Annotated in this window: 52 protein-coding genes and 1 rRNA gene (1 of these 53 running past the window's edge); 35 read left to right on the top strand and 18 right to left on the bottom strand. The window is 55.1% G+C overall.

The genetic code is table 11. The features are described from left to right. The 4 genes in view from fhuA to fhuB are tightly spaced (at most 50 nt apart) and all read left to right on the top strand, a layout consistent with a single transcriptional unit that may run on beyond the window. Window positions 1-1712: the 3' portion of a ferrichrome porin FhuA gene (gene fhuA / locus ACMWL8_RS09955; RefSeq protein ID WP_045259489.1), read on the top strand. It extends 544 nt beyond the left edge of the window; only the last 1712 of its 2256 coding nucleotides appear in the window; its start codon lies off the left edge, out of view; it ends in the stop codon at window positions 1710-1712. A gap of 50 nt (window positions 1713-1762) precedes the next feature. Continuing rightward, on the top strand, window positions 1763-2560 hold the full coding sequence (gene fhuC / locus ACMWL8_RS09950; RefSeq protein WP_028015563.1) for a Fe3+-hydroxamate ABC transporter ATP-binding protein FhuC: 798 nt from the start codon (window positions 1763-1765) through the stop codon (window positions 2558-2560). Then, window positions 2560-3450, top strand: coding sequence for a Fe(3+)-hydroxamate ABC transporter substrate-binding protein FhuD (gene fhuD, locus ACMWL8_RS09945; RefSeq protein ID WP_045259490.1), 891 nt, complete (start codon window positions 2560-2562; stop codon window positions 3448-3450). Before fhuC ends, fhuD begins: the two co-directional genes overlap by 1 nt. Next, complete coding sequence (fhuB, locus tag ACMWL8_RS09940; RefSeq protein WP_045259491.1) at window positions 3447-5429, top strand: Fe(3+)-hydroxamate ABC transporter permease FhuB; 1983 nt, start codon at window positions 3447-3449, stop codon at window positions 5427-5429. The genes fhuD and fhuB overlap by 4 nt, the downstream gene beginning before the upstream one ends. A gap of 44 nt (window positions 5430-5473) precedes the next feature. Here the strand turns inward: fhuB and hemL are convergent, their stop codons facing one another. Beyond that, entirely contained in the window at window positions 5474-6754 is a 1281-nt protein-coding gene (hemL, locus tag ACMWL8_RS09935; RefSeq protein ID WP_028015566.1) for a glutamate-1-semialdehyde 2,1-aminomutase, read from the bottom strand. A gap of 177 nt (window positions 6755-6931) precedes the next feature. Here hemL and clcA point away from each other — a divergent pair, with 177 nt between their 5' ends. Both clcA and erpA read left to right on the top strand, forming a co-directional pair. Continuing rightward, window positions 6932-8332 (top strand): H(+)/Cl(-) exchange transporter ClcA, encoded by a 1401-nt coding sequence (clcA, locus tag ACMWL8_RS09930; protein WP_045259492.1) that lies wholly within the window; start codon window positions 6932-6934, stop codon window positions 8330-8332. A 79-nt stretch (window positions 8333-8411) separates the two neighbouring features. Next, complete coding sequence (gene erpA / locus ACMWL8_RS09925) at window positions 8412-8756, top strand: iron-sulfur cluster insertion protein ErpA (protein WP_008501923.1); 345 nt, start codon at window positions 8412-8414, stop codon at window positions 8754-8756. 58 nt (window positions 8757-8814) lie between these two features. Here the strand turns inward: erpA and ACMWL8_RS09920 are convergent, their stop codons facing one another. From ACMWL8_RS09920 to mtnN, 3 genes are read right to left on the bottom strand one after another with little or no spacing between them, the layout of a single operon-like run. Then, window positions 8815-9438 (bottom strand): TRIC cation channel family protein, encoded by a 624-nt coding sequence (locus ACMWL8_RS09920; RefSeq protein ID WP_023616579.1) that lies wholly within the window; start codon window positions 9436-9438, stop codon window positions 8815-8817. 21 nt (window positions 9439-9459) lie between these two features. Continuing rightward, on the bottom strand, window positions 9460-10260 hold the full coding sequence (btuF, locus tag ACMWL8_RS09915; protein ID WP_028015569.1) for a vitamin B12 ABC transporter substrate-binding protein BtuF: 801 nt from the start codon (window positions 10258-10260) through the stop codon (window positions 9460-9462). Next, on the bottom strand, window positions 10253-10951 hold the full coding sequence (gene mtnN / locus ACMWL8_RS09910; RefSeq protein WP_028015570.1) for a 5'-methylthioadenosine/S-adenosylhomocysteine nucleosidase: 699 nt from the start codon (window positions 10949-10951) through the stop codon (window positions 10253-10255). Before mtnN ends, btuF begins: the two co-directional genes overlap by 8 nt. Window positions 10952-11033: 82 nt before the next feature. Here mtnN and dgt point away from each other — a divergent pair, with 82 nt between their 5' ends. From dgt to cdaR, 3 genes are all read left to right on the top strand, one after another. Beyond that, a complete protein-coding gene (dgt, locus tag ACMWL8_RS09905) occupies window positions 11034-12548 on the top strand; it encodes a dGTPase (RefSeq protein ID WP_045259493.1) in 1515 nt (504 codons plus the stop codon). Window positions 12549-12679: 131 nt separating this feature from the next. After that, window positions 12680-14116 (top strand): serine endoprotease DegP, encoded by a 1437-nt coding sequence (gene degP, locus ACMWL8_RS09900; protein WP_028015572.1) that lies wholly within the window; start codon window positions 12680-12682, stop codon window positions 14114-14116. Window positions 14117-14262: 146 nt separating this feature from the next. Further along, window positions 14263-15420 (top strand): DNA-binding transcriptional regulator CdaR, encoded by a 1158-nt coding sequence (gene cdaR / locus ACMWL8_RS09895; RefSeq protein WP_032644978.1) that lies wholly within the window; start codon window positions 14263-14265, stop codon window positions 15418-15420. Window positions 15421-15512: 92 nt separating this feature from the next. On the opposite strand, the gene ACMWL8_RS09890 is transcribed toward cdaR, so the two are convergent. The 3 genes from ACMWL8_RS09890 to ACMWL8_RS09880 all read right to left on the bottom strand — a co-directional run bounded on the left by ACMWL8_RS09890 (window position 15513) and on the right by ACMWL8_RS09880 (window position 18341). Then, window positions 15513-15899 (bottom strand): DUF3461 family protein, encoded by a 387-nt coding sequence (locus ACMWL8_RS09890; protein ID WP_014168696.1) that lies wholly within the window; start codon window positions 15897-15899, stop codon window positions 15513-15515. Window positions 15900-16112: 213 nt separating this feature from the next. Beyond that, window positions 16113-17795, bottom strand: a complete 1683-nt coding sequence (locus tag ACMWL8_RS09885) for a hypothetical protein (RefSeq protein ID WP_131678047.1) — start codon at window positions 17793-17795, stop codon at window positions 16113-16115. 9 nt (window positions 17796-17804) lie between these two features. Continuing rightward, window positions 17805-18341, bottom strand: a complete 537-nt coding sequence (locus ACMWL8_RS09880) for a hypothetical protein (RefSeq protein ID WP_045259494.1) — start codon at window positions 18339-18341, stop codon at window positions 17805-17807. 251 nt (window positions 18342-18592) lie between these two features. On the opposite strand from ACMWL8_RS09880, the gene ACMWL8_RS09875 reads away from it, so the two are divergent. Continuing rightward, the gene (locus tag ACMWL8_RS09875; RefSeq protein ID WP_041911197.1) at window positions 18593-19225 is read left to right on the top strand and encodes a DNA-binding protein; all 633 of its coding nucleotides are present in this window, start codon (window positions 18593-18595) and stop codon (window positions 19223-19225) included. Here ACMWL8_RS09875 and dapD read toward each other — a convergent pair. The 3 genes from dapD to map form a co-directional block, all read right to left on the bottom strand. After that, entirely contained in the window at window positions 19222-20046 is an 825-nt protein-coding gene (dapD, locus tag ACMWL8_RS09870) for a 2,3,4,5-tetrahydropyridine-2,6-dicarboxylate N-succinyltransferase (RefSeq protein WP_008501915.1), read from the bottom strand. The two genes, ACMWL8_RS09875 and dapD, sit on opposite strands and share 4 nt — an antisense overlap. Before the next feature lie 32 nt (window positions 20047-20078). After that, entirely contained in the window at window positions 20079-22754 is a 2676-nt protein-coding gene (gene glnD, locus ACMWL8_RS09865; RefSeq protein ID WP_008501914.1) for a bifunctional uridylyltransferase/uridylyl-removing protein GlnD, read from the bottom strand. Between the two features lie 62 nt (window positions 22755-22816). Continuing rightward, window positions 22817-23611, bottom strand: coding sequence for a type I methionyl aminopeptidase (gene map / locus ACMWL8_RS09860; protein ID WP_028015578.1), 795 nt, complete (start codon window positions 23609-23611; stop codon window positions 22817-22819). 322 nt (window positions 23612-23933) lie between these two features. On the opposite strand from map, the gene rpsB reads away from it, so the two are divergent. The 20 genes from rpsB to tilS all read left to right on the top strand — a co-directional run bounded on the left by rpsB (window position 23934) and on the right by tilS (window position 47417). Beyond that, the gene (gene rpsB / locus ACMWL8_RS09855; RefSeq protein WP_003856207.1) at window positions 23934-24659 is read left to right on the top strand and encodes a 30S ribosomal protein S2; all 726 of its coding nucleotides are present in this window, start codon (window positions 23934-23936) and stop codon (window positions 24657-24659) included. 117 nt (window positions 24660-24776) lie between these two features. Beyond that, the gene (gene tsf / locus ACMWL8_RS09850) at window positions 24777-25628 is read left to right on the top strand and encodes a translation elongation factor Ts (RefSeq protein ID WP_028015579.1); all 852 of its coding nucleotides are present in this window, start codon (window positions 24777-24779) and stop codon (window positions 25626-25628) included. 150 nt (window positions 25629-25778) lie between these two features. Next, the gene (pyrH, locus tag ACMWL8_RS09845) at window positions 25779-26504 is read left to right on the top strand and encodes a UMP kinase (RefSeq protein ID WP_008501910.1); all 726 of its coding nucleotides are present in this window, start codon (window positions 25779-25781) and stop codon (window positions 26502-26504) included. A gap of 167 nt (window positions 26505-26671) precedes the next feature. After that, window positions 26672-27229, top strand: coding sequence for a ribosome recycling factor (gene frr / locus ACMWL8_RS09840; RefSeq protein ID WP_003856180.1), 558 nt, complete (start codon window positions 26672-26674; stop codon window positions 27227-27229). Window positions 27230-27324: 95 nt separating this feature from the next. Then, on the top strand, window positions 27325-28524 hold the full coding sequence (ispC, locus tag ACMWL8_RS09835; protein WP_028015580.1) for a 1-deoxy-D-xylulose-5-phosphate reductoisomerase: 1200 nt from the start codon (window positions 27325-27327) through the stop codon (window positions 28522-28524). A 185-nt stretch (window positions 28525-28709) separates the two neighbouring features. Further along, window positions 28710-29468: a (2E,6E)-farnesyl-diphosphate-specific ditrans,polycis-undecaprenyl-diphosphate synthase gene (gene ispU / locus ACMWL8_RS09830; RefSeq protein WP_028015581.1), complete on the top strand. Its 759-nt coding sequence runs from the start codon at window positions 28710-28712 to the stop codon at window positions 29466-29468. A gap of 12 nt (window positions 29469-29480) precedes the next feature. Further along, the gene (gene cdsA / locus ACMWL8_RS09825) at window positions 29481-30338 is read left to right on the top strand and encodes a phosphatidate cytidylyltransferase (protein WP_041911193.1); all 858 of its coding nucleotides are present in this window, start codon (window positions 29481-29483) and stop codon (window positions 30336-30338) included. An 11-nt stretch (window positions 30339-30349) separates the two neighbouring features. Next, on the top strand, window positions 30350-31702 hold the full coding sequence (rseP, locus tag ACMWL8_RS09820; RefSeq protein WP_041911192.1) for a sigma E protease regulator RseP: 1353 nt from the start codon (window positions 30350-30352) through the stop codon (window positions 31700-31702). 31 nt (window positions 31703-31733) lie between these two features. Continuing rightward, a complete protein-coding gene (bamA, locus tag ACMWL8_RS09815; RefSeq protein ID WP_028015584.1) occupies window positions 31734-34151 on the top strand; it encodes an outer membrane protein assembly factor BamA in 2418 nt (805 codons plus the stop codon). 122 nt (window positions 34152-34273) lie between these two features. Continuing rightward, on the top strand, window positions 34274-34768 hold the full coding sequence (skp, locus tag ACMWL8_RS09810) for a molecular chaperone Skp (protein WP_014882635.1): 495 nt from the start codon (window positions 34274-34276) through the stop codon (window positions 34766-34768). Between the two features lie 3 nt (window positions 34769-34771). Beyond that, window positions 34772-35797 (top strand): UDP-3-O-(3-hydroxymyristoyl)glucosamine N-acyltransferase, encoded by a 1026-nt coding sequence (gene lpxD / locus ACMWL8_RS09805; protein WP_041911190.1) that lies wholly within the window; start codon window positions 34772-34774, stop codon window positions 35795-35797. Between the two features lie 102 nt (window positions 35798-35899). After that, window positions 35900-36355 (top strand): 3-hydroxyacyl-ACP dehydratase FabZ, encoded by a 456-nt coding sequence (fabZ, locus tag ACMWL8_RS09800; RefSeq protein ID WP_010426706.1) that lies wholly within the window; start codon window positions 35900-35902, stop codon window positions 36353-36355. 3 nt (window positions 36356-36358) lie between these two features. Continuing rightward, a complete protein-coding gene (lpxA, locus tag ACMWL8_RS09795) occupies window positions 36359-37147 on the top strand; it encodes an acyl-ACP--UDP-N-acetylglucosamine O-acyltransferase (protein WP_045259496.1) in 789 nt (262 codons plus the stop codon). Beyond that, window positions 37147-38295, top strand: coding sequence for a lipid-A-disaccharide synthase (lpxB, locus tag ACMWL8_RS09790; protein WP_045259497.1), 1149 nt, complete (start codon window positions 37147-37149; stop codon window positions 38293-38295). The genes lpxA and lpxB overlap by 1 nt, the downstream gene beginning before the upstream one ends. After that, window positions 38292-38888, top strand: a complete 597-nt coding sequence (gene rnhB, locus ACMWL8_RS09785; protein ID WP_241276955.1) for a ribonuclease HII — start codon at window positions 38292-38294, stop codon at window positions 38886-38888. The genes lpxB and rnhB overlap by 4 nt, the downstream gene beginning before the upstream one ends. A 38-nt stretch (window positions 38889-38926) precedes the next feature. Next, complete coding sequence (gene dnaE, locus ACMWL8_RS09780; protein WP_041911187.1) at window positions 38927-42409, top strand: DNA polymerase III subunit alpha; 3483 nt, start codon at window positions 38927-38929, stop codon at window positions 42407-42409. Window positions 42410-42421: 12 nt separating this feature from the next. Further along, window positions 42422-43381 (top strand): acetyl-CoA carboxylase carboxyl transferase subunit alpha, encoded by a 960-nt coding sequence (accA, locus tag ACMWL8_RS09775; protein ID WP_013095666.1) that lies wholly within the window; start codon window positions 42422-42424, stop codon window positions 43379-43381. A 100-nt stretch (window positions 43382-43481) separates the two neighbouring features. Further along, entirely contained in the window at window positions 43482-45614 is a 2133-nt protein-coding gene (locus ACMWL8_RS09770) for a lysine decarboxylase LdcC (protein ID WP_028015590.1), read from the top strand. A 65-nt stretch (window positions 45615-45679) separates the two neighbouring features. After that, the gene (locus tag ACMWL8_RS09765) at window positions 45680-46069 is read left to right on the top strand and encodes a VOC family protein (protein ID WP_045259500.1); all 390 of its coding nucleotides are present in this window, start codon (window positions 45680-45682) and stop codon (window positions 46067-46069) included. A 58-nt stretch (window positions 46070-46127) separates the two neighbouring features. Further along, window positions 46128-47417, top strand: a complete 1290-nt coding sequence (gene tilS / locus ACMWL8_RS09760; RefSeq protein ID WP_045259501.1) for a tRNA lysidine(34) synthetase TilS — start codon at window positions 46128-46130, stop codon at window positions 47415-47417. 28 nt (window positions 47418-47445) lie between these two features. On the opposite strand, the gene rof is transcribed toward tilS, so the two are convergent. Both rof and ACMWL8_RS09750 read right to left on the bottom strand, forming a co-directional pair. Next, complete coding sequence (gene rof / locus ACMWL8_RS09755) at window positions 47446-47706, bottom strand: Rho-binding antiterminator (RefSeq protein ID WP_028015593.1); 261 nt, start codon at window positions 47704-47706, stop codon at window positions 47446-47448. After that, window positions 47693-47893, bottom strand: coding sequence for a YaeP family protein (locus tag ACMWL8_RS09750; protein ID WP_008501889.1), 201 nt, complete (start codon window positions 47891-47893; stop codon window positions 47693-47695). Before ACMWL8_RS09750 ends, rof begins: the two co-directional genes overlap by 14 nt. Before the next feature lie 196 nt (window positions 47894-48089). Between ACMWL8_RS09750 and ACMWL8_RS09745 the strand changes: the two genes are divergently transcribed. The 3 genes from ACMWL8_RS09745 to nlpE are packed head-to-tail and all read left to right on the top strand — an operon-like array spanning window position 48090 to window position 49787. Further along, a complete protein-coding gene (locus tag ACMWL8_RS09745; protein ID WP_028015594.1) occupies window positions 48090-48635 on the top strand; it encodes a YaeQ family protein in 546 nt (181 codons plus the stop codon). Next, window positions 48632-49054, top strand: coding sequence for an alternative ribosome rescue aminoacyl-tRNA hydrolase ArfB (gene arfB, locus ACMWL8_RS09740; RefSeq protein ID WP_045259502.1), 423 nt, complete (start codon window positions 48632-48634; stop codon window positions 49052-49054). Before ACMWL8_RS09745 ends, arfB begins: the two co-directional genes overlap by 4 nt. Window positions 49055-49088: 34 nt before the next feature. Next, window positions 49089-49787, top strand: a complete 699-nt coding sequence (gene nlpE, locus ACMWL8_RS09735) for an envelope stress response activation lipoprotein NlpE (RefSeq protein WP_045259503.1) — start codon at window positions 49089-49091, stop codon at window positions 49785-49787. 47 nt (window positions 49788-49834) lie between these two features. Here the strand turns inward: nlpE and proS are convergent, their stop codons facing one another. The 6 genes from proS to metN all read right to left on the bottom strand — a co-directional run bounded on the left by proS (window position 49835) and on the right by metN (window position 55414). Continuing rightward, complete coding sequence (proS, locus tag ACMWL8_RS09730) at window positions 49835-51553, bottom strand: proline--tRNA ligase (RefSeq protein ID WP_028015597.1); 1719 nt, start codon at window positions 51551-51553, stop codon at window positions 49835-49837. Between the two features lie 112 nt (window positions 51554-51665). Beyond that, window positions 51666-52373, bottom strand: coding sequence for a tRNA (N6-threonylcarbamoyladenosine(37)-N6)-methyltransferase TrmO (tsaA, locus tag ACMWL8_RS09725; RefSeq protein WP_041911179.1), 708 nt, complete (start codon window positions 52371-52373; stop codon window positions 51666-51668). Next, on the bottom strand, window positions 52370-52774 hold the full coding sequence (rcsF, locus tag ACMWL8_RS09720) for an Rcs stress response system protein RcsF (protein ID WP_008501883.1): 405 nt from the start codon (window positions 52772-52774) through the stop codon (window positions 52370-52372). Before rcsF ends, tsaA begins: the two co-directional genes overlap by 4 nt. Window positions 52775-52880: 106 nt before the next feature. After that, window positions 52881-53696 (bottom strand): methionine ABC transporter substrate-binding lipoprotein MetQ, encoded by an 816-nt coding sequence (gene metQ / locus ACMWL8_RS09715; RefSeq protein ID WP_014168729.1) that lies wholly within the window; start codon window positions 53694-53696, stop codon window positions 52881-52883. A gap of 40 nt (window positions 53697-53736) precedes the next feature. Continuing rightward, window positions 53737-54390 (bottom strand): methionine ABC transporter permease MetI, encoded by a 654-nt coding sequence (locus ACMWL8_RS09710; protein WP_003856130.1) that lies wholly within the window; start codon window positions 54388-54390, stop codon window positions 53737-53739. Continuing rightward, window positions 54383-55414, bottom strand: a complete 1032-nt coding sequence (gene metN, locus ACMWL8_RS09705; protein ID WP_028015600.1) for a methionine ABC transporter ATP-binding protein MetN — start codon at window positions 55412-55414, stop codon at window positions 54383-54385. Before metN ends, ACMWL8_RS09710 begins: the two co-directional genes overlap by 8 nt. Window positions 55415-55602: 188 nt before the next feature. On the opposite strand from metN, the gene gmhB reads away from it, so the two are divergent. Then, window positions 55603-56169: a D-glycero-beta-D-manno-heptose 1,7-bisphosphate 7-phosphatase gene (gene gmhB, locus ACMWL8_RS09700; protein ID WP_028015601.1), complete on the top strand. Its 567-nt coding sequence runs from the start codon at window positions 55603-55605 to the stop codon at window positions 56167-56169. Window positions 56170-56538: 369 nt separating this feature from the next. Beyond that, window positions 56539-57671 (top strand): 16S ribosomal RNA (locus ACMWL8_RS09695); the annotation flags it as partial.

Genomic DNA, 57671 nt, shown 5'->3' with positions numbered 1-57671 from the left:
GCCTGCTGAATATGGTAAGTAAGCGCCCAACAACCGAGCCGCTGAAAGAGATCCAGTTTAAAGTGGGTACCGACAGCCTGTTCCAGACAGGCTTTGACTTCAGCGATGCGATCGACGATGACGGTGTCTATTCATACCGCCTGACGGGCGTTGCGCGCTCGAACAATTCGCAGCAGGAAGATAAGGGCGAGCAGCGTTATGCCATCGCGCCATCCTTCTCCTGGCGTCCGGATGACAAAACCACCTTCACGTTCCTCTCCTACTTCCAGAACGAGCCTGAAACGGGCTACTACGGCTGGCTGCCAAAAGAGGGGACGGTTGACCCGCTGCCAAACGGCGATCGTCTGCCGACTAACTTCAATGAAGGCGCGAAGAACAACACCTATTCCCGTAACCAGAAAATGGTGGGATACAGCTTCGACCACGAATTCAACGATACTTTCACCGTGCGTCAGAATCTGCGCTTTGCCGAGAACAAAACCTCGCAAAACAGCGTTTACGGCTACGGCATGTGTTCCGATCCGCTCTATTCGAGTAATCCGGCATCCAGCCCTTGCGCGAGCATTCCTCAGTCACAATGGGGGCATACGCTGACTCGCCAGTATGTGATCGATGACGAGAAGCTGCAAAACTTCACCGTTGATACGCAGCTTCAGAGCAAGTTCGCGACGGGGGCTCTCGACCATACTCTGTTGACAGGCGTTGATTTCATGCGCATGCGTAATGACATTAACTCCTGGTTCGGCTACGCCGGCTCCGTTGCGCCATCCGATATTTACGATCTCGATCGTGGCGATTTCGATTTCGGTTCACACCCTGGACCGTCTGGTGCTTACCAGGTGCTGAACAAGCAGAAGCAGACCGGCGTTTACGCTCAGGATCAGATCGAATGGGATAAAGTGCTGGTGACACTGGGCGGCCGTTACGATTGGGCCGATCAGGAGTCCTACAACCGCGTATTAAATACCACCGCCAAGCGTGATGATACTCAGTTCACCTGGCGTGGCGGCGTTAACTACCTGTTCGACAACGGGGTAACTCCTTATTTCAGCTACAGCGAATCCTTTGAACCGGCTTCCCTGACCGACGCTCAAGGTAAACCATTCTCACCGTCTAAAGGCAAACAGTACGAAGCGGGCGTGAAATACGTGCCTAACGATCGTCCGATCGTGATCACCGGTGCGGTATATCAGCTGACCAAAACCAACAACCTGATGGCTGACCCAACTGGCTCACCCTTCTCCGTTGAAGGCGGCGAGATCCGCGCCCGTGGCGTAGAGCTGGAAGCCAAAGCGGCGTTATCTGCCAGCGTGAACGTTGTCGGTTCTTATACCTATACCGATGCGGAATACACCACCGACACCAACTACAAAGGCAACACGCCGGCGCAGGTGCCAAAACATATGGCATCCCTGTGGGGTGATTACACGATGTTTGATGGCCCACTGTCTGGCCTGACGCTGGGTACCGGCGTGCGTTATACCGGCTCCAGCAAAGGTGACCCGGCGAATAGCTTCACTGTTGGAAGCTATACACTGGTTGATGCACTGGTCCGATACGATCTGGCGCGTGTCGGCATGGCCGGATCAAACGTCGCGCTTCACGTGAACAACCTGTTCGATCGTGAGTACGTTGCCAGCTGCTTCAACACCTACGGTTGCTTCTGGGGTGCTGAACGCCAGGTTGTCGCCACCGCGACCTTCCGCTTCTAACCTCTTTATGGGCACGGTTCGCCGTGCCCTTTTTATTTAAGTTGGCTGACATGCAGGATAATAAAACGCAATCCGACACCACCTTTACGCTCAATAATCTCTCCTTTCGCGTACCCGGGCGCACCCTGCTGCATCCGCTCTCTCTGACGTTCCCTGCCGGTAAAGTGACGGGCCTGATTGGCCACAATGGTTCCGGTAAATCCACGCTGCTCAAGATGCTGGGACGCCACCAGCCACCTTCTGAAGGGGATATTCTGCTGGACGATCGGCCGCTGGAGGGCTGGAGCAGTAAAGCCTTTGCCCGCAAGGTGGCCTACTTGCCGCAGCAGCTGCCGCAGGCGGAAGGGATGACGGTGCGTGAGCTGGTAGCGATTGGCCGCTATCCGTGGCACGGGGCGCTTGGCCGCTTCGGCGTCGCCGACCGGGAGAAAGTAGAAGAGGCGATTGCGCTGGTAGGGCTAAAACCGCTGGCGCATCGCCTGGTGGATAGTCTGTCCGGCGGTGAACGTCAGCGGGCGTGGATTGCGATGCTGGTGGCGCAGGACAGCCGCTGCTTGCTGCTGGATGAACCGACCTCGGCGCTGGATATCGCCCATCAGGTCGACGTGCTGGCGCTGGTGCATCGCTTAAGCCAGCAGCGCGGCCTGACGGTGATCGCTGTCCTGCACGATATCAACATGGCGGCGCGCTACTGTGACTACCTCGTCGCGCTGCGCGGCGGTGAAATGATCGCTCAGGGCACGCCGTCTGAGCTGATGCGCAGTGAAACGCTGGAACATATTTACGGTATTCCTATGGGTATTTTGCCTCACCCGGCCGGGGCTGCTCCCGTGAGCTTTGTCTACTGATGCTGGATTCAACATACATTAGCCGCCGTCGCCTGCTGACGGCGATGGCGCTCTCGCCGCTGCTGTTGAAGATGGCCCCGGCCCGCGCCGCCGCTATCGATCCGCACCGCATCGTGGCGCTGGAGTGGTTACCCGTCGAGCTGATGATGGCCCTGGGTATCACGCCCTACGGCGTGGCCGACATTCCCAACTACACCCTGTGGGTGAATGAGCCAAAACTGCCGGACTCGGTCATCGACATCGGTCTGCGCACGGAGCCAAACCTTGAGCTTCTCACGCAGATGAAACCGTCTTATTTATTCTGGTCTGCGGGGTATGGCCCGTCGGAAGAGATCATGGCGAAGATTGCGCCGGGACGAGGCTTTTCCTTTAGCGACGGTAAAAAGCCGCTGACCATGGCAAAAAATTCTATCCACGAGATGGCCCAGTTCCTCAACCGGGAAGCGGAAGCAAAACAGCATCTCGATGAGTTTGATGCGCTGATTGAGTCCCTTAAGCCGCGCTTTGCCCGCCGTGGCGATCGGCCTTTGCTGATGGTGACGCTGCTGGATGCCCGCCATATGCTGGTCTTTGGAAAGAACTGCCTGTTCCAGGAAGTGCTCGACAGCTTCGGCATTCGCAATGCCTGGGAAGGCGAGATGACGTTCTGGGGAAGCACCGCCGTGGGCATCGACCGCCTGGCGGCGTTTCGCAACGTCGACGTGCTGTGCTTTGACCACGGCAACGAGCGTGAAATGCAAACCCTGATGGCGACCCCGCTCTGGCAGGCGATGCCGTTCGTGCGCGAGCAGCGCTTCCTGCGCGCCCCTGCGGTATGGTTTTACGGCGCGACGCTGTCGGCAATGCACTTTGCCCGCGTGCTGGACAACGTGATGGGGGGCAAAGCATGAGTACGCGTATTGCCCGTTTCCCGGCGCTGCTGCTGGGGCTGATTTTTCTGGCGGCGCTGGCGCTAACCGGGTTCAACCTCTCCACGGCACTGCCGCGCGAGCAGTGGGCGGCCGCGTTTGCCGCTCCGGATATCGACAATATTCAGCAGATGTTGTTCCACTACAGCCTGCTGCCGCGTCTTAGCATCTCCCTGCTGGTCGGGGCGGGGCTGGGACTGGTGGGCGTGCTGTTCCAGCAGGTGCTACGTAACCCGCTGGCGGAGCCAACCACGTTGGGCGTGGCGACGGGTGCACAGCTGGGGATCACCATCACCACCCTCTGGACGCTGCCGGGGGCATTAACCTCGCAGTTTGCCGCGCTGGCAGGTGCCTGCGTCGTGGGCGCGCTGGTCTTTGGCGTGGCCTGGGGAAAACGTCTCTCGCCGGTCACGCTGATCCTCGCCGGGCTGGTCGTCAGCCTCTACTGCGGCGCGATCAACCAGCTGCTGGTGCTGTTTCACCACGACCAGCTGCAAAGCATGTTTATGTGGAGCACCGGCACGCTCACCCAGACCGACTGGAGTATCGTCCAGCGCCTGTGGCCACAATTGTTTGGCGGCGTGGTGCTCACGCTGCTGCTGCTGCGCCCGCTCACTCTAATGGGGCTGGATGATGGCGTGGCGCGCAACCTGGGGCTGGCGCTGTCGCTGGCTCGTCTGGCGGCGCTCACGCTGGCGATTGTGTTAAGCGCTCTGCTGGTTAACGCGGTTGGCATCATCGGGTTTATCGGCCTCTTTGCGCCGCTGCTGGCGAAAATGCTCGGGGCGCGTCGCCTTCTGGCACGTCTGCTGCTGGCGCCGCTGATCGGGGCGCTGATCCTCTGGCTTTCCGATCAGATCATTATCTGGCTGGCGCGCGCCTGGATGGAAGTATCTACCGGGTCGGCAACGGCGCTTATTGGGGCGCCGCTGCTGCTGTGGCTGCTCCCGCGCCTGCGCAGCATCAGCGCCCCAGCGATGGACGCGGGCGATAAGGTCTACGCTGAACGTCAGTCGGTGCTGTGGTTCAGCCTTGCCGGTCTGGCGGTGTTGTTTATCGCCTCGTTTGCCGCCCTCGCGTTTGGGCGCGATGCCGCAGGCTGGCACTGGGCAACGGGAGACTTACTCAACGAACTGCTGCAGTGGCGCTGGCCGCGTATTCTCTCCGCGCTGATTGCCGGGGTGATGCTGGCGGTGGCGGGCTGTATTATTCAGCGTCTGACCGGTAACCCGATGGCAAGCCCTGAAGTGCTGGGGATCAGCTCCGGCGCGGCCTTTGGCGTGGTGCTGATGCTCTTCCTGGTGCCGGGCAATGCGTTTGGCTGGCTGATGCCTGCCGGGAGTATCGGTGCGGCGGCCACGCTGATGATTATTCTGGTTGCCTCTGGCCGCGGCGGATTTTCTCCACACCGCATGCTGCTGGCTGGTATGGCGCTCAGCACCGCCTTTACTATGCTGCTGATGATGCTGCAGGCGAGCGGCGATCCGCGCATGGCGAAGATCCTGACCTGGATTTCCGGCTCAACGTACAACGCCACCTCCAGCCAGGTTGCCTGGTCAGGAAGCGTTATGATCGTGCTGCTGGCGATGGTACCGCTGTGCCGTCGCTGGATGACCATTCTGCCGCTGGGGGGCGAAACCGCGCGTGCGGTTGGCTTAGCGCTGACGCCAACGCGCGTCGCGCTTCTTCTGCTGGCGGCGTGTCTGACGGCAACCGCCACCATGACCATCGGTCCACTAAGCTTTGTAGGGTTGATGGCGCCGCATATCGCCAGAATGATGGGTTTCCGACGGACGATGCCACATATTGTGATGTCGGCCCTGACGGGCGGGGTCATTCTGGTGTTTGCCGACTGGTGTGGAAGGATGGTGCTGTTCCCGTATCAGATCCCGGCAGGACTGCTGTCGACCTTTATCGGCGCGCCGTATTTTATTTATCTGTTGAGAAAGCAGAGCCGCTAATAAAAATAAACGGCAATCCTTAGATTGCCGTTTTAGCAATGCCCTTAGAGCTTCGCAAACACCTTACGCGCCGCGTCGATGGTGTTATTGATATCTTCTTCGCTGTGCGCCACGGACATAAAGCCCGCTTCGAACGCGGACGGTGCCAGGTACACGCCTTCTTCCAGCATCAGGTGGAAGAAGCGCTTGAAGCGCTCAACGTCGCACTTCACCACGTCCTGATAGCGGGTCACGGTTTTCGCATCGGTGAAGAAAATCCCGAACATGCCGCCCACGTGGTTAACAACCAGCGGAATTCCCGCTTCTTCTGCGGCTTCCAGCAGACCGTTTGCCAGTTGCGTGGTACGGTCCGTCAGGGTTTCATGAATACCCGGCTGCGCCACTTCGGTCAGACAGGCGAAGCCTGCAGCCATGGCAATTGGGTTACCGGATAGCGTGCCCGCCTGGTAAACCGGGCCGGTTGGCGCCAGGGTTTCCATCACGTCCTTACGACCGCCGAAAGCACCGACCGGCATGCCGCCGCCGATGATTTTGCCGAGGCAGGTCAGGTCCGGCTCAACCTCATAATAAGACTGGGCGCCCGCAAGTGCCACGCGGAAGCCGGTCATCACTTCATCGATGATCAGCAGCGCGCCGAACTCATCGCACAGCGCGCGCAGGCCCGGCAGGAAGTCAGGCTGCGGCGGAATGCAGTTCATGTTGCCCGCAACCGGTTCAACGATAATGCAGGCGATCTCCTGCGGATACTGTTCGAACGCCGCGCGAACGGTGTTCAGATCGTTGTAGGTGCAGGTCAGGGTGTGCTTCGCGAAATCAGCAGGTACGCCAGGCGAGTTTGGCTGGCCGAGGGTCAGCGCGCCGGAGCCCGCTTTCACCAGCAGGCAGTCCGCATGGCCGTGGTAGCAGCCTTCGAATTTGATGATTTTGTCGCGACCTGTAAAGCCGCGCGCCAGACGGATGGCGCTCATGGTGGCTTCGGTACCGGAGTTAACCATACGCACCATGTCCATGGTCGGGACCAGCTCGGTGACCAGCTCCGCCATCTTCACTTCCATCTCGGTCGGCGCACCGAAGCTCAGGCCGCGCTGCGCGGCTTCAATCACCGCGTTACGAATGGCCGGGTGGTTATGCCCCAGCACCATCGGGCCCCAGGAGCCGACATAATCGATATAGGCTTTGCCATCGACATCGTACAGATACGCGCCGTCAGCACGTTCAATAAACAGCGGCGTGCCGCCCACGCCGGTAAAGGCGCGTACTGGCGAGTTCACGCCACCGGGGATTAGCTCGCGGGCTGCACTGTAGAGGTTTTCAGACTTGCTCATGGCGTCGTTCCTGGTTCGTATAAAATGATTAAGCCCACTATTCTAAGTGATCCGCAGAAGGTTATGAAATTTTTAGCCGGGTAATGCTTTAAGATTTGTTAAGTATTTTTCAGGCGTCGCAGGGAAGGTCTCTGGTAAAATCTTCGCGGCTTTTTGTATGACGAATAAGAACAGGACATGAAATCAGATTCCCCGTCTTTCGAAGAACAACAGTTTACGCGCGTCCAGCACCGAATCAGCATTCGGCGGCTGCTCAATCGCGATAAAACGCCGCTGGCGATCCTGCTTGCTGCTGCCGTGGTGGGTACCCTTGCAGGGCTGGTTGGCGTGGCGTTTGAAAAAGCGGTTAATGCCCTACTCAACTGGCGAGTGGGAACCGTAGCCGGTTTTGCCGATCGCGAATGGCTGGTCTGGGTAGCGGCATTCGGCCTGTCTGCGCTGTTTGCCATGGTGGGGTATTTTCTGGTGCGTAAATTCGCCCCGGAGGCGGGCGGGTCTGGCATCCCGGAAATTGAAGGCGCGCTGGAGGAGCTGCGCCCGGTGCGCTGGTGGCGGGTGATCCCGGTTAAGTTTATTGGCGGCATGGGAACGCTGGGCGCAGGGATGGTGCTCGGCCGGGAAGGGCCAACGGTGCAGCTGGGGGGGAACGTCGGCCGCATGGTGGGCGATCTGTTCCGCATGCGCAGCGCCGAGGCGCGCCATACGCTGCTGGCCACCGGTGCAGCGGCGGGGCTTTCTGCGGCGTTTAATGCGCCGCTGGCCGGTATTTTGTTCATCATCGAAGAGATGCGCGCGCAGTTCCGCTACAACCTGATCTCCATAAAAGCGGTGTTTACCGGCGTTATTATGTCGAGCATCGTCTTTCGCATCTTTAATGGCGAAGGGGCGGTGATTGAAGTCGGTAAACTGACCAACGCACCGGTTAACACCCTGTGGCTATACCTGATCCTCGGCATGATTTTTGGTGTGGTGGGCCCGCTGTTTAACACCTTTATCTTACGCGCTCAGGATATGTTCCAGCGCGTTCACGGCGGCAATACCACGAAATGGGTGCTGATGGGCGGCCTGCTGGGCGGCATTTGTGGCGTGCTCGGCTTTATCGAACCGAATGCCGCGGGCGGCGGTTTCGGGCTGATTCCCATTGCCGCAGCCGGGAATTTCAGCGTGGGTTTGCTGCTGTTTATGTTTTTCTCCAGGGTCATTACGACGGTACTGTGCTTCTCCTCCGGCGCGCCCGGCGGGATTTTTGCCCCGATGCTGGCGCTGGGAACGCTGCTCGGCACCGCGTTTGGTATGGCGGCTGAGGCAGGTTTCCCCGCTTACCACTTGGACGCCGGCACCTTTGCAGTGGCCGGGATGGGGGCGCTGCTGGCCGCGTCCCTGCGCGCGCCGTTAACCGGCATCGTGCTGGTGCTGGAGATGACGGATAATTACCAGCTCATTTTGCCAATGATCATTACCTGTCTCGGCGCGACACTATTAGCCCAATTCCTGGGTGGAAAACCGCTATACTCCACCATCCTCGCGCGTACCCTGGCAAAACAAGAGGCGGAGCGGGCCGCCACGCAGAATACTTGAATGAATTACCAGGGTATTAGATAATGACGAAAAGAATTGGGTGAATTTTACCCAATAGCAGTATTCATGGGAGCATAAGATGAGTGATGACGTAGCTGTGCCGCTGGAGTTTACCGAAGCAGCAGCCAACAAAGTGAAAACCCTGATTGCCGACGAAGACAATCCGGATCTGAAACTGCGTGTCTATATTACCGGTGGCGGCTGCAGCGGCTTCCAGTACGGTTTTACCTTTGACGATCAGGTGAACGACGGCGATATGACCATCGAGAAGCAAGGCGTCGCGCTGGTAGTTGACCCGATGAGCCTGCAGTATCTGGTGGGCGGTTCGGTGGATTACACCGAAGGTCTGGAAGGTTCGCGTTTTGTGGTGACCAACCCGAACGCAACAAGCACCTGCGGGTGTGGTTCTTCGTTCAGCATTTAAGCCTGAATGCGGATTGTAGGCCCGGTAAGCGAAGCGCCACCGGGCTTATAAACGACGCCTATCTTGAAGTTTCATCCAGCGCAAACGTCGGCAGCTTCAGGTGCCAGCGTATCGCCGCTAAACGTATCACCAGCGTCACGACCATCCCCAGCATCGCGGCGTTTTCCAGCGGAATTGCAAACGTGTAGTACGCGGTCGCGTGGACAATGCCGCCCGCAATACAGGCCGTTGCGTAAATTTCAGTACGCAGGATCATCGGCACCTCACGCGCCAGAATGTCGCGAATGATGCCGCCGCCCACGCCGGTTAACACGCCCATGCAGATCGCCACCATCGGGCCGGTACCCGCATTAAACGCCTTATTGACGCCAATACCGACAAACACGGCCAGACCCACGGCATCCAGCACCGGCAATATCCATTTGGGTAATCGGCGGGGCTGGCGAACCAGCACAATGGTTAACAGACAGGTGACCATCGCGACCACAAGATCGGTAGGATCTTTCACCCAAAACACCGGGCCATTTGCCAGCGCCATATCGCGGATTGTCCCGCCGCCAACGGCGGTCACCACGCCAAGCACCAGCACGCCAAACGGATCCATGCGTAGTTTTCCGGCGAGCAGGACGCCGGAGATAGCAAAAACGGCTGTACCAAGAATATCCAGCCAATAAACGAGCATCGTTAAATCCTCGAACGTATGTTAATGACCCTCTGCCAGGGCGGCACAGAGCTGTTTTGCGGCGAGGATAATACGCGGGCTGGCGCGTTCAAACCAGTCACCGTTGAGTGGGATCACCGGAATTTTTAGCTGGCTCTGCCAGAATTGTTTAATTTTAGGAATCTCGCCCGCATTTCCGACCACGACGATGGCCTGCGGCTGGCGCGCCAGCACCTGCTCACGGCTCACCTGAGGCCACGGTACCCGGCTGGCAGCAAAGATATTTTCACCGCCGCACACTTCCAGCACCTGGTTCTGAATCGAGCCTTTTCCGGTGGTAAACAGCGGCTGGCTGCCGAACTGCAGGAAGATGCGCTTTTTAACAGGCGTATCGTATTGGGCTTTCAGCGCAGCATAGTCGCTGAGCATCTGGTTCGCCGCACTCTCGGCTTTTTGAGGCGCAGGACTATAAGGGGCCAGGGCGCGCAGAGCCTGAGCGACCTGCTCAATACTTACCGCGTCAACCCACATGACCTTGATGCCAAGCGAGGTGAGCTGGTTAACCTGCCGCTCGGCGTTACCGCCGCGCCAGGCCAGCACGAGATCCGGCTTAAGCGCCACAATGCGCTCAAGGTTCATCCCTTGCCAGGTGGCCACTTGCTCAATGCCGGCCGCCTGTGGGGGGTAATCTGAAAAGCTGCTGACGCCAACGGGGGTGATCCCGGCGGCAAACGCCAGTTCGGTATTAGCGGGAGAAAGGGTAATCACACGCGGCGCGGCTAACAGCCACGCCGGTGCAAGCAGCAGCAGGGCGGCCAGCGCCCTGATAGACCGTTTAGCCACGCGCCAGGTTCTGCACCAGGCGTTCCACCATCACGGTGGACTGTTTTGCCGCAACGGCCAGGAACTCGTCGAAGCTGATGTGAGACTGCTGGTCTGCCACGTCAGAGATGGCGCGAACCACCACGAACGGTACGCTGAAATTGTGGCAAACGTGCGCAATCGCGGTCGCTTCCATCTCTACGGCAACCGCCTGCGGGAAGTTATGACGGATTTTCGCCAGACCGACGGAGCCATTGATGAACGCATCACCGCTGACAATCAGGCCGCGTACCGCGTTGAGGTTGAGCTCAGCTATGCAGGCTTCAGCCGCCGCAATCAGTTTATCGTCAGCTTTAAACCCTGCCGGGCACCCCGGAAGCTGGCCGTATTCGTAGCCGAACGCGGTGACGTCGGCATCGTGGTAACGCGCTTCGTCGGAGACAACGATATCGCCCACTTTCAGCGTCGGTGCCAGACCGCCCGCCGAGCCCGTGTTAATGATGACGTCCGGCTTGCAGCGCTCAAGCAGCAGGGTCGCACCCAGCGCAGCAGCCACTTTACCGATGCCTGATTTCAGCAGAGCCACCTCAACACCGTTCAGCTGTCCGGTGTAGATCTCACAACCCCCGAGAGAGAGGGTCTGACGGTTCTCAATTTTGTCACGCAGGAGCGTAACTTCTTCTTCCATTGCACCAATAATGCCGATTTTCATAGATTTACTCGCGATGTGCCTTGTTAAGAGGCATAGTCTATCATGCGGTTAAGGGGAAACGCATTCTCACGCGGGGGAGCACATGTCACCAATCGATTTTCGTACCAAAATTAACTGGCACCGTCGTTTCCGTTCGCCACAGGGCGAAAAGAGCGAACATGAGATCCTGCGCATCTTCGAAAGCGATCGCGGCAGGATTATTAACTCGCCCGCCATCCGGCGTCTGCAGCAAAAGACCCAGGTATTCCCGCTGGAGCGTAACGCCGCGGTGCGCACGCGCTTAACCCACTCCATGGAAGTGCAGCAGGTCGGGCGTTATATTGCCAAAGAGATTTTAAGCCGCCTCAAAGAGCAGCGTTTACTGGAAACCTATGGCCTGGATGAGCTGACGGGGCCCTTCGAGAGCATCGTTGAGATGGCCTGCCTGATGCATGACATCGGCAACCCGCCTTTTGGCCATTTTGGCGAGGCGGCTATTAATGACTGGTTTAAACAACGGCTTTATCCGTCGGATGCGGCAAGTCAGCCGCTCAGCGATGACCGCTGCATCGTGCGCGATTTACGCCTGCGTGAAGGCGAAGAAGGGCTGAACGATCTGCGCCGCAAAGTGCGCCAGGATCTCTGTCACTTTGAGGGCAACGCGCAGGGGATCCGGCTGGTGCACTCCCTGATGCGCATGAACCTGACCTGGGCGCAGGTTGGCTGCATTTTGAAATATACGCGTCCCGCGTGGTGGATGGGGGTGACGCCCGCATCCCACAGCTATTTAATGAAAAAACCGGGCTATTACCTTTCCGAAGAGGCCTATATAGAACGGCTGCGTAAAGAACTTTCCCTGACGCCAAACGGCCGATTCCCATTGACGTGGATTATGGAAGCCGCCGACGATATTTCCTATTGCGTGGCTGACCTGGAAGATGCCGTTGAGAAAAGAATATTCAGCGTCGAGGAGCTTTATCAGCATCTTTATGCGGCATGGGGAACCCATGAAAAAGGATCGCTGTTTGCCCAGGTTGTCGAAAATGCCTGGGAAAAATCGCGCTCAAATACGTTGAGCCGCAGTACGGAAGATCAGTTCTTTATGTATTTGCGGGTCAATACATTAAATAAACTGGTGCCGTATGCCGCCTCGCGCTTTATTGATAATTTACCGCAAATCTTTAGCGGGGAATTCAATCACGCGCTATTGGAAGATGACAGCAGTTTCAGCCAACTCCTTGAGCTTTATAAACATGTGGCGATGCGGCATGTGTTCAGCCATCCTGATGTCGAGCAACTGGAACTGCAGGGATACCGTGTAATTAGTGGATTACTGGAAATTTATTCCCCGTTGCTTCAGCTCTCCGTCGAGGAGTTTAGCGAGCTGGTGGAAAAAGAACGCGTGCGATGCATTCCTATCGAATCCCGGCTTTATCAGAAACTTTCTACCCGCCATCGGCTGGCGTATGTCGAAGCGATGGGTAAGCTGGATCGCCACGCTCTGGAATGGCCGGTGATGGAATATTATTATCGCTGCCGTCTAATCCAGGACTATATCAGCGGCATGACCGATTTGTATGCCTGGGATGAATACCGCAAGCTCATGGCCGTGGAATAATTCCGGAGTTTTGTAAAGAAGGCCAATAAATTTTTACCTTTTCCATAAACTTATGGCCGGAACTAAGCGGTATAAAATGAATCTGAGTTACACAGCAATTTTGCGTTACCTGTAAATCGAGATTGAGAAACATGAAAAAAACCACATTAGCAATGAGTGCACTGGCTCTGAGTTTAGGTTTAGCGCTGTCTCCTCTGACTGCTACTGCAGCCGAGACCGCGTCGTCGGCAGCAACCGCGCAGCAGATGCCAAGCCTGGCACCGATGCTCGAAAAAGTGATGCCATCGGTGGTGAGTATTAACGTTGAGGGCAGCACGACCGTCAATACGCCGCGCATGCCGCGTAACTTCCAGCAGTTCTTCGGTGACAATTCACCTTTCTGCCAGGACGGTTCGCCATTCCAGAGTTCTCCGTTCTGTCAGGGCGGTGGCGCAGGGGATGACGGCCAGGGCGGCGGCCAGCAACAGAAATTCATGGCGCTTGGTTCCGGTGTGATTATTGATGCCGCAAAAGGCTACGTGGTCACCAACAACCACGTTGTGGATAACGCCAGCACCATTAAAGTACAGCTGAGCGATGGTCGTAAATTCGACGCTAAAGTGGTGGGTAAAGATCCGCGCTCCGACATCGCGCTGATCCAGATTCAGGATCCGAAGAACCTGACGGCGATTAAAATTGCCGACTCCGATGCGCTGCGCGTGGGCGATTACACCGTCGCTATCGGTAACCCGTTCGGTCTGGGTGAAACCGTGACCTCCGGTATTGTCTCTGCGCTGGGCCGTAGCGGCCTGAATGCGGAAAACTATGAAAACTTCATCCAGACGGATGCGGCCATTAACCGTGGTAACTCCGGCGGTGCGCTGGTGAACCTGAACGGCGAGCTGATCGGTATCAACACCGCTATTCTGGCACCGGACGGCGGCAACATCGGTATCGGCTTTGCTATTCCGAGCAACATGGTGAAAAACCTGACTGCTCAGATGGTGCAGTATGGCCAGGTGAAACGCGGTGAGCTGGGTATTATGGGTACCGAGCTGAACTCCGAGCTGGCGAAAGCGATGAAGGTGGATGCGCAGCGCGGTGCGTTCGTCAGCCAGGTTATGCCGAACTCCTCTGCAGCGAAGGCGGGCATTAAAGCGGGTGATGTGATCACCTCTCTGAACGGTAAACCGATCAGCAGCTTTGCCGCCCTGCGTGCGGAAGTGGGCTCGATGCCAATTGGCAGCAAAGTGACCCTTGGCCTGCTGCGTGACGGCAAACCGGTTAACGTAAGCCTGGAGCTGCAGCAGAGCAGCCAGAATCAGGTGGACTCCAGCACCATCTTCAGCGGAATTGAAGGCGCAGAGATGAGTAACAAGGGCCAGGACAAAGGCGTGGTGGTGAACAACGTGAAAGCAAATTCACCTGCTGCCCGTATCGGCCTGAAAAAAGGCGATGTGATCATGGGGGCTAACCAGCAACCGGTGAAAAACATCGCTGAACTGCGCAAAATTCTCGACAGCAAACCGTCCGTACTGGCGCTGAATATCCAGCGCGGTGACACCTCAATTTACCTGCTGATGCAGTAATCCTTTTAAGCCCCTGTTCGCAGGGGCTTTCTTGTTTCTGTGACGCCTACCGCAACTCCATACTTCCCCCTCTCACTTTGTGCATTCGCACAATGCAGTCGCTGCTGAACTTCCCTATGCTTGAGCTCTGCTCACAGGAGGGTTACATGGCTGGCTGGCATCTTGATACCAAAATGGCGCAGGATATTGTGGCGCGCACCATGCGCATCATTGATACCAATATCAACGTAATGGATGCCCGCGGGCGCATTATTGGCAGCGGCGATCGCGAGCGTATTGGGGAATTGCACGAAGGAGCCCTGCTGGTGCTTTCTCAGGGCCGCGTGGTTGATATCGATGATGCGGTAGCAAAACACCTGCACGGCGTGCGTCAGGGCATTAACCTGCCGCTGCGTCTGGAAGGGGAAATTGTTGGCGTCATCGGCCTGACGGGCGAACCGGAATCCCTGCGTAAATACGGCGAGCTGGTCTGTATGACGGCGGAAATGATGCTGGAGCAGTCGCGCCTGATGCATCTGCTTGCTCAGGACAGCCGCTTACGTGAAGAGCTGGTGATGAACCTGATTCAGGCGGAAGAACATACGCCTGCACTCAGCGAATGGGCGCAGCGTCTGGGGATCGATCTGAACCAGCCGCGCGTGGTGGCGGTGATTGAGGTCGATAGCGGACAGCTTGGCGTAGACAGCGCGATGGCCGAGCTGCAGCAGCTGCAAAATGCGCTGGCGACGCCGGAGCGCGACAACCTGGTGGCGATAGTCTCGCTGACGGAAATGGTGGTACTCAAACCCGCGCTCAATGCGTTCGGCCGCTGGGATGCGGAAGATCATCGTCGTCGCGTGGAACTGCTGATTTCCCGTATGCAGGAGAACGGCCAGTTGCGTTTTCGCGTTGCCCTGGGCAATTACTTTACCGGGCCGGGCAGCATCGCCCGGTCCTGGCGTACCGCGCGCACCACCATGATGGTGGGCAAGCAGCGGATGCCGGAGAGCCGCAGTTATTTCTATCAGGATCTGATGCTGCCGGTGCTGCTCGACAGCCTGCGCGGCGGCTGGCAGGCGAATGAGCTGGCGCGGCCATTAGCGCGCCTGAAGGCGATGGACAACAATGGGTTGCTGCGCCGGACGCTGCAGGCGTGGTTTCGCCATAACGTGCAACCGCTGGCGACCTCAAAAGCGCTGTTTATTCACCGCAATACGCTTGAGTACCGGCTAAACCGGATCTCGGAGCTGACGGGGCTGGATTTGGGGAACTTTGACGACAGGCTGCTGCTCTATGTCGCGTTGCAGCTGGACGAACAGAGATGACTGAGTGCGGTCTGGTGCCCTCACCCCATCCCTCTCCCACGGGGAGAGGGCGCAAACACTAAAAACGGCAATCAGGGATTGCCGTTTTGCTTTTATTTCCGCGTTAATTTCTCAAGATCTGCTTCAATCTCGCTGATCTTGTTGGTGACAACGCTTTCAAGGTGACGCAGATCGTCGAGGATCTTACGCTTGAGATCGACTTCGGTGCGATCGCGCTGGCAAATCTGATCGAGTTCATCGATCACATAGCGCAGGTTAGGGCTGATTTCCTGCACCTCTTTGTACCCTTGTCCTACGCCGTCAGCGACGACGGTCTTACGCTGGCGTGGATATTTAAACTTCACGCTCTTGGCGAAAAACTCTCCTTTATCCTTGTGAAAATAGATTTTTAAAATGTCGTTGTTGGCTTCCTGGCGAAGGCTGTAACGATCGATTTCATCAGGATTGGTAATGCCCAGACTTTTCAGATTATCGTACATAGCGGTACCCTTATCTCAACATAACCTTTGAATAATTAATGAAAAAATTCCTTTTTGCCACCCTCATATATAAAAAAAGCGGGGTCGATCCTGATTACATTTCACTGAAATTACCGGGCAGGGAAGGTGCATTGCCCCCACTCGTTTATTGTTGTTTTTAACGACTACGTCAAGTGGAAATCAATTTAATACCAAAACCTGACGATCTGAGCGCTAGCGCAGTAAGGCGATGGAGGCCAGCATTTCGCTTTCCGTGGTGGTAATTTCCTGTTCCAACAGTTCGTCGATCCGCTGTTTTTTGATTGCCTGATTGACGCCGAACAGATCGAGCTTATCCAGCAGGAACATCACCAGCGCCGTAATCACGGCGGTCAGGACTGATGAAAGTAAAATGGGGAGCGGTCCTGGTAGACCAAGGCCGCTGAGCCATGACTCAAGGCCAATAGCCGCAAAGATGGAAAGAGAACCTGCTACAAGCTTAAGAATGGCATCGCCTTTTTGGGCCATACTGCTGTGTTTATCCCTGAGGATCGGTACCGTCTGCATCAGGACCTTAAAGCCTTCTTTTACCATTCGCATGATGTTTTTGAACACGCCAACGAAGCAGTTAACAATCCCTTCCAGCAGCATCGACACGAAATTTTTAATAAAGCCGACGGCAACATCTTTTAATAAAACGACAGCGTTTTTGAGAATGTGATCTTTCATGCGACCAAGACGAATCGACAGAGCCTGCGAAAAATCGCTCGCACCTACGCCAGCTTCAATACCGTGCGTTAAACAGCTGCGCAGCTCATAGTAAAGAGGCTTGATAATGAAGAGAATGAGATCGCCCAGCGACTGATGACCTGATGCCTGGGCCGCATCTTTCGCCAGAACTTTTTGGACGTCGCGATCCTTGCGGATATTATCAAATACGGTTTCATTGGTTTTGGTATCCATCGTTTGCTGCGCGATGTCCATTTTCTCGACCATCACCTGCCGCGTTTTGATTTCCTCTTCTGTCAGCGGATGCGCGACATCTTTTTTCCCTTTTTTGACAACTACAAAGCCCTGATCGATCTCCTGCTGGAGTTCTTCGCGGGTTTTAGCGAACTTACCGGTTTTCTCGCCACGGTTGTTTTGCATGCTGGTAACAGCATAATTTTCTTCAATATTGAGAATATTTTTGATGTCATCAAGCTTCAGAGCCTTGTTGCTTTTGAGGTTGTTGCATACTTCGGCGCAGGAGACGACATGATCGACTTCGGCAGCCTGCTTCTGCTCTCCCTCGCTTTTCGCATGTTTTTTGTACTGGTAGATCGTGCCGTTACCATATTCATCCTCAGCGCGCAGATTACCGGAGAAATGGTTCTCTTTACGGGCCTCCATTTTTGCACCATCGCGCATGTTCAGAGAGTCGTTGTTGCGCGTCATTTCGCCGCCGTTAAACGACGATTGTTCAGAAAAACGGTCAATGTTTTGACGCTCGTTCAAGTGCTCGCTGTAGCTATCCAGCATAAAGGCATTTCTTTCGGGCGCTTCGTAACTGAACGCCCGGCACTCCTGGTACAGGCGGGACGGGGTAACACCTTGTCGGGTGCCGATATTGCAGGCGCGCATTGTGCCGTCGAGCAGGCTGAGAAACACGGGTTCGAGGATATTGTCGATGGCGCTGCCCGTTGATATTACGTCCAGGCGGGCCATAACGTCGTCGTTGCTGACCGTCAGGTTGGCCCCCATGATCGCTTCGCGGTAAATGCTGCCGGTATCGCACCCCTTTATAAATGCAGCATCGACTTCTCCGGTCAGATGAGCTTCGATGGCGGACGTCGTCGCTACGGATTTTAGCGCAGGGGCATTCCGCACCTGTTGCAGCTTTTTCATTCTGGCGAGATGTGCATTAAGATTTGTCATCCGTCGTCCTCAGGCCGCAACCAGTAAGTGCCAGGAGGCCATAAAATCACTTTCGCTTTGTGTTCTTAGCTCATCCTGACTTGCCATCATGCCAACAATGAGGCTAAACCTCTCCAGGCTTTTCGCATCGTTAAGATGATATTCATTTATAAGTGACCAAACCGTTGGCAGATTGGGCGGTGTTTCGACCATCTCGACGATCTTCTGCTGAACGGCTTGAGGTAACTTTTCCCGCGGAACAAGACCAGACACTGCATCATCCAGCAGGGCGATATTTTCCGCCGGGGGCTTGCCATTAGCCTTGATGCAGCATGTCCCCAGCGCATACGCCGCGAGGATAAAGTCATCCCGTTTACTGATATCGCGCATCTTGTCCGCCAGTTCAGTCTGGAGTTTTTTGATCTTTTCGGCGTATTCAGCTTTTGCGATCTGCTGCCCTTCAGCAATCCCTTCGTCTTTGCCGTTATTTTTTCCCCATAAATACGTCCCGGCCAGAGTGACCAGACCTGCGATCCCCGCACCAATTATTTTGCCGTAATGACTCATTGCACGATTCCCGTTTATTGCCCGCAAGGCCAGATTATTATTTGCAGTTCACGAATAATATCGTTAATCCTGTTTTTCAACAAACCTATGTTTTAAAAGAAAAAATTTGCATTAAGTAACGAGGTGAACTTGCTTGTAAAGAGATTCATCATTGTTACTTCAGCTGAGAAAAGGCGAGCGAGACGGGTATTCAAAAGCGGGGAAATGAGGCAAAGTTATCGCACAAAAGCGTAGCCCGCGGGGATAATGACATGTCAGGACGCATTGATTATCAGATCGAAAAATACAGCTTTGGCGCCGCAGATGAGAGCCCAAGGCTCACGCACCAGTGGGCAGAAGTTGCCGCAGAGTGCCGCCAGCTAAAGGCGGGTGCGGAAGAGCGTTTACGTATTGCCTTACTGAACGTGGATTATGTCACCAGCTTCGAACTGCCGTTCCGACTGGTGCTGACCCGCGCCCCTCAGCTTATCGCCGGGCTGCGCGATGAGTTTCAGCTAAGCCAGAAGAACGTCATCTTTAACGGCAAGCGCTTTGGCTGCGTCTACAGCCTGAAAGCCGATCTCAATGCGATTCCTGAGGCTTTTCAGTACCGCATGAGCACCCGCATTCGGCGGATCGATCCCACCGGGCTTACTGCAGAGCCCTTCCGGCAGATCGCCAAAGAGGTAAAAGCGCCGCGTGAGCGACTGAAGCTGGCGCTGGAGTCGGGACTGGCCGTGACGGCTCTCGACGGGCTTTTCTGGCTGGGGAGCCAGCGTATGGCGGCGGATATCGCAGGGTTGAGAAAAAAGGGAATGGCAATCGCGACTGCGGAAACGGACGTTTTTGATGATTATACCGGGACGCACAGGCGCGTCCCGGTTTATCAACGCGTCGGGGATTAGTCGATGGTGCGCAGCAGTTCGTTGATGCCCACTTTACCGCGGGTTTTCGCATCCACTTTCTTCACGATAACGGCACAGTACAGGCTGTATTTACCGTCTTTTGACGGCAGGTTACCGGAAACCACCACGGAGCCCGCCGGAACGCGACCGTAGTGCACTTCGCCGGTTTCGCGATCGTAAATGCGGGTGCTCTGGCCGATGTAAACGCCCATGGAGATCACGGAGCCTTCTTCCACGATCACGCCTTCAACGACTTCTGAACGTGCGCCAATGAAGCAGTTGTCTTCGATGATGGTTGGGTTAGCCTGCAGTGGCTCCAGAACGCCACCGATGCCGACGCCGCCGGACAGGTGAACGTTTTTACCGATCTGCGCGCAGGAACCGACGGTTGCCCAGGTATCGACCATGGTGCCTTCGTCAACGTACGCACCGATGTTCACATAGGATGGCATCAGCACGGTGTTGCGTGCGATGAATGCACCCTGACGAACTGCCGCTGGTGGGACTACGCGGAAGCCTTCTTTCTGGAAACGCGCTTCGTCGTAATCCGCGAATTTCATTGGCACTTTATCGAAGTAGCGGCTTTCTGCTCCGTCGATAACCTGGTTATCGTTGATGCGGAAAGAGAGCAGCACGGCCTTCTTCAGCCATTGATGAGTGACCCACTGACCGTCGATTTTTTCTGCCACGCGCAGGGCGCCGGAATCCAGCAGGGAAATAACCTGGTTTACCGCTTCACGGGTCACGGTATCCACATTTGCCGGAGTGATCTCGGCGCGACGCTCAAAAGCGGACTCAATAACGTTCTGTAACTGCTGCATTGTTTACTCTTTCCATTTCACTAAAAAACACGTCACCCTTTATCGTTTGGATTGAGGGCTGCTGTCAACCGTTGTTGCACTTCAAGCTGCAGGTCATTATTAAGGGCACGCCGGTCTGCGGTGGCGATTATAAATAAATCTTCTACTCGCTCGCCAATGGTTGTAATTCGGGCCCCATGGAGCGAAATTCCCAGATCGGCAAAAACCTGGCCGACGCGAGCAAGCAGCCCTGGCTGGTCGAGCGCGATCAGCTCCAGGAACGATTTACGGTCGGTGTGGGTCGGCAGGAAGTTGACCTCGGTATCGACGGTAAAGTGGCGTAACTTAGCCGGCTGACGGCGCGGCTGCGGTGGTTGCCAGCTGCGCTGCGTGATCGCCTGCTCCAGACCAAAACGTATTCCTTCATGCCTGTCCGAGGACAGCGGGCTGCCGTCCGGCTCCAGCACGATAAAAGTATCCATCGCCATGCCGTCGCGGGTGGTAAAAATCTGCGCGTCGTGAACGCTCAGGTTACGCCTGTCCAGCTCGGCGCAGACGGCAGCAAACAGATAAGGCCGGTCCGGGCTCCAGATGAATATCTCCGTTCCGCCGCGCGTGGCCTGCGGGCTCAGCAGGATCATCGGTTGAGACAGATCGTGCTTCAGCAGGTGCCGCGCGTGCCAGGCAAGCTGGTTTGGGCTGTGGCGCACAAAATAGTTGGCACGGCAGCGGGCCCAAATCTGATGCAGCGCTTCTTCATCAATGTTATCCATCCGCAGCAGCGCCAGTGCCTGCAGCTGGTGATGACGCACGCGCTCGCGCATGTCCGGGGTGTTTTGCATCCCGCGTCGCAGCTGTTTTTCGGTGGCGAAGTACAGCTCGCGCAGCAGGCTCTGCTTCCAGCTGTTCCACAGGGTCTCGTTGGTGGCGCAAATATCGGCCACCGTCAGGCAGACCAGATAACGCAGACGGTTTTCCGTTTGAACTTCTTCGGCGAACTGCTTAATAACCTCAGGGTCCTGAATATCGCGACGCTGGGCGGTGACCGACATCAGCAGGTGATGGCGCACCAGCCAGGCGACCAGCTGCGTTTCGCGCGAATTGAGACCGTGCAGTTCGGCAAATTTCAGCACGTCCTGCGCGCCCAGCACCGAGTGATCGCCGCCGCGGCCCTTGGCGATGTCGTGGAACAGGGCGGCAATCAGGATCAGTTCCGGATGGGTCAGGCGCGGCCACAGCTCCACGCACAGCGGGTGGCGGGAGCGCGTCTCTTCTTTGGCAAAGCTTTCCAGCTTGAGCATCACGCGGATGGTGTGTTCATCCACCGTGTAGGCGTGGAACAGATCGAACTGCATCTGCCCAACGATGTGCGACCACTGCGGCATATAGGCCCACAGCACGCTGTGGCGGTGCATCGGCAGCAGCCCGCGGCTGACGGCACCCGGATGGCGGAGCATGCTCAGGAACAGCGAGCGCGCTTCCGGGATGTAACACAAAGGCTGCGTCAGATGGCGGCGCGCGTGGCGCAGATGGCGCAGGGTGGTGGAGTAGATCCCGGTGATGGTGCTGTTGCGCACCATGGTGTAGAACATCCGCAAGATCGCTTCCGGCTCGCGGATAAACAGCGTTTCGTCGCGCAGATCGATAAGCGTGCCGCGCAGCTGGAATTCATCGTCAATCGGGCGCGGCTTTTCGTCGGCAGTCAGGGCCAGAATGGCCTCGTCGAACAGCTGCAACAGCATCTGGTTCAGCTCGGTGACCCGGCGGGTGACGCGGAAGAAATCCTTCATCATCTGCTCAACCGGCTCGTTGCCTTCGCCCTGATAGTTCAGCCGCTGCGCTACGCTGAGCTGACGGTCAAACAGCAGGCGGTTATCGTAGCGGGTCACTTCCAGATGCAGGGCAAAACGGATGCGCCACAGCAGGTGCAGACACTCGTTTAGCTCGTTACGCTCGGCCTCGGTCAGGAAGCCAAAGCCGACCATCTCGTCCATCGAGGTGGCGCCAAAGTGTCGACGGGCGACCCACTGTAACGTGTGGATGTCGCGCAGGCCGCCGGGGCTGCTTTTAATATCGGGTTCAAGATTATAGCTGGTGCCGTGGTAGCGCTGGTGGCGCTGGTTTTGCTCCTCGACCTTGGCGGCGAAGAATTTCTCAGATGGCCAGAAGCCGTCGCTGAAAATATGCTTTTGCAGCTCCAGAAACAGCGCGACGTCGCCAATCAGCAGGCGGGTTTCAATCAGGTTGGTGGCGACGGTCAGGTCAGATAACCCCTCCAGCAGGCACTCTTCCAGGGTGCGCACGCTGTGGCCCACTTCAAGCTTGACGTCCCACAGCAGAGTCAGCAGCTCGCCTATTTTCTGCGCCTGTTCGTCCGGCAGCTTTTTGCGGCTCAGGATCAGCAGGTCGATATCGGAAAGCGGATGCAGCTCCCCGCGGCCATAGCCCCCGACGGCAACCAGCGCGACGTCGCTCACCTGCCCGAAACCGTAGTCGATCCACAGACGCTGCAGGAGCTGATCGATAAATTCGGTGCGCGCTTCGATGAGCTGCTCGGCAGAGACGCCCGCGTCGAACGCGCTGCCCAGCCAGCGGTGGAAAACATCCATATGGGCTTTTATGTGCGCGCAGGTCAGCTCGTGCGGCGGCCAGACGCCCGGGTTATCGGGCTGGTCGGGGAGGGTGGGAAGTGCTGTGTTAGCATACTGTTCGGGTAATAGATTGCTCATCGTGCGCCACCCATAAGAAAAAGCTATCGCCATTAAAAAAGCCGGCATTTGCCGGCTTCTTATCACTCAATGTTCGTCAGTATCGCCGGGATGGTGTCATCCTTGCGCAACGTCATAATTTCGCAGCCGTTGTCCGTTACCACAATAGTATGCTCGTACTGGGCAGACAAGCTTCTGTCTTTGGTTTTCACCGTCCAGCCGTCTTTCATAGTGCGGATGCGGTAGTCACCGGCGTTGACCATCGGTTCGATGGTGAAGGTCATCCCTTTTTGCAGCACCACGCCGCCGTCATCGGCATCATAGTGCAGAACCTGCGGCTCTTCATGGAAGACGCGACCGATGCCGTGACCGCAGTATTCGCGCACCACGGAGAAACCTTCCGCTTCCACGAATTTCTGAATTGCGGCACCGAGAGTGCGCAGGCGGATGCCCGGCTTAACCATTTTCAGCGCCAGGTACAGGCTCTCTTGCGTCACTTTGCACAGACGCTCGCCCAGAATCGTTGGTTTACCAACGATGAACATCTTCGAGGTGTCACCGTGGTACTCGTCTTTAATGACGGTCACGTCGATGTTGACAATGTCGCCATCTTTAAGCAGTTTTTCGTCGTCCGGAATACCGTGGCAAACCACTTCATTAATAGAGATGCAGACGGATTTCGGGAAGCCGTGGTAACCGAGACAGGCGGAAACCGCGTGCTGCTCGTTAACGATATAGTCATTACAGATGCGATCCAGTTCGCCGGTGCTGACGCCCGGCTTCACGAACGGCTCGATCATTTCCAGCACTTCCGCGGCCAGACGACCGGCGACGCGCATCTTTTCAATTTCTTCAGGTGTCTTAATAGAGATAGCCATGTAATCTGTCCATCGGTGTCGATTTTTTCGACAATACTAGTCTAAGTGTCGTCAATGGTATCAGTCAGGCACGCCCCGTGCCAAATTGAGAATCATTAACAGCACACTCCGCCAACAACTGTTGGTTTCTGGTCGTGTTTTGTGGTATAAAGCGCGCCGGACTTCCGATCCATCTCAGATACACAGGCTGGACGGAAGCGACAAATCTCACTTTGTGTAACAACACACACGTATCGGCACATATTCCGGGGTGCCCTTCGGGGTCGGTAATATGGGATACGTGGAGGCATAACCCCAACTTTCAATATAGAGGTTTTAAAACATGGCAACTGTTTCCATGCGCGACATGCTCAAGGCTGGTGTTCACTTTGGTCACCAGACCCGTTACTGGAACCCGAAAATGAAGCCTTTCATCTTCGGCGCGCGTAACAAAGTTCACATCATCAACCTTGAGAAAACTGTACCAATGTTCAACGAAGCCCTGGCTGAGCTGAACAAGATCTCTTCCCGTAAAGGTAAGATTCTGTTCGTTGGTACTAAGCGCGCTGCAAGCGAAGCTGTGAAAGATGCTGCTAACAGCTGCGACCAGTTCTTCGTGAACCATCGCTGGTTGGGCGGCATGCTGACCAACTGGAAAACTGTTCGTCAGTCCATCAAGCGCCTGAAAGATCTGGAAACCCAGTCTCAGGACGGTACTTTCGACAAGCTGACTAAGAAAGAAGCGCTGATGCGCACTCGTGAACTGGACAAGCTGGAAAACAGCCTGGGCGGTATCAAAGATATGGGCGGCCTGCCAGACGCGCTGTTCGTAATCGATGCAGACCACGAGCACATCGCTATCAAAGAAGCTAACAACCTGGGTATCCCGGTATTCGCTATCGTTGATACCAACTCCGATCCGGACGGTGTTGACTTCGTTATCCCGGGTAACGACGACGCAATCCGTGCTGTTAGCCTGTACCTGAGCGCTGTAGCTGCTACCGTTCGTGAAGGCCGTTCCCAGGATCTGGCTTCTCAGGCGGAAGAAAGCTTCGTAGAAGCTGAATAATAAGGTTTTACCCCTTATTAGTACCGTGTATGAATAGGGGCCCATTATCGGCCCCTTTTTTCAATTTACACTGTTTGGCCTCCGGCCGGGCAGTTCACATCTCCCGAGGATTTAAGAATGGCTGAAATTACCGCATCCCTGGTAAAAGAGCTGCGCGAGCGTACTGGCGCAGGCATGATGGATTGCAAAAAAGCGCTGACTGAAGCGAACGGCGACATCGAGCTGGCAATCGAAAACATGCGTAAATCCGGTGCGATCAAAGCAGCTAAGAAAGCAGGCAACGTTGCTGCTGACGGCGTGATCATCACTAAAATCGACGGCACCTACGGCATCATTCTGGAAGTTAACTGCCAGACTGACTTCGTTGCTAAAGATGGCGGTTTCCAGGCATTTGCGAACAAAGTTCTGGACGCAGCTGTTGCTGGCAAAATCACTGACGTTGAAGTTCTGAAAGCACAGTTCGAAGAAGAACGTGTTGCGCTGGTTGCTAAAATCGGTGAGAACATCAACATCCGTCGCGTATCTTCCCTGGAAGGCGAAGTACTGGGTTCTTACCAGCACGGCGCACGTATCGGTGTTCTGGTTGCGGCTAAAGGCGCTGACGAAGAGCTGGTTAAACAGCTGGCAATGCACATCGCTGCAAGCAAACCAGAATTCGTTAAGCCAGAAGACGTGTCTGCTGAAGTGGTAGAAAAAGAGTACCAGGTTCAGCTGGACATCGCGATGCAGTCTGGCAAGCCAAAAGAAATCGCAGAGAAAATGGTTGAAGGCCGCATGAAGAAATTCACCGGCGAAGTTTCTCTGACTGGCCAGCCTTTCGTTATGGATCCAAGCAAGTCTGTTGCTCAGCTGCTGAAAGAGCACAACGCTGACGTAACTGGCTTCATCCGCTTCGAAGTGGGCGAAGGCATCGAGAAAGTTGAGACTGACTTCGCAGCAGAAGTTGCTGCAATGTCCAAGCAGTCTTAATGATTGAAAAGGAGCCGCCTGAGGGCGGCTTCTTTTTGTCACCCGTCACAGGAAATCAGACAGGCTCCAGTATCGCCGTGCTGATTTGCGGCATATTATGTCGCCAGAATTAACTCCCATCTTAATCGTTGACAGTCTCAGGAAAGAAACATGGCTACCAATGCAAAACCCGTGTACAAACGCATTCTGCTTAAGCTGAGTGGCGAAGCGCTGCAGGGATCGGAAGGCTTCGGTATTGACGCAAGCATCCTTGATCGCATGGCACAGGAAATCAAAGAACTGGTCGAACTGGGTATCCAGGTTGGCGTGGTCATTGGCGGTGGCAACCTTTTCCGTGGTGCTGGTCTGGCGAAAGCGGGGATGAACCGCGTTGTGGGCGACCACATGGGTATGCTGGCAACCGTGATGAATGGCCTGGCAATGCGTGATGCGCTCCATCGCGCCTACGTGAATGCCCGCCTGATGTCCGCGATTCCCCTGAATGGCGTATGCGATAATTACAGCTGGGCAGAGGCCATCAGCCTGCTGCGCAACAACCGCGTGGTGATCCTCTCCGCCGGTACGGGTAACCCGTTCTTTACCACCGATTCCGCTGCCTGCCTGCGCGGTATCGAAATTGAAGCCGACGTGGTGCTGAAAGCGACCAAAGTAGACGGCGTGTTTACTGCCGACCCGGCAAAAGATCCTTCTGCGACCATGTACGATCAGCTGAGCTACAGCGAAGTGCTGGATAAAGAGCTGAAAGTGATGGATCTTGCCGCCTTCACGCTGGCTCGCGACCACAAACTGCCGATCCGTGTCTTCAACATGAACAAGCCTGGCGCACTGCGTCGCGTGGTCATGGGCGAAAAAGAAGGCACTTTGATCACGGAATAATTTCCGTCGACGATAAATACAGGTAAGATTCCGCTTTACTTTGTAGTGGTATCTTACCTGGACGCGCCTTTGGCGTTGTCATGAATTAAACGCGACTATACTTAGCACACCTGTAGCGCTGTGCTGGCGGATAGTCTGCCTGAGACAAGTTTTCAAGGATTCGTAACGTGATTAACGACATCAGAAAAGATGCTGAAGTACGCATGGACAAATGCGTAGAAGCGTTCAAAAACCAAATCAGCAAAATCCGTACTGGCCGTGCTTCCCCAAGCCTGCTGGATGGCATCATCGTAGAATACTACGGTACGCCAACCCCTCTGCGTCAGCTCGCGAGCGTGACGGTTGAAGATACCCGTACGCTGAAAATCAACGTCTTCGATCGCTCTATGAGCCCGGCCGTTGAGAAAGCGATCATGGCTTCTGACCTGGGTCTGAACCCAAGCTCAGCGGGTGCTGACATCCGCGTTCCGCTGCCTCCGCTGACGGAAGAGCGTCGTAAAGATCTCATCAAAGTGGTTCGCGGTGAAGCTGAGCAGGGTCGTGTTTCCGTGCGTAACGTGCGTCGCGATGCGAACGATAAAGTGAAAGCACTGCTGAAAGAAAAAGAGATCAGCGAAGATGACGATCGTCGTTCTCAGGACGACATTCAGAAAATGACCGACGCTGCCATCAAGAAAATTGATGCGGCGCTGGCAGAAAAAGAAGCGGAACTGATGCAGTTCTGATTTCTGTCGTACACTGATAAACGCCGTTCAGAGGGACTTCGGGTCTTGCTGGCGGCGTTTTGCTTTTATCTGGTCTAACTTTTTTCGGGCATCTCATGAAGCATTTAACACTCCTCGGCTCAACCGGCTCCATCGGTTGCAGTACTCTCGACGTCGTCCGCCATAATCCTGAACTTTACACCGTGACAGCGCTGGTGGCCGGTAAGAATGTGCAGCGTATGGTCGAGCAGTGCCTGGAGTTTATGCCCCGCTATGCGGTGATGGATGACGAAGAGAGCGCGCGCCTGCTAAAAGCCCAACTGCGTGAGAAGGGCAGCCGAACCGAGGTGCTGAGTGGCCAGCAGGCGGCCTGCGAGATGGCGGCGCTGGATGAGGTTGAGCAGGTTATGGCGGCCATTGTCGGCGCAGCCGGGCTGCTGCCTACACTTGCTGCGATCGATGCCGGTAAAGATGTTTTGCTCGCCAATAAAGAGTCGCTGGTGACCTGCGGACGTCTGTTCATGGACGCGGTAAAACAGCGCGGGGCGCGTCTTTTACCGGTCGACAGCGAGCACAACGCCATTTTTCAGAGTTTACCGCAACCTTTTCAACAGAACCTGGGGTACGCTGACCTGGAGCAGAATGGCGTTGTGTCGATTCTGCTTACCGGGTCTGGTGGCCCGTTCCGTGAAACGCCACTCTCTGAACTGCGCGCAATGACGCCGGATCAGGCGTGCCGTCATCCGAACTGGTCAATGGGGCGTAAAATCTCCGTGGATTCTGCCACCATGATGAACAAAGGTCTGGAATACATTGAAGCGCGCTGGCTGTTTAATGCGTCGGCGAAACAGATGGAAGTACTGATCCACCCGCAGTCGGTGATTCACTCGATGGTGCGCTATCAGGATGGCAGCGTGCTGGCACAGCTCGGCGAGCCGGATATGCGTACGCCTATTGCCCATTCAATGGCATGGCCGAACCGGGTGAAATCCGGCGTGAAGCCGCTTGATTTCTGTAAGCTCAGTTCTCTGACGTTCAGTGAACCAGACTACGATCGTTATCCTTGTCTGAAGCTTGCAATGAACGCCTTTGACCAGGGGCAGGCGGCGACGACGGCACTGAATGCAGCCAATGAAATTACCGTTGACGCATTTCTGAATCAGCAGATCCGTTTTACCGATATCGCGTCCTTAAATTTATCGGTACTGGAAATGATGGATTTGCGCGAGCCACAAAGCGTGGAAGAGGTACTGGCGGTGGATACAGCTGCTCGTGATATTGCGCGTAAACAGGTGACACGTCTCGCAAGCTGGTGATAAAGCAAGCACTAGTGGTCGTGCTATTTGTTAGCGTTGGGCTTCAGTGATATAGTCTGCGCCACCTGATCGCAGGAATTTGACTTTATGTGGTCAGGTAAGCCGTGGTTTGACACGGCTTTTTTATGTACAGGCTTAAGTATTCCTGAGTACCGTTAAATCCTTTCAGGGACAAAAAACGCGTTATGTTGTCTGCGAATCAACCAATAAGCGAAAACTTGCCAGCTCATGGCTGCCGTCATGTAGCAATCATTATGGATGGCAACGGGCGCTGGGCGAAAAGACAAGGGAAAATACGAGCCTTTGGGCATAAAGCGGGAGCGAAATCTGTTCGCCGCGCCGTCTCTTTTGCCGCCAATAACGGCATTGATGCGTTAACGCTCTATGCTTTTAGCAGTGAAAACTGGAATCGACCTCCGCAGGAAGTGACTGCGTTGATGGAATTGTTCGTGTGGGCGCTAGACAGCGAAGTAAAAAGCCTGCACCGCCACAACGTTCGCCTGCGCATCATTGGCGATACCAGTCGTTTTAACTCACGTTTGCAGGAGCGGATTCGTAAAGCAGAAGCGCTGACGGAAAATAATACCGGTCTGACGCTCAACGTTGCGGCGAATTACGGTGGACGCTGGGATATTATCCAGGGCGTTCGGCATCTGGCCGAACAGGTTCAGGAAGGGCTGTTGAGACCCGACCAGATTGATGAAGAGGCGCTGAGCAAGCAAATCTGCATGAATGAACTGGCACCTGTGGATTTGGTAATTAGGACAGGGGGGGAACATCGCATAAGTAACTTTCTGATATGGCAAATTGCCTATGCTGAACTTTACTTTACAGATGTTCTCTGGCCCGATTTTGATGAACAAGACTTTGAAGGTGCGCTGCATGCCTTTGCCAATCGAGAGCGTCGTTTCGGCGGCACCGAGCCAGGTGGCGACAAAGCCTGATGGGGGTAGCTTTTGCTGAAGTATCGCCTGATTTCCGCTTTTGTTTTAATACCCATTGTCATTGCGGCGCTGTTTTTGCTGCCCCCGGTGGGATTCGCCATTGTCACGCTGGTAGTGTGCATGCTTGCCGCATGGGAATGGGGACAGTTTAGCGGCTTTACCTCGCGCAGCCAGCGAGTATGGCTTGCGGTACTCTGTGGCTTTATCCTGGCCATAATGCTGTTTACGTTGCCTGAATATCACCATGATATTCATCAACCGCTGGTAGCCGGCTCCTTGTGGATGTCGTTGGCCTGGTGGGTTGTTGCGCTGTTACTGGTGCTTTTTTATCCAGGTTCGGCCGCAATCTGGCGTCATTCAAAAGTGCTGCGACTGATTTTTGGTTTGCTCACCATTGTTCCGTTTTTCTGGGGCATGGTCGCGCTGCGCGCCTGGCACTATGACGAAAATCACTACAGCGGTGCGATCTGGCTGCTTTATGTGATGATTCTCGTCTGGGGGGCTGACTCCGGGGCCTATATGTTTGGTAAACTGTTTGGCAAACATAAGCTGGCACCAAAAGTTTCGCCGGGGAAAACCTGGCAAGGCTTCATCGGCGGCTTGTTTACGGCAGCGATCATCTCCTGGGGCTATGGCGTCTGGGCAGATCTGGCCGTGGCACCATCAATACTGCTGGTGTGCTCGATTTTTGCTGCACTTGCCTCAGTGCTCGGTGATTTAACCGAAAGTATGTTTAAGCGTGAAGCAGGGATTAAGGACAGCGGACATCTTATTCCAGGGCATGGCGGTATACTGGATCGCATTGACAGCCTGACAGCGGCTGTTCCAGTATTTGCTTGCCTGCTTTTACTGGTATTCGGGACGATTTAACGGAAGGTTTTATGCTGAGCATTCTCTGGAATCTGGCGGCGTTCATTGTTGCACTGGGTGTACTGATTACCGTGCATGAATTTGGCCATTTCTGGGTTGCTCGCCGTTGCGGTGTGCGGGTAGAGCGATTCTCCATTGGTTTTGGCAAATCACTCTGGACGCGCACCGATCGTCACGGCACAGAATTTGTCATCGCCCTTATCCCGCTTGGCGGCTACGTCAAAATGCTCGACGAACGTGTTGAGCCTGTCGCTCCCGAACTGCGACACAGTGCGTTTAACAACAAAACCGTTGGACAACGCGCCGCTATCATCGCTGCCGGACCGGTAGCCAACTTCATCTTTGCGATTTTCGCTTACTGGCTGGTGTTTATCATCGGCGTCCCTGGCGTGCGTCCGGTAGTGGGGGATATTGCCCCTGACTCCATCGCGGCGAGTGCGCAAATTACCTCCGGGATGGAACTTAAAGCGATTGATGGCATCGAAACCCCTGATTGGGATGCCGTGCGACTGCAGCTGGTAGCCAAAATTGGCGATCCGCAGACAACTATCAGCGTATCGCCGTTTGGGTCAGACGCGCGTCAGGACAAAGTACTGGATTTACGCCACTGGCGTTTCGAGCCAGACAAAGAGGATCCCGTCGCTGCGCTGGGCATTCGTCCCCGCGGCGCGCAGATTGAGCCGGTATTAGCCGAAGTACAGGCAAATTCGGCGGCGAGCAAAGCGGGTTTGCAAGCTGGCGACAGGATCGTTAAAGTCGATGGTCAACCATTAACAGAGTGGATGACCTTTGTTACTCTGGTGCGCGATAATCCGGGGACGTCCCTCGCGCTGGAAGTTGAAAGGCAAGGCAGTCCGCTTTCGCTGACGCTGATCCCGGATACGAAGTCGGTCGGCAAAAAGGCAGAAGGGTTTGCAGGCGTTGTGCCAAAAGTGATCCCGCTGCCAGATGAGTACAAGACAATACGCCAGTATGGGCCGTTCAGCGCCATTCTTGAAGCCACGGATAAAACATGGCAACTGATGAAGCTGACGGTCAACATGTTGGGGAAATTGATAACCGGTGATGTGAAACTGAACAACCTCAGTGGGCCAATCTCGATTGCTCAGGGGGCTGGGATGTCAGCGGAGTTCGGGGTGATTTACTATCTCATGTTCCTCGCGCTTATTAGCGTGAACCTTGGGATTATCAACCTGTTCCCGCTTCCCGTTTTAGACGGGGGTCATCTGCTGTTTTTAGCGATTGAAAAGCTAAAAGGCGGGCCGGTATCCGAGCGAGTTCAAGACTTTAGTTATCGCATTGGCTCGATTTTGCTGGTGCTGTTAATGGGGCTTGCACTTTTCAATGATTTCTCTCGGTTGTAAGAGAGTTAGTTAGGAAGAACGCATAATAACGATGGCGATGAAAAAGTTGCTCATAGCGTCGCTGCTGTTTAGCAGCGCCACCGTATACGGTGCTGACGGGTTCGTAGTGAAAGATATTCATTTCGAAGGCCTTCAGCGTGTCGCCGTTGGTGCGGCCCTCCTCAGTATGCCTGTGCGCCCCGGCGATACGGTTAATGATGAAGATATCAGTAACACCATCCGTGCTCTGTTTGCCACCGGCAACTTCGAGGACGTCCGCGTCCTGCGCGATGGTGATACGCTGCTGGTACAGGTAAAAGAACGTCCAACGATCGCCAGTATCACTTTCTCCGGCAACAAGTCGGTGAAAGATGACATGCTCAAGCAAAACCTTGAAGCATCGGGTGTTCGTGTGGGTGAATCTCTGGACCGCACAACCCTTTCAGACATTGAAAAAGGTCTGGAAGACTTCTACTACAGCGTCGGTAAATACAGCGCCAGCGTGAAAGCGGTTGTCACTCCGCTCCCGCGTAACCGTGTTGACCTGAAGCTGGTCTTCCAGGAAGGTGTTTCTGCGAAGATCCAGCAGATCAACATCGTGGGTAACCACGCGTTCAGCACCGACGAACTGATTTCGACCTTCCAGCTGCGCGATGAAGTGCCGTGGTGGAACGTGGTTGGCGATCGTAAATACCAGAAACAGAAGCTGGCGGGCGACCTTGAAACCCTGCGCAGCTACTATCTGGATCGCGGTTATGCTCGCTTCAATATCGACTCGACTCAGGTCAGTCTGACTCCGGACAAGAAAGGTATCTACATTACGGTTAACATCACTGAAGGCGATCAGTACAAGCTTTCTGGTGTTGAAGTGAGTGGTAACCTGGCGGGGCATTCTGCTGAGATCGAATCGCTGACCAAAATTCAGCCGGGCGATCTGTACAGCGGATCCAAAGTCACCAAAATGGAAGACAGCATTAAGAAGCTGCTCGGCCGCTATGGTTATGCCTATCCGCGCGTACAAACTCAGCCGGAAATCAACGATGCGGATAAAACCGTTAAGCTGCACGTTAACGTTGATGCGGGTAACCGTTTCTACGTGCGTAAGATCCGCTTCGTCGGTAATGACACCTCTAAAGACTCCGTTCTGCGTCGTGAAATGCGTCAGATGGAAGGGGCGTGGCTGGGCAGCGACCTGGTCGACCAGGGTAAAGAGCGTCTGAACCGTCTGGGCTATTTTGAAACCGTAGATACTGAAACTCAGCGTGTACCGGGCAGCCCGGATCAGGTTGATGTCGTTTATAAAGTGAAAGAGCGTAACACCGGTAGCTTTAACTTCGGCGTGGGCTACGGCACGGAAAGCGGCGTGAGTTTCCAGGTAGGCGTCCAGCAGGATAACTGGCTGGGTACAGGTTACTCTGTTGGTATTAACGGTACCAAAAACGACTACCAGACCTACTCTGAGTTCTCCGTTACCAACCCATACTTCACCGTTGACGGTGTGAGCCTGGGCGGTCGTATCTTCTATAACGACTTTAAAGCGGATGATGCAGATCTGTCTTCCTACACCAACAAAAGTTACGGTGTGGACGGAACGCTTGGCTTCCCGGTTAACGAATACAACACCCTGCGAGCGGGCTTAGGTTACGTGCATAACGACCTGTCCAACATGCAGCCGCAGGTGGCGATGTGGCGTTATCTGGATTCTATCGGCCAGTCGGCGAGTACCTCCAGCGATGACAACGGTTTTGCTGCAGATGACTTCACCTTCAACTATGGCTGGACCTACAACCGTCTTGACCGCGGTTTCTTCCCAACAGAAGGCTCTCGCGTTAACCTGAACGGTAAGGTGACCATTCCTGGTTCCGATAACGAGTTCTACAAGGTGACGCTGGATACCGCGTCCTACTTCCCGATTGATGACGATCACAAGTGGGTGGTGCTGGGTCGTACCCGTTGGGGCTATGGTGACGGTATCGGCAGTAAAGAGTTGCCGTTCTATGAGAACTTCTACGCGGGTGGTTCAAGCACCGTGCGTGGCTTCCAGTCTAACAACATTGGTCCGAAAGCGGTTTATTACGGCGGTAATGATGAAGATAACTGCGCAAGCCGTGATCCAAAACAAGTATGTAGCTCTGATGATGCGGTAGGCGGTAACGCCATGGCCGTGGCCAGCCTGGAGTTCATCACCCCAACGCCATTTATCAGTGATAAATACGCGAACTCCGTACGTACGTCCTTCTTCTGGGATGCGGGTACGGTGTGGGATACCAACTGGGAGAATACTGCCCAGATGCGCGCGGCTGGCGTTCCAGACTATAGCGATCCGGGCAATATTCGCATGTCTGCCGGTATCGCATTACAATGGATGTCACCGCTGGGGCCGTTGGTCTTCTCCTACGCCCAGCCGTTTAAGAAATACGATGGAGACAAAGCGGAGCAATTCCAGTTTAACATTGGTAAAACCTGGTAATAATCCGCTGCAATGGAATGCGTTGGCAGTGTAGCGCTGACAACCGGCGATCGGTAAAACGGTCGCCTTGCCACGCAAAGAACGGTACCTTCTGGTGCCAATGGGATGGTAAGGAGTTAATTGTGAAAAAGTGGTTATTAGCTGCAGGTCTCGGTTTAGCGATGGCAACTTCTGCTCAGGCAGCAGACAAAATCGCAATCGTCAACATGGGTAATTTGTTCCAGCAGGTCGCTCAGAAAACAGGTGTTTCTGCGACTCTGGAAAACGAATTCAAAGGCCGTGCGAGCGAACTGCAGCGTATGGAAGGCGATCTTCAGTCCAAAATGCAGCGTCTGCAGCGTGATGGTTCTACCATGAAAGCAAGCGATCGCAGCAAACTGGAAAAAGACGTTATGGCTCAGCGCCAGACCTTCTCCCAGAAAGCGCAGGCTTTCGAGCAGGATCGTCAGCGTCGTTCTAACGAAGAGCGTGGCAAGCTGGTGACTCGCATTCAGACTGCTGTTAAAGCAGTTGCTGCCGATCAGAGCATCGATCTGGTTGTTGATGCGAACGCCGTTGCTTTCAACAGCAGCGATGTTAAAGACATCACCGCTGATGTTCTGAAACAGGTTAAATAAGTAATGCCTTCAATTCGACTGGCTGATTTAGCTCAGCAGTTGGATGCAGAATTACACGGTGATGGCGATATCGTCATCACCGCTGTTGCGTCCATGCAATCTGCTAAAGCTGGCACGATTACCTTCATGGTAAGCCCTAAGTACCGTGAACAACTGGCACAATGCCAGGCGTCAGCTGTTGTTCTGACGCAGGACGATCTTCCTTTTGCCACTGGAAGCGCGCTGGTAGTGAAAAATCCCTACCTGACGTATGCACGCATGGCTCAAATTCTTGATACCACGCCGCAGCCGGCGCAGAACATTGCTGCCAGTGCAGCGATTGATCCGACGGCTAAGCTGGGTAACAACGTGGCCGTTGGCGCGAATGCGGTTATTGAATCTGGCGTTGAGCTGGGCGATAACGTCGTCATTGGCCCTGGATGCTTCGTTGGGAAAAATACGAAAATCGGCGCTGGCACCCGTTTATGGGCCAATGTGTCCGTTTATCATGAAGTTGAAATCGGCGAAAATTGCCTCGTCCAGTCCAGTACCGTGATTGGTTCTGATGGCTTTGGTTACGCGAACGATCGCGGTAACTGGGTTAAGATCCCGCAGCTTGGTCGCGTTATTATTGGCGATCGCGTGGAGATCGGGGCCTGTACCACGATCGATCGTGGTGCACTCGACGACACGATCATTGGCAATGGTGTTATCATCGATAACCAGTGCCAGATTGCGCATAACGTTGTGATTGGCGACAATACCGCGGTTGCGGGGGGCGTCATCATGGCGGGCAGCCTGAAAATTGGTCGTTACTGCATGATTGGCGGCGCGAGCGTGATTAATGGCCATATGGAAATATGCGACAAGGTGACGGTGACGGGTATGGGCATGGTAATGCGTCCTATCACTGAACCTGGCGTCTATTCCTCCGGTATTCCGCTGCAACCCAACAAGGTATGGCGTAAAACAGCAGCTCTGGTGATGAACATTGATGATATGAGCAAGCGACTCAAGTCTCTTGAGCGTAAGATCGATCAACAAGACTAAACGTCACCCGTTTAACGCTATCTTTCCCGGCCTGTCGGCTTTCTAATAAACCGGCAGGCCGTGTTATTATTGTTATCAGTACATTTTGACAGGAAGAGTATTTTGACTACTGACACTCATACTCTGCATATTGAAGAGATTTTAGAACTTCTGCCGCACCGCTACCCGTTTTTGCTGGTAGACCGTGTGCTGGATTTTGAAGAAGGTCGTTTTCTGCGCGCAGTGAAAAATGTTTCCGTGAACGAGCCGTTCTTCCAGGGACACTTCCCGGGTAAGCCTATCTTCCCGGGTGTGTTGATTCTGGAAGCGATGGCTCAGGCTACCGGTATTCTGGCGTTTAAAAGCGTCGGTAAGCTGGAGCCGGGTGAACTGTATTACTTCGCAGGTATTGATGAAGCGCGCTTCAAGCGTCCTGTCGTGCCTGGTGATCAGATGATCATGGAAGTCACTTTTGAAAAAACGCGTCGTGGCCTGACTCGCTTCAAAGGCGTAGCGCTGGTTGACGGCAAAGTTGTTTGCGAAGCGACGATGATGTGTGCTCGTAGCCGGGAGTCCTGATACGTGATTGATAAATCCGCCTTTATTCATCCTACCGCTATTGTGGAAACCGGTGCCATTATTGGCGCAAACGTCCACATTGGCCCGTTTTGTATTGTTGGACCCCATGTCGAAATTGGTGAGGGTACAGTACTGAAATCTCACGTTGTCGTGAATGGTCACACGACCATTGGCTGCAATAACGAGATCTATCAGTTCGCTTCCATCGGCGAAGTTAACCAGGATCTGAAATATGCTGGTGAGTCGACCCGTCTGGAAATTGGCGATCGTAACCGTATTCGCGAAAGCGTCACCATTCATCGTGGAACAGTGCAGGGTGGTGGGTTGACGAAGGTGGGCAGCGACAACCTGTTCATGGTGAATGCGCACATTGCGCACGACTGTGCCGTGGGCAATCGCTGTATTCTTGCCAACAACGCAACGCTGGCAGGACACGTATCGGTTGATGACTTCGCAATTATTGGCGGCATGACCGCAGTCCATCAGTTCTGCATCATTGGTGCACACGTGATGGTCGGCGGATGCTCCGGTGTGGCGCAGGACGTCCCGCCGTATGTGATTGCGCAGGGCAACCATGCCACGCCGTTTGGCGTGAACATCGAAGGCCTCAAGCGTCGTGGCTTTAGCCGCGAAGCGATTACTGCGATCCGCAACGCGTACAAGCTGCTGTACCGTAGCGGTAAAACGCTGGAAGAGGCGAAGCCGGAAATTGCCGAGCTGGCGGATAAGCATCCTGAAGTGAACGCGTTCATGGAATTCTTTGACCGTTCCACGAGGGGTCTGATTCGTTAATGGTCGACAGTCGTCCGCTTACGATAGCCCTGGTCGCCGGAGAAACCTCCGGCGATATTCTTGGTGCAGGTCTCATCCGGGCGCTTAAGGCGCGCGTACCCAATGCTCGCTTTGTTGGCGTGGCTGGCCCGCTGATGCAGGCCGAAGGCTGTGAAGCCTGGTATGAAATGGAAGAGCTGGCCGTGATGGGCATCGTCGAGGTGCTGGGGCGCCTGCGACGCCTGTTGCATATTCGTGCCGATCTCACCCGCCGCTTTACCGAACTCAAACCCGATGTGTTTGTCGGTATCGATGCACCTGATTTCAACATTACTCTCGAAGGTAATCTGAAAAAGCAGGGCATCAAAACCATTCACTATGTCAGTCCGTCCGTGTGGGCGTGGCGACAGAAACGCGTTTTCAAAATCGGACGGTCCACCAATCTGGTGCTGGCTTTCCTGCCTTTCGAAAAAGCGTTTTATGACAGATTTAATGTTCCGTGCCGTTTTATCGGTCATACCATGGCGGATGCGATGCCGCTGGATCCGGATAAAAACGCGGCGCGCGACGTGCTGGGTATCCCGCATGATGTGCACTGTCTGGCGCTGCTGCCGGGCAGCCGTGGTGCAGAGGTCGAGATGCTGAGCGCTGATTTCCTGAAGACCGCGCAGATTCTTCGCCAGACCTATCCCGATCTTGAAGTGGTCGTGCCGCTGGTGAATGCCAAACGCCGCGAGCAGTTCGAGCGTATCAAAGCCGACGTTGCCCCGGATCTTCACGTTCGTCTTCTCGACGGGAAAGGGCGGGAAGCCATGTATGCAAGCGATGCCGCACTGCTGGCTTCCGGCACGGCAGCGCTGGAGTGTATGCTGGCGAAATGCCCGATGGTGGTCGGTTATCGCATGAAGCCGTTTACCTTCTGGCTGGCAAAACGTCTGGTGAAAACGGATTATGTCTCCCTGCCAAACCTGCTTGCCGGGCGCGAGCTGGTGAAAGAGCTGTTGCAGGATGAATGCCAGCCGCAGGCGCTTGCGGATGCCCTGCTGCCGCTGCTGGCCAACGGCAAGACCAGCCACCAGATGCACGATACTTTCCGTGAACTGCATCAGCAGATCCGCTGTAATGCTGATGAGCAGGCGGCTGATGCAGTGCTGGAGTTAGCAAAATGATGGAATTTACTTATCCCCACACGCACCTCGTTGCCGGAGTGGATGAAGTCGGGCGCGGCCCGTTAGTCGGTGCCGTGGTGACCGCGGCGGTGATCCTCGATCCAATGTGCCCGATTATGGGTCTGAACGACTCAAAAAAACTCAGTGAGAAGCGCCGTCTGGCGCTGTTCGATGAAATTAAAGAGAAGGCGCTGACGTGGAGCGTAGGGCGCGCAGAGCCGAATGAAATCGACGATCTGAATATTCTGCACGCCACGATGCTGGCAATGCAGCGAGCCGTTGCTGGCCTGAAGGTTGTGCCTGAATATGTGCTGATCGACGGTAACCGTTGCCCTGCGCTGCCGATGCCTTCGATGGCCGTCGTTAAAGGCGATAGCCGCGTCGCAGAAATCAGCGCGGCGTCAATCATTGCCAAAGTGACGCGCGACGCCGAAATGGCCGCGCTGGACCTCACTTATCCCGCGTATGGTTTCGCCCAGCATAAGGGATATCCAACGGCTTTCCATCTGGAAAAGCTGGCTGAACATGGCGCAACTGAACATCATCGGCGCAGCTTTGGCCCGGTGAAGCGCGCGCTGGGACTGGTGTCCTGAATCAAGACGCAAGCAATTAAGTAACGCGGGATCTGAAGATGGCTGAACCACGTTTCGTACACCTGCGGGTGCATAGCGACTACTCCATGATCGATGGGCTGGCAAAGACCGGGCCGCTGGTAAAAAAGGCGGCCTCGCTTGGCATGCCTGCGCTGGCGATCACCGATTTTACCAACCTGTGCGGCCTGGTTAAGTTCTACGGGACGGCGCATGGCGCGGGGATGAAGCCTATCGTCGGTGCGGATTTCCATGTGCAGAGCGATCTCATCGGCGATGAACTGACGCAAATCTCCGTGTTGGCGATGAACAATACGGGTTACCAAAACCTCACTCTGCTTATCTCAAAAGCCTATCAGCGCGGTTATGGGGCGCTGGGTCCGTGGATTGACAGGGAATGGCTGGCTGAGCTGAACGAAGGGCTGCTGCTGATCTCCGGCGGCCGCATGGGCGATGTCGGTAAATCCCTGCTGCGCGGTAACAGCGCGCTGGTGGATCAGTGCGTCTCGTTCTATGAAGAGTACTTCCCGAATCGTTACTATCTGGAGCTGATTCGCACCGGCCGCCAGGATGAAGAGAACTATCTGCACGCTGCTGTCGCGCTGGCAGAAGAGCGCGGCTTGCCCGTGGTGGCAACGAATGACGTGCGTTTCCTGGAGTCCGGCGATTTTGACGCGCATGAAATTCGCGTCGCTATCCACGATGGCTTCACTCTCGACGATCCAAAGCGTCCGCGGAACTACTCATCGCAGCAGTATATGCGCAGCGAAGAGGAGATGTGCGAGCTCTTCTCCGACATTCCGGAAGCGCTGGAAAACAGCGTAGAGATTGCCAAGCGCTGTAACGTGACCGTGCGCCTCGGCGAATACTTCCTGCCGCAGTTCCCGACCGGGGACATGACCACGGAAGATTTCCTGGTCATGAAATCGAAAGAAGGTCTGGAAGAGCGTCTCGAATTCCTGTTCCCGGATGAAGAAGAGCGTAAAAAACGTCGTCCGGAGTATGACGAACGCCTGGATATTGAACTCCAGGTGATTAACCAGATGGGCTTCCCGGGCTACTTCCTGATTGTAATGGAGTTTATCCAGTGGTCGAAGGATAACGGCGTGCCGGTAGGTCCGGGCCGTGGCTCGGGTGCCGGCTCACTGGTGGCGTATGCGCTGAAAATTACCGACCTCGATCCGCTGGAATTTGACCTGCTGTTCGAACGTTTCCTTAACCCGGAACGTGTTTCCATGCCCGACTTCGACGTCGACTTCTGCATGGAAAAACGCGACCAGGTGATTGAGCACGTGGCCGATATGTACGGTCGTGACGCGGTTTCGCAGATCATTACCTTCGGTACCATGGCGGCGAAAGCGGTTATCCGCGACGTGGGCCGCGTGCTGGGCCACCCGTACGGTTTTGTCGATCGTATTTCAAAGCTGGTGCCGCCCGATCCGGGCATGACGCTGGCAAAAGCCTTTGAAGCTGAACCTCAGCTGCCGGAAATCTACGAAGCTGATGAAGAGGTAAAAGCGCTGATCGACATGGCGCGCAAGCTGGAAGGCGTGACGCGTAACGCCGGTAAGCATGCGGGGGGCGTGGTTATCGCCCCGACCAAAATCACCGACTTTGCGCCGCTCTACTGCGACGAAGCAGGCCAGCACCCGGTCACCCAGTTCGATAAAAACGACGTGGAATACGCCGGGCTGGTGAAGTTCGACTTCCTCGGCCTGCGCACGCTGACCATCATCAACTGGGCGCTGGAGATGATCAACGCCCGCCGCGAGAAGAACGGCGAGCCGCCGCTGGATATCGCGGCCATCCCGCTGGATGACAAGAAAAGTTTCGACATGCTGCAGCGCTCGGAGACGACAGCCGTCTTCCAGCTTGAATCCCGCGGCATGAAAGATCTGATTAAACGCCTGCAGCCCGACTGCTTCGAAGATATGATCGCGCTGGTGGCCCTGTTCCGTCCGGGCCCGCTGCAGTCAGGGATGGTGGATAACTTTATCGACCGTAAACACGGGCGCGAAGAGATTTCCTACCCGGACGTACAGTGGCAGCATGAAAGCCTGAAACCAGTGCTGGAACCGACCTACGGCATCATCCTGTATCAGGAACAGGTCATGCAGATCGCCCAGGTGCTTTCCGGCTATACCCTTGGCGGCGCGGACATGCTGCGTCGTGCGATGGGTAAGAAAAAGCCGGAAGAGATGGCCAAGCAGCGCTCCATCTTTGAAGATGGGGCGAAGAAAAACGGCGTCGATGGCGAACTGGCGATGAAAATCTTCGACCTGGTGGAGAAATTCGCCGGGTACGGATTTAACAAATCTCACTCCGCCGCCTATGCTTTGGTTTCGTATCAAACGCTGTGGCTCAAGGCCCACTATCCCGCTGAGTTTATGGCGGCGGTAATGACCGCCGATATGGACAACACTGAGAAGGTGGTTGGCCTGGTGGACGAGTGCTGGCGCATGGGGCTGAAGATCCTGCCGCCGGATATTAACTCGGGTCTGTACCATTTCCACGTTAACGATGACGGGGAGATCGTCTATGGGATCGGCGCGATCAAAGGCGTGGGTGAGGGGCCGATCGAGGCGATCATCGAAGCGCGTAATAACGGCGGCTACTTCCGTGAGCTGTTCGATCTGTGCGCCCGTACCGATACCAAAAAACTGAACCGCCGCGTGCTGGAAAAACTGATCATGTCCGGCGCGTTTGACAGGCTGGGGCCACACCGTGCCGCGCTGATGAACTCGCTCGGCGATGCGTTGAAAGCGGCCGATCAGCATGCAAAAGCGGAGGCCATTGGCCAGGCGGATATGTTCGGCGTGCTGGCGGAAGAGCCAGAGCAGATCGAGCAGTCCTATTCCAACTGCCAGCCGTGGCCAGAACAGGTGGTGCTGGATGGAGAGCGGGAAACGTTAGGTCTGTACCTGACGGGGCACCCGATCAACCAGTATCTTAAAGAAATTGAGCGCTATGTCGGCGGCCACAGGCTCAAAGACATGCATCCGACAGAACGTGGTAAAATCACCACGGCTGCGGGGCTCGTGATTGCTGCAAGGGTAATGGTCACCAAGCGCGGCAATCGTATCGGCATCTGTACGTTAGATGACCGTTCCGGGCGTCTGGAGGTGATGCTGTTCACCGACGCGCTGGATAAATACCAGCAATTGCTGGAAAAAGACCGCATACTTATCGTCAGCGGACAGGTCAGCTTTGATGACTTCAGCGGGGGGCTTAAAATGACCGCCCGCGAAGTGATGGACATTGACGAAGCCCGGGAAAAATATGCTCGCGGGCTTGCTATCTCGCTGACGGACAGGCAAATTGATGACCAGCTTTTAAACCGACTCCGTCAGTCTCTGGAACCCCACCGCTCGGGGACCATTCCAGTACATCTCTACTATCAGAGGGCGGATGCACGTGCGCGGTTGCGCTTTGGTGCAACGTGGCGTGTCTCTCCGAGCGATCGTTTACTGAACGATCTCCGTGGCCTCATTGGTTCGGAGCAGGTGGAACTGGAGTTTGACTAATACAGGAATACTATGAGTCTGAATTTCCTTGATTTCGAACAGCCGATTGCTGAGCTGGAAGCGAAAATCGATTCTCTGACAGCGGTAAGCCGTCAGGATGAAAAACTGGATATTAACATCGACGAAGAAGTGCATCGTCTGCGCGAAAAAAGCGTAGAACTGACGCGCAAAATCTTTGCCGATCTCGGCGCATGGCAGATCGCGCAGCTGGCGCGTCATCCACAGCGTCCGTACACCCTGGATTATGTCCGCCTGGCGTTTGACGAATTTGACGAACTGGCAGGCGACCGCGCATACGCTGACGATAAAGCTATCGTTGGCGGTATCGCGCGTCTGGATGGACGTCCGGTGATGATCATTGGTCACCAGAAAGGCCGTGAAACCAAAGAGAAGATCCGTCGTAACTTCGGTATGCCAGCACCAGAAGGCTACCGTAAGGCCCTGCGTCTGATGGAGATGGCTGAGCGTTTCAATATGCCAATCATCACCTTCATCGACACGCCGGGTGCATACCCAGGCGTAGGCGCGGAAGAGCGCGGCCAGTCTGAAGCCATCGCACGCAACCTGCGCGAGATGTCTCGTCTGAAGGTACCGGTCATCTGTACCGTTATCGGTGAGGGTGGTTCTGGCGGTGCGCTGGCGATTGGCGTGGGCGATAAAGTGAATATGCTGCAGTACAGCACCTATTCCGTTATCTCCCCGGAAGGTTGTGCGTCCATTCTGTGGAAAAGCGCCGACAAAGCGCCGCTGGCCGCGGAAGCGATGGGCATCATTGCGCCGCGTCTGAAAGAGCTGAAGCTGATCGACACCGTTATCCCGGAACCGCTGGGCGGCGCGCATCGTAAGCCGGAAGTGATGGCTGCTTCCCTGAAAGCACAGCTGCTGGCCGACCTGGCCGATCTGGACGTCCTGAGCAAAGAAGACCTGCTCAACCGTCGTTACCAGCGTCTGATGACCTACGGTTACGCGTAAGCTTCACAATTATCTGAAAAGCCGCACATTGTTGCGGCTTTTTTTATACCTGCCGTTTACCTTAACTATGCTTATCTGATGTTTTTCAAGGAGGTAAACCATGAACATCATTGCCATCATGGGGCCACACGGCGTCTTTTATAAAGACGAGCCCATCAAGGAGCTGGAGCAAGCTCTTAAAGCACGCGGATATCAGCTGATCTGGCCGCAAAACAGCGCCGATCTGCTGAAATTCATCGAACATAATCCGCGCATCTGTGGCGTGATATTCGACTGGGACGAATACGACATGGAGTTGTGCAGCGAGATCAACAGGCTGAATGAATACCTTCCGCTCTACGCCTTTATCAACACCCACTCGACCATGGACGTCAGCGCGCACGATATGCGCATGGCGCTGTGGTTCTTCGAATACTCGCTCGGCGTGGCCGAGGACATTGCGACCCGCATTCAGCAGTACACCGGTGAATACCTGGATAACATCACGCCGCCGTTTACGCGCGCGCTGTTCACCTATGTGAAAGAGGGGAAATACACCTTCTGTACGCCGGGACACATGGCCGGAACGGCCTATCAAAAAAGTCCGGTGGGGTGCCTGTTCTACGATTTCTTCGGCGGCAACACCCTGAAAGCAGACGTGTCGATTTCAGTGACCGAGTTAGGCTCTCTGCTGGATCACACCGGCCCGCATCTGGAAGCTGAAGAGTATATCGCCCGCACCTTTGGCGCCGAGCAGAGCTATATGGTGACCAACGGCACCTCGACCTCGAACAAAATCGTCGGGATGTACGCCGCGCCAACCGGAAGCACGTTGCTGATTGACCGTAACTGCCATAAATCGCTGGCGCACCTGCTGATGATGAGCGACGTCGTCCCGATCTGGCTGTCACCCACGCGTAACGCGCTCGGTATCCTCGGCGGCATTCCGCGCCGGGAGTTCACGCACCAGGCCATCGAAAGTAAGGTTGCGGCGATCCCCGACGCAAGCTGGCCTGTCCATGCGGTAATCACCAACTCCACCTATGACGGTCTGCTGTATAACACGAACTGGATCAAGCAGACGCTGGACGTACCGTCGATCCACTTCGATTCCGCGTGGGTGCCCTATACCAACTTCCACCCGATTTACTCGGGCAAAAGCGGGATGAGCGGCGAGCGCGTGCCGGGCAAGGTCTTTTTCGAAACGCAGTCGACGCACAAAATGCTGGCCGCGTTTTCGCAGGCTTCGTTAATCCATATTAAAGGCGAGTACGACGAGGATACCTTCAACGAAGCCTTTATGATGCACACCACTACCTCACCGAGCTATCCGCTGGTGGCCTCTATCGAGACGGCGGCGGCGATGCTGCGCGGCAATCCGGGTAAACGCCTGATTAACCGCTCGGTGGAACGGGCGCTGCATTTCCGTAAAGAGGTCCAGCGGCTGAAGGATGAGGCCGACGGCTGGTTCTTCGATATCTGGCAGCCGGAAGAGATCGACGAGGCGGAGTGCTGGCCCGTCGCGCCGGGAGAGAGCTGGCACGGCTTCCGGGATGCCGATGCAGACCATATGTTCCTCGATCCGGTTAAGGTGACGATCCTGACGCCGGGGATGGACGAACAGGGCGTGATGGGCGAGGAGGGGATCCCTGCTGCTCTGGTAGCGAAGTTCCTTGACGAGCGCGGCGTGGTGGTGGAGAAGACCGGTCCTTACAATCTGCTGTTCCTGTTCAGCATCGGGATCGACAAAACTCGGGCAATGGGGCTGCTGCGGGGGCTGATGGAGTTCAAGCGCGCCTACGATCTCAACCTGCGGGTGAAGAACATGCTGCCGGATCTCTACGCGGAAGATCCTGACTTTTACCGCAACATGCGCATTCAGGATCTGGCCCAGGGGATCCACCGGCTGATCCGCCAGCACGATCTGCCGCGCCTGATGCTCCAGGCGTTTGACGTCCTGCCTGATATGAAGCTGACGCCGCACAAAGCCTGGCAGCGGCAGGTGAAAGGCGAAGTCGAAACCGTTGAGCTGGAAAATCTGGTCGGGCGGGTATCGGCCAACATGATCCTGCCGTATCCGCCGGGCGTGCCGCTGCTGATGCCGGGTGAAATGATCACCGAGGAGAGCCGGGCGGTGCTCGATTTTCTGCTGATGCTCTGTTCGGTAGGACGTCACTATCCAGGATTTGAAACGGATATCCACGGCGCGAAGCGCGACGAAAACGGCGTGTACTGGGTGCGAGTCCTAAAATAAAGTTGACCGCTTGCATGGTGCGGGTTTTCGGTTGTAACGTTCAGGCATCATAAAAAGGAGAAGCTATGCTGGGTTTAAAAGCGGTTCACCATATTGCGATCATCGCCACCGATTATGCGAAAAGTAAGGCCTTCTACTGCGACATTCTTGGCTTTACGCTCATGAGCGAGGCCTACCGCGAGGAGCGTGACTCCTGGAAGGGCGATCTCGCGCTAAACGGGAAGTATGTGATTGAGCTGTTCTCTTTTCCTTTCCCGCCTTCGCGTCCGTCCCGCCCGGAAGCCTGCGGCCTGCGTCATCTGGCTTTCAGCGTTGATGACCTTGATAGCGCAGTAAAACACCTGGAAGCGCACGGCGTGACGTGCGAGGCGATTCGCGTCGATCCGTTTACCGACAAGCGGTTTACCTTTTTTAACGACCCGGACGGCCTGCCGCTGGAGCTTTACCAGCAGTAATGTTTGTCCTGTGTGATAATGCCCGCTAAGTTCGGGCATTTTTTATGTGTAATTTCCTATGACCTTACCCGCTATCGCACAAGCCGTTTCACCGTACCGCCAGCTGCTGGTGGGGTTTAGCGGTGGCCTGGATTCCACCGTGTTGCTGCATCGCCTTAAGCTCTGGCGCGACCGGGACCCTGGCGTCCAGCTTCGGGCTATACATATCCACCACGGACTAAGCCGTCATGCAGAGGATTGGGTGGCGCACTGTGAAGCCTTGTGTGAGGCGTGGGCTATCCCGCTCATCGTTGAGCGCGTCACGCTTGCTGATGAAGGATTGGGTATTGAGGCGCAGGCGCGTAAAGCCCGCTATACCGCTTTTGCCGGCGTATTGCTGCCCGGCGAAGCGCTGGTCACGGCGCAGCATCTGGACGATCAGTGCGAAACTTTTTTGCTGGCGCTTAAGCGTGGCAGCGGACCCGCGGGGCTTTCCGCCATGCCGGCGCGTTCTGATTTTGCCGGAACGCAATTATTACGGCCGTTGCTTGGCGAGACACGCGCGTCGCTGGAAGCCTGGGCGCGGGAACATCAGCTCAGCTGGATCGAAGATGAGAGCAACCAGGACGATAGCTACGATCGTAACTTCCTGCGTCTGCGCGTCCTCCCGCTTTTAAGCGAGCGCTGGCCGCATTTCGCCGACGCGACGGCAAGAAGCGCCATGCTGTGTGCCGAACAGGAGAGCCTGCTGGATGAGTTACTCAGCGAGGAGCTGTCTGACCTCATTTCAGAAGACGGAGCGCTGGCAATTGCGCCTCTGGAGGCGATAAGCCCGGCGCGTCGGGCCGCGCTGTTACGTCGCTGGCTCGCCACGCATCATGCTGCGATGCCGTCGCGGGCAATGCTTAGCCGTATCTGGGACGAAGTCGCGCAGGCGCGGGAAGATGCTTCCCCCTGCGTACACCTGAGTGGATATGAGGTCAGACGCTATAAAGGCAAACTCTGGTGGGTAAAATACTCCCCCTCGCTGACCGATGTGGTGCTTCACTGGACCTCACCAGAGGCACCGCTGATATTGCCCCAGGACGCGGGGAGTGTCTCTCTGATGCCGACTGGCCATGTGCGTCTGCCAAAGCCCGGTGAACCCGTCAGCGTGCGCTTTAAGGCTGGCGGCTTGCTGCATATCGTCGGACGCAACGGGGGACGGAAACTGAAAAAGATATGGCAGGAGTACAACGTGCCGCCGTGGCTGCGCGACACCACGCCGCTGCTGTTCTACGGTGAAACGCTGATTGCTGCTGCAGGGGTGTTCATCACGGAAGAGGGGTGGACAGAAGAGGGTGCCAGCTTCGAGTGGCGGAAAGCGTAACGGGCAGCCCGGCTGCCCGTTAATGTCATCAGGATTCGCTCACCACGACGGTGCCGATTTGCGGGTGGCTGAAGCTGGCTATTTTGTCCAGACGCAGCTCGCGCGTCGCACCGGCATCTTCCACGACCAGGTATTCCACATTCTTGCGTGAAAGCAGATCGCTGGCCTTCGCCTTCAACACTTCGCCATCTTTTAGCTCCAGCGTCAGTATTAAATGATGCTGGCAGGCGAGTTCGAGGTTGTCATAGTCATCACAATTGATGGGTTGATAAGTATCATTCATCGACATAATCGCTCACCAGTAAATTCGCCGCAGCATACGCTGCTTTTTCCCTGACCGACTCTGAAAGGCTCTCATCAGAGGCCACTTCATTAAGCACCTTCAATACACAGCCCAACGCGTCCGGGACATACCCCAGATCTCCGCTGGCGATTTCCGCATACCGTTTGCGAATTAACTCACAATAATTATTCACATCCCCTCCCGCCAGCGCACTGACTTACTGTGAGATATCATTAAGCCTACGAAGATAAACTCGGTTTAGCAAGGTGACTATACCATACTCATTTAAGCAATATCAGCGCCTTGATAGCGGTGTATTTATTACTCCGTAACAGCCTTTTGCCTCCGTTTTCGCTACAATGTGCGGCTGATTCGAATGGAGTTCTCTCATGGCGCTGAAAGCGACAATTTATAAAGCAGTGGTCAACGTGGCCGATCTTGATCGCAACCAGTTTCTGGACGCGTCGCTTACGCTGGCACGCCACCCCTCCGAAACCCAGGAGCGTATGATGCTGCGCCTGCTGGCGTGGATTAAGTATGCTGATGAACGTCTGCAGTTTACCCGTGGGTTAAGCGCGGAAGACGAGCCTGAAGCCTGGCTGCGCAACGACCATCTGGGGATCGATTTATGGATTGAACTCGGTCTGCCGGACGAGCGCAGGATTAAAAAGGCGTGTACTCAGTCTGCGGAAGTGGCGTTATTCGCCTATAACCAGCGCGCGGCGGAGATTTGGTGGCAGCAAAATAAGAATAAATGCGCGCAGTTTAAAAATCTCGCCGTCTGGTATCTGGATGATGAACAGCTGGCGCAGCTGAGTGAGTTCGCCAGCCGGACGATGGCGCTGCAGGCAACGATCCAGGACGGAGCCATCTGGCTTTCTGATTCTCAGAATAATCTGGAAATTCATCTGACAGCCTGGCAGCCTGCGCCATGATCGTCTTGTCCCGAAACGTCAGTATCCCTGATAGCGAGCTGGAGATCGCCGCCATCCGTGCTCAGGGCGCGGGCGGGCAGCACGTCAACAAGGCGTCGACGGCTATCCATTTGCGTTTTGACATTCGGGCATCAAGCCTGCCAGAGTATTATAAAGAAAGCCTGCTTGCCGCCAGCCATCATCTGATTACCAGCGATGGCGTGATTGTGATCAAAGCCCAGGAGTACCGCAGCCAGGAATTAAACCGGGAAGCGGCGCTAGCCAGGCTGGTGGCGGTCATCAAAGAGTTAACGGCAGTACAAAAAAGCCGCCGGGCAACGCGGCCAACCCGCGCATCGAAAGAGCGTCGGCTGTCCTCGAAAGCCCAAAAATCCACAGTGAAAGCATTACGCGGTAAAGTTCGTCGCCCGATGGAGTGACGAAAGGGAACACAATTTTCATAAGGAATTCATTGTGAAAAAAGCATTATTTTCAGCGCTGGCAGTGAGTACATTGTTTGCGCTTTTCGGGTGTAACAACCGTTCTGAAACGCAGGTTTTGCAGCCAGCGCAGAATGAAGAGTTAAAGCCAATGCAGCAGAGCTGGCGCGGCGTATTGCCTTGCGCGGACTGCGAAGGCATTGAAACGTCACTGTTCCTGCAAAAAGACGGTACCTGGGTGATGAACCAGCGCTACCAGGGCGCGAAAGAACCCTCTTCATTCGCCACCTACGGGACATGGGCGCGTACGGCGGAGAAGCTGGTCCTGACGGATACCTCCGGTGACAAAACCTGGTTCCGCCCAAAAGGTGAGAACATGGAAATGCTCGACCGGGAAGGCAATCCGATTGAATCCCAGCTCAACTACACGCTGACGCCGGTGAAAGCGTCGCTGCCAGCCACGCCAATGGCGATGCGGGGGATGTATTTCTATATGGCGGATGCGGCGATCTTTACTGACTGCGCTACCGGTAAGAAAGTCAGCGTGGCAAACAATGCGCAGCTGGAACGTGATTACGCCGTGGCGCGCGGCAATGACAGCAAGCCGGTATTGCTGACGGTTGACGGCCACTTTACGCTGGAGCCAAACCCGGATAGCGGGGAGATGGTGAAAACGCTGGTGGCAGATAAAGACGCGAAGTTTGTCGCGGGTAAAGACTGTAACAGTAAATAAATTGACGTTGAGCCATTAAAAAACCCCGCCAGAGCGGGGTTTTTTGTTTAGCCTTTGATGGCTTTCACCAGGTAATCAAGAATATCGCCGGTCTTGATCATCTGTTTTTCGCCGCTGCGACGGTATTTGTATTCAATCTCATCGCTGTCGAGGTTACGGTCGCCGATGACGACGGTGTGCGGGATACCGATCAGTTCCATATCGGCAAACATCACGCCCGGACGCTCTTTACGGTCATCCATCAGCACTTCGATACCCTGAGCGCGCAGCTCGGCGTACAGCTTCTCGGCCAGCTCCTGCACGCGGTAAGACTTGTGCATGTTCATTGGCAGAATGGCCACCTGGAACGGCGCGATGTTGTCCGGCCAGACGATGCCGCGCTCGTCGTAGTTCTGCTCGATGGCCGCAGCCACCACGCGCGTTACCCCGATACCGTAGCAGCCCATGGTCAGGATCTGGTTACGGCCATCTTCACCCTGAACGGCGGCGTTCAGCGCACGAGAGTATTTATCACCCAGCTGGAAGATGTGGCCCACTTCGATACCGCGCTTGATCATCAGCGTACCCTGGCCGTCCGGGCTTGGGTCGCCTGCAACCACGTTACGGATGTCTGCCACTTCTGGCGTCGCCACGTCGCGATCCCAGTTAATGCCGAAGTAATGTTTACCGTCGATGTTAGCACCCGCGGAGAAGTCGCTCATTGCAGCAACCGTGCGGTCAATAACGACAGGAACCGGCATATTCACCGGACCGAGAGAGCCTGGGCCGGCATTCACGACGGCGCGGATTTCCGCTTCCGTGGCGAACGTCAGCGGGCTGGCGACCTGCGGCAGCTTTTCGGCTTTCACTTCGTTCAGTTCATGATCGCCACGCACCAGCAGGGCAACCAGCGGGTAAGCGCTGCCTTCGGTGGATTTCACCAGCAGCGTTTTCACGGTTTTCTCGACTGGCAGACTGAACTGCTCAACCAGCTCGGCGATGGTTTTCGCATTTGGCGTATCAACCAGCGTCATCTCTTGCGTTGCCGCGCCGCGAGGTTCTTTTGGTGCCAGCGCTTCTGCAAATTCGATGTTCGCCGCGTAGTCTGAAGAGTCAGAGAAGATCACATCGTCTTCACCGCTCTGCGCCAGAACCTGGAACTCATGGGACGCGCTACCGCCGATGGAGCCGGTATCAGCCTGCACAGCGCGGAAATCCAGACCCATGCGGGAGAAGATTTTGCTGTAAGCCTCGTACATTTTGTCGTAGGTCTCTTGCAGCGATTCCTGTGACGTATGGAAAGAGTAGGCATCTTTCATCAGGAATTCGCGAGAGCGCATCACGCCGAAACGTGGGCGCACTTCGTCACGGAACTTGGTCTGGATCTGGAAGAAGTTCAGCGGCAGCTGTTTGTAAGAGCTCAGCTCGTTACGAATCAGATCGGTAATGACTTCTTCATGCGTTGGACCGAGAACGAACGGACGCTCGCCGCGATCGACGAAGCGCAGCAGTTCTGGGCCATATTGCTCCCAACGACCGCTCTCCTGCCACAGGTCAGCGGGCTGAACGACGGGCATGGACACCTCGATAGCACCGGCGTTGTTCATCTCTTCACGCACGATGTTTTCGACTTTTTTCAGGACGCGCACGCCGGTCGGCAGCCAGGTGTATAACCCGGAGGCCAGCTTGCGGATCATCCCGGCGCGCAGCATCAGCTGATGGCTGATCACTTCGGCGTCGGCAGGTGTCTCCTTCAGAGTGGAGAGCAGATATTGGCTAGTACGCATGTTGTTACGGTTCCATTTCGACGATTGGAACAGGCTGAAACGCCAGCCTGACACAAAAAAAGTGGTTTAGTTTACCAGTGTGGCAAAGATGCCAAAAGAGAGGAGAACAAAATTACCTGGGTTCAAGGGCAAACACTTCGAAACCTGCCCCAGTGACGCGCCAGCGCACGTTAAAATCCAGCAGCCAGACGGCGTACGTCTTTCCTGCTTCCTCTTCTTTACGGTAGGCCGGACGGGGGTCCTGTGCCAGAACTTCAGTGATGAAATGCCGTAAGCGAGGATAGCGTTTCTCCAGCTGACTCAGCTGTAAGGCTATCTCAGGCGTAAACGAGACTGGCATATCCGCCTGCGGTGCGTCCTGAGCGTAGCTTGCACGCGCATTCGGGAGGGATTCGGCGAAAGGCAAATAGGGTTTAATGTCGATAACCGGCGTGCCGTCAACCAGGTCCAGGCTGCCCAGCTCAAGGATGACCTGATCCTTCTGGCAACGTATGCCTTTCAGTTCAACCAGCGACATCCCGATCGGATTTGGGCGGAAGGTCGAACGAGTCGCAAACACGCCCATTCTCGCATTTCCGCCCAGGCGCGGGGGACGCACGGTGGGACGCCAGCCGCCTTCCATTGTCTGGTGAAAAACAAATACCACCCATAAGTGACTGAAAGACTCGAGCCCGCGTACCGCATCGGCCTGGTTATAAGGTGCCTGAAGATGAAGCTCGCCGCTGCCGCTGGTGACCAGACCGGGCTGGCGGGGCACGGCGAACTTCTCTTTATACGGAGAGTGGATAACGCCTATTTGCTCAAACTGAAATGCACTCATTTCGCCGTAATGTTCAGCGCAGAACCGATGCAAACCGCCTGACGGTAGCAGCCCGGCGTGCCGCTGGTGACTTCGCAGCTGTGCAGCAGCACCGCGTTAGCTTTCATTTTTGCGGCGTTAATCTGCATGCGTTTACGCGCAGTCGGGATATTCGGTGGAGAGTCCTGATTGGTTGCCTGACAGGATTCACCGCTCACTTCACCCAGTTCACGGAACGGTTTGCCGACCAGTTCGTCAGCCTTGGTGATAATGCGAACCGGCGCAGGGCGAACCACTTTCGGTTTTGCAGGCTCTGTTTTTGGCGGGGTTGCCGTGCTTTGAACGGGTTCAACAGGAGATCTGCTTAGCATAGAACAGCCGCTCAGCATGAGTGCTAAAAGACAGATCGGTAAAGCACGCATAATAATTCCTCAATGGATAATCAAAACGTCAGATATTGAATCAGGTGACTGCACAAATGACAAGACGGGCATAAGCCCGTCCTGATGATATTACACTGAGGTGAGATTACCAGCCTTTAACAGCGCCGCCGTTAAACACTTTGTTGGCTTCCTGGTAAACTTCGTCTGACTGATAGGCCTGGACGAACTTCTTCACGTTTTCCGCGTCTTTGTTATCTTCGCGAGTCACGATCAGGTTAACGTACGGAGAGTCTTTATCTTCAACGAAGATACCGTCTTTCGCTGGCGTCAGGCCAATCTGGCTGGCGTAAGTGGTGTTGATAACGGCCAGGGCGATCTGCGCATCGTCCAGAGAACGCGGCAGCTGCGGTGCTTCCAGTTCAACAATTTTCAGATTTTTCGGGTTCTCGGTGACATCCAGAACGGTTGGCAGCAGGCCAACGCCGTCTTTCAGTTTGATCAGGCCCACTTTCTGCAGCAGCAGCAGGGAGCGTCCGAGGTTGGTTGGATCGTTAGGCACGGCTACCTGAGAACCCGGCTGCAGTTCGTCCAGCGATTTAATTTTCTTGGAGTAGCCTGCAATCGGGTAGACGAAGGTGTTACCGACACCTACCAGTTTATAGCCGCGATCTTTGATCTGCTGATCCAGGTATGGCTTATGCTGGAAGGCGTTGGCGTCGATATCGCCTTTGCTCAGCGCTTCGTTCGGCAGAACGTAATCGTTGAAGGTTACGAGCTCAACGTCCAGACCGTATTTTTCTTTCGCCACTTTCTGAGCAACTTCAGCAACCTGCTGTTCTGCACCTACGATAACGCCCACTTTAATATGGTTTGGATCTTTTTCGTCCTGACCGCAACCCACCAGTGCCAGAGAGCCAATCAGCGCGCCTACTGCTGCAAAGGTCTTTAATTTAAACGCCATGTTTTATCCTTAACTCGTCGAGTTTGTGTTGTGTGTAACGTTATTTGTGAGTAACAGCCCGGACGATGCGATCGCCAGAGAACTGGATTAAGTAAACCAGAACAACCAGCAATACCAGAACGGTATTCATCACGGTAGCGTTATATCCAATATAGCCGTACTGATAACCAATCTGTCCTAAACCGCCAGCGCCAACTGCACCGCCCATCGCGGAATACCCTACCAGAGTAATAAGCGTAATCGTTGCCGCGTTCACCAGGCCCGGCAGTGCTTCAGGCAGCAGAACCTTGCGGACGATCTGCATAGGTGTTGCCCCCATTGCACGAGAAGCTTCAATCAAACCGGTTGGGATCTCCAGCAGGGCGTTCTCCACCATACGGGCGATAAACGGCGCAGCGCCTACGGTCAGCGGAACGATAGCCGCCTGCAGACCAATCGATGTGCCGACGATCACGCGGGTAAACGGAATCATCCACACCAGCAGAATAATAAACGGGATGGAACGGAAGATATTCACCAGCGCGGAGAGCGTACGGTAGAGCTTCGCGTTCTCAATGATTTGACCCGGACGCGTCACGTACAGCAGTACGCCTACCGGCAGGCCAATCACAAAACCAAAGAAACCCGATACAAAGGTCATTGCCAGCGTTTCCCAAACGCCGCGAACCAGTAGCCACATCATCGGCTCAGACATAACCCAGTACCTCTACTTTTACATGATGTTCTTGCAGCCAGGCGATTGCGGCCTGGGTTTCTTCTTGAGTGCCGTGCATTTCCGTCAGCATGATGCCGAACTTCACGCCACCGGCGTAATCCATCTGCGCGCTAATAATGTTGTTGTTCACGTTAAAGCGACGCGCGGTTTCGGAAAGCAGAGGGGCATCAACGGACTGACCGGTGAATTCCATACGCAACATCGGGACGCTGTCCGCCGTTGCCTCGGTTTTCAAACGCTCCAGATAATCTTCTGGAATATCCAGATGCAGCGTGGACTGAATAAACTGCTGCGCCAGCGGCGTTTTCGGATGGGAAAACACTTCGCTTACCGTGTCCTGCTCGATCAGTTCACCATTGCTAATGACCGCCACGCAGTCGCAGATGCGTTTCACCACGTCCATCTCGTGCGTAATAAGGAGGATCGTCAGGCCCAGGCGACGGTTAATGTCCTTCAGCAGTTCCAGAATAGAACGCGTGGTGGCCGGATCCAGTGCGCTGGTAGCTTCGTCGCACAGCAGTACTTTTGGGTTGCTGGCCAGCGCGCGGGCAATAGCAACACGCTGCTTCTGCCCACCGGACAGATTTGCCGGGTAGCTATCATGCTTATCACCCAGACCCACGAGGTCGAGCAGTTCGGTAACGCGACGCTTCACTTCTTCTTTCGGCGTGTTATCCAGCTCCAGCGGTAAGGCGACGTTGCCGAACACCGTGCGGGAAGCCAGCAGGTTAAAGTGCTGGAAGATCATGCCAATTTGACGGCGCGCTTTGGTGAGTTCTTTTTCTGAAAGGGCGGTAAGTTCCTGACCGCCAACTTCTACACTGCCCTGGGTTGGGCGCTCAAGCAGGTTAACACAACGGATCAGCGTGCTTTTACCCGCCCCCGATGCGCCAATGACGCCATAAATTTGACCAGCAGGAACATGCAGGCTGACGTTGTTCAGCGCCTGAATGGTTCGGTTCCCCTGCTGGAACACTTTGGTGATATTGGAAAGTTTAATCATTAGATTATTTTTATCGTATGTAAGTTAGCCGTGGCATTTTCTTCTGCCAGATACGGGTGATGACCGTAAACAAAACGGATGTTAAGGCATCCAGACGTCTAAATCAATCCAACTCTGTACGATGAGCACTTTATTGCGCTGCGATTCATGAGATACTAGCTCAACAGGCCTTTTTCAGGAGCAAATCGGTGGCTAAATCAGTACCCGCAATTTTTCTCGACCGTGATGGCACTATTAATGTGGATCACGGTTATGTGCATGAGATCGATGAATTCGAATTTATCGACGGCGTTATAGAGGCAATGCGCCAGCTAAAAGAGATGGGCTATGCGCTGGTGGTCGTAACGAACCAGTCCGGCATCGCGCGTGGTAAGTTCACCGAAGCGCAGTTTGAGACGCTGACGGAGTGGATGGACTGGTCGCTGGCCGATCGCGGGGTCGATCTTGATGGCATTTACTACTGCCCGCACCACCCGCAGGGAACGGTAGAAGAATATCGTCAGACCTGTGACTGCCGTAAACCGCATCCGGGCATGTTTAACTCTGCGCAGGAGTTCTTGCATATTGATATGGCTGCTTCTTATATGGTGGGCGATAAGCTGGAAGATATGCAGGCGGCCGCAGCGGCGGGAGTGGGTACCAAAATATTAGTGCGTACCGGTAAGCCCGTAACGCCAGAAGCAGAAAGTGCAGCGGATTGGGTGATTAATAGTCTGGCAGAGCTGCCAAAAGAGATAAAAAAGCATCAGAAATAGCCTTTTTGGCGAAAAGGTGAGCGGTCGAAATAAAAATGCATATTTCCGCTTGTCATTCCTCGGCAGCTCCCTATAATGCGCCTCCATCGACACGGCGGATGTGAATCACTTCACAGTTAACCCGGTCGGTTGAAGAGAAAAAATCCTGAAATAACGGGTTGACTCTGAAAGAGGAAAGCGTAATATACGCCACCTCGCAACGGTGAGCGAAGGCCGCGTTGCAACTGCTCTTTAACAATTTATCAGACAATCTGTGTGGGCACTCAAAGTGACATGGATTCTTAACGTCGCAAGACGAAAAATGAATACCAAGTCTCTGAGTGAACATACGTAATTCATTACGAAGTTTAATTCACGAGCATCAAACTTAAATTGAAGAGTTTGATCATGGCTCAGATTGAACGCTGGCGGCAGGCCTAACACATGCAAGTCGAACGGTAGCACAGAGAGCTTGCTCTCGGGTGACGAGTGGCGGACGGGTGAGTAATGTCTGGGAAACTGCCTGATGGAGGGGGATAACTACTGGAAACGGTAGCTAATACCGCATAACGTCGCAAGACCAAAGAGGGGGACCTTCGGGCCTCTTGCCATCAGATGTGCCCAGATGGGATTAGCTAGTAGGTGGGGTAACGGCTCACCTAGGCGACGATCCCTAGCTGGTCTGAGAGGATGACCAGCCACACTGGAACTGAGACACGGTCCAGACTCCTACGGGAGGCAGCAGTGGGGAATATTGCACAATGGGCGCAAGCCTGATGCAGCCATGCCGCGTGTATGAAGAAGGCCTTCGGGTTGTAAAGTACTTTCAGCGGGGAGGAAGGCGGTGAGGTTAATAACCTCATCGATTGACGTTACCCGCAGAAGAAGCACCGGCTAACTCCGTGCCAGCAGCCGCGGTAATACGGAGGGTGCAAGCGTTAATCGGAATTACTGGGCGTAAAGCGCACGCAGGCGGTCTGTCAAGTCGGATGTGAAATCCCCGGGCTCAACCTGGGAACTGCATTCGAAACTGGCAGGCTAGAGTCTTGTAGAGGGGGGTAGAATTCCAGGTGTAGCGGTGAAATGCGTAGAGATCTGGAGGAATACCGGTGGCGAAGGCGGCCCCCTGGACAAAGACTGACGCTCAGGTGCGAAAGCGTGGGGAGCAAACAGGATTAGATACCCTGGTAGTCCACGCCGTAAACGATGTCGACTTGGAGGTTGTGCCCTTGAGGCGTGGCTTCCGGAGCTAACGCGTTAAGTCGACCGCCTGGGGAGTACGGCCGCAAGGTTAAAACTCAAATGAATTGACGGGGGCCCGCACAAGCGGTGGAGCATGTGGTTTAATTCGATGCAACGCGAAGAACCTTACCTACTCTTGACATCCAGAGAACTTAGCAGAGATGCTTTGGTGCCTTCGGGAACTCTGAGACAGGTGCTGCATGGCTGTCGTCAGCTCGTGTTGTGAAATGTTGGGTTAAGTCCCGCAACGAGCGCAACCCTTATCCTTTGTTGCCAGCGGT

The sequence above is a fragment of the Enterobacter sp. 04-C-12-SI-ECC genome, assembly GCF_047530715.1.
Lineage (GTDB): Bacteria > Pseudomonadota > Gammaproteobacteria > Enterobacterales > Enterobacteriaceae > Enterobacter > Enterobacter bugandensis.
This window is presented reverse-complemented; position numbering and strand designations above follow the sequence as displayed.

Bases quoted from the DNA above. Each gene is read 5' to 3' on its own strand.
- fhuC (WP_028015563.1), top strand. From the start codon at position 1,763: ATGCAGGATAATAAAACGCAATCCGACACCACCTTTACGCTCAATAAT.
- fhuD (WP_045259490.1), top strand. From the start codon at position 2,560: ATGCTGGATTCAACATACATTAGCCGCCGTCGCCTGCTGACGGCGATG.
- fhuB (WP_045259491.1), top strand. From the start codon at position 3,447: ATGAGTACGCGTATTGCCCGTTTCCCGGCGCTGCTGCTGGGGCTGATT.
- hemL (WP_028015566.1), bottom strand. From the start codon at position 6,754: ATGAGCAAGTCTGAAAACCTCTACAGTGCAGCCCGCGAGCTAATCCCC.
- clcA (WP_045259492.1), top strand. From the start codon at position 6,932: ATGAAATCAGATTCCCCGTCTTTCGAAGAACAACAGTTTACGCGCGTC.
- erpA (WP_008501923.1), top strand. From the start codon at position 8,412: ATGAGTGATGACGTAGCTGTGCCGCTGGAGTTTACCGAAGCAGCAGCC.
- ACMWL8_RS09920 (WP_023616579.1), bottom strand. From the start codon at position 9,438: ATGCTCGTTTATTGGCTGGATATTCTTGGTACAGCCGTTTTTGCTATC.
- mtnN (WP_028015570.1), bottom strand. From the start codon at position 10,951: ATGAAAATCGGCATTATTGGTGCAATGGAAGAAGAAGTTACGCTCCTG.
- dgt (WP_045259493.1), top strand. From the start codon at position 11,034: ATGTCACCAATCGATTTTCGTACCAAAATTAACTGGCACCGTCGTTTC.
- degP (WP_028015572.1), top strand. From the start codon at position 12,680: ATGAAAAAAACCACATTAGCAATGAGTGCACTGGCTCTGAGTTTAGGT.
- cdaR (WP_032644978.1), top strand. From the start codon at position 14,263: ATGGCTGGCTGGCATCTTGATACCAAAATGGCGCAGGATATTGTGGCG.
- ACMWL8_RS09890 (WP_014168696.1), bottom strand. From the start codon at position 15,899: ATGTACGATAATCTGAAAAGTCTGGGCATTACCAATCCTGATGAAATC.
- ACMWL8_RS09885 (WP_131678047.1), bottom strand. From the start codon at position 17,795: ATGACAAATCTTAATGCACATCTCGCCAGAATGAAAAAGCTGCAACAG.
- ACMWL8_RS09880 (WP_045259494.1), bottom strand. From the start codon at position 18,341: ATGAGTCATTACGGCAAAATAATTGGTGCGGGGATCGCAGGTCTGGTC.
- ACMWL8_RS09875 (WP_041911197.1), top strand. From the start codon at position 18,593: ATGTCAGGACGCATTGATTATCAGATCGAAAAATACAGCTTTGGCGCC.
- dapD (WP_008501915.1), bottom strand. From the start codon at position 20,046: ATGCAGCAGTTACAGAACGTTATTGAGTCCGCTTTTGAGCGTCGCGCC.
- glnD (WP_008501914.1), bottom strand. From the start codon at position 22,754: ATGAGCAATCTATTACCCGAACAGTATGCTAACACAGCACTTCCCACC.
- map (WP_028015578.1), bottom strand. From the start codon at position 23,611: ATGGCTATCTCTATTAAGACACCTGAAGAAATTGAAAAGATGCGCGTC.
- rpsB (WP_003856207.1), top strand. From the start codon at position 23,934: ATGGCAACTGTTTCCATGCGCGACATGCTCAAGGCTGGTGTTCACTTT.
- tsf (WP_028015579.1), top strand. From the start codon at position 24,777: ATGGCTGAAATTACCGCATCCCTGGTAAAAGAGCTGCGCGAGCGTACT.
- pyrH (WP_008501910.1), top strand. From the start codon at position 25,779: ATGGCTACCAATGCAAAACCCGTGTACAAACGCATTCTGCTTAAGCTG.
- ispC (WP_028015580.1), top strand. From the start codon at position 27,325: ATGAAGCATTTAACACTCCTCGGCTCAACCGGCTCCATCGGTTGCAGT.
- ispU (WP_028015581.1), top strand. From the start codon at position 28,710: ATGTTGTCTGCGAATCAACCAATAAGCGAAAACTTGCCAGCTCATGGC.
- rseP (WP_041911192.1), top strand. From the start codon at position 30,350: ATGCTGAGCATTCTCTGGAATCTGGCGGCGTTCATTGTTGCACTGGGT.
- bamA (WP_028015584.1), top strand. From the start codon at position 31,734: ATGGCGATGAAAAAGTTGCTCATAGCGTCGCTGCTGTTTAGCAGCGCC.
- lpxD (WP_041911190.1), top strand. From the start codon at position 34,772: ATGCCTTCAATTCGACTGGCTGATTTAGCTCAGCAGTTGGATGCAGAA.
- lpxB (WP_045259497.1), top strand. From the start codon at position 37,147: ATGGTCGACAGTCGTCCGCTTACGATAGCCCTGGTCGCCGGAGAAACC.
- rnhB (WP_241276955.1), top strand. From the start codon at position 38,292: ATGATGGAATTTACTTATCCCCACACGCACCTCGTTGCCGGAGTGGAT.
- dnaE (WP_041911187.1), top strand. From the start codon at position 38,927: ATGGCTGAACCACGTTTCGTACACCTGCGGGTGCATAGCGACTACTCC.
- accA (WP_013095666.1), top strand. From the start codon at position 42,422: ATGAGTCTGAATTTCCTTGATTTCGAACAGCCGATTGCTGAGCTGGAA.
- ACMWL8_RS09770 (WP_028015590.1), top strand. From the start codon at position 43,482: ATGAACATCATTGCCATCATGGGGCCACACGGCGTCTTTTATAAAGAC.
- ACMWL8_RS09765 (WP_045259500.1), top strand. From the start codon at position 45,680: ATGCTGGGTTTAAAAGCGGTTCACCATATTGCGATCATCGCCACCGAT.
- tilS (WP_045259501.1), top strand. From the start codon at position 46,128: ATGACCTTACCCGCTATCGCACAAGCCGTTTCACCGTACCGCCAGCTG.
- rof (WP_028015593.1), bottom strand. From the start codon at position 47,706: ATGTCGATGAATGATACTTATCAACCCATCAATTGTGATGACTATGAC.
- ACMWL8_RS09745 (WP_028015594.1), top strand. From the start codon at position 48,090: ATGGCGCTGAAAGCGACAATTTATAAAGCAGTGGTCAACGTGGCCGAT.
- arfB (WP_045259502.1), top strand. From the start codon at position 48,632: ATGATCGTCTTGTCCCGAAACGTCAGTATCCCTGATAGCGAGCTGGAG.
- proS (WP_028015597.1), bottom strand. From the start codon at position 51,553: ATGCGTACTAGCCAATATCTGCTCTCCACTCTGAAGGAGACACCTGCC.
- tsaA (WP_041911179.1), bottom strand. From the start codon at position 52,373: ATGAGTGCATTTCAGTTTGAGCAAATAGGCGTTATCCACTCTCCGTAT.
- rcsF (WP_008501883.1), bottom strand. From the start codon at position 52,774: ATGCGTGCTTTACCGATCTGTCTTTTAGCACTCATGCTGAGCGGCTGT.
- metQ (WP_014168729.1), bottom strand. From the start codon at position 53,696: ATGGCGTTTAAATTAAAGACCTTTGCAGCAGTAGGCGCGCTGATTGGC.
- ACMWL8_RS09710 (WP_003856130.1), bottom strand. From the start codon at position 54,390: ATGTCTGAGCCGATGATGTGGCTACTGGTTCGCGGCGTTTGGGAAACG.
- metN (WP_028015600.1), bottom strand. From the start codon at position 55,414: ATGATTAAACTTTCCAATATCACCAAAGTGTTCCAGCAGGGGAACCGA.